Raw genomic sequence first — 57,671 nt, 5'->3', positions numbered from 1 at the left:
TCGCCTTCTTCAATAAGGCTTCCTAATTTTAATGGAATACGGTCAATAGTTCCGTCAAACGGAGCCCTGATTTCTGTAAATGACAAGTGGAGTTTTGCCAATGATACTTCTGCTTTTGCGGCCTGAAGTTTTGCCTGGGCAGCAGCCAGTTCATTTTTTGAAACTACGTTTTTATCTGCTAAGATTTTAGTGTTCTGTAATTCTATTTCGGCCGATTTTTGTTCTGCCTGGGCTTTCAGCAATTCTGCCTCATACATTTTAGGCATGATTTTAAACAGCAATTGCCCGGCTTTCACGAACTGGCCTTCGTCAACATAAATGTTTTGCAGAAATCCTTTTTCCTGGGCACGGATTTCAATGTTTCGTACCGACCTGATTTGCGATACGTATTCTTTAGTAAAAGTAGTGTCGATTTTTATCGGGCTGGTTACCGTAAATTTATCGGCTTCTTCTTTTTCTACTTTTTTAGTTGTGCAACTAGCAAGGCACAACAAGGCAGTGATGCCTGTTAGGATGATTTTCTTCATTAGGTAAATAAATGGAAATTAAGCGATTGATTGATTGCTTGGAATACGACGATTCCTTTGGATGCGTAAAAACATCAGTAACCAGAAGCTACGCGAACAGCCATATCTGAAGAAGTGTGTTTAATAACAACTACAAAATATAATGATCACACTCAGGTAACCGATATATTCGAGTTAAATCAAATACGTAATACCCTATGGGTAATGTAAATAGGATTGGATTGGCCACAAAATGGCGCGAAGGTTTTAAAATTCTTTTGATAACGGTCCAGGATGGGCTGACAGTAGATTGTCTCATACCAGTTATCAGATAAGCTATAATTTCCTATGAAAAGTTTATTCCATATTCCGTCTTTGAGATCGTCTCCACCTGGTTGCCCTTCATCAAGATCTAAGTCACCCTCTTCAAGTAAGGTATTGCTTGTATCCTGATTGGTAAATTTTACCCTGTGTTTTTTCTGAAAACTATGAGACGAATGTGAAGTTGGTTGCGTAGCTGCATTAAGGTATTGCCCTCCGCTTAGCAGAAGTAAAGAGACATATACGAATAATGCAAATAGCTTTTTCATTTGCCGCCAAAAGTAAACAAAGTATTGAAACAAAAAAAGAAATTTCACTACGCTTTAACAAGTAAATGCTGCTACAACGTTTTCTTTGATTGAAAAAATGTTTTTTCAGTGTAATTTATTCTGTGCCAATATCTAAAAAGTCATCAAGCCGATAGGATAAGTATCAGCTTTTCTCAATATATTCTGCATTGAAAAGATGATTTGGCTTTAAGTAGACAAAATTGTTTTGAAAGTCAAGAAACATATTAAACCTTTTCAAGACTTCATTCCCAAGAATATGGATGTTTTGTCCATGCATTGGTTTATTGGTAGTTACCAGCTGTACAGGCACATCTTTAAATTCATATTTACCGATTTTCAATTTTTGCAGGCTTGAGGTTATCACCGGGACTTCGTTTCCTTGTGCTCCTCTCATAATAACCTTTTTTATTACTTTCATGTTCTGAGTAGGAAATTTGCCAATTTTGAGCAAATCATTATCGAGCATGGCTGTCCTTTGATAGCCCGTATCAAATAGAAAAAAGTCTGAGTTTTCTACTATATCCTGAAAAATTTGGCTTTCTACCAAAAAAATCCCCTGAAAAAAAGTAATCATGAGTTTTGAGAAAGCATCTTCTTTCAAAACAGAGAGGGGCAGTTGCGGATGGACAACCATGATGTTCTTGTCATAATTAAGCTCTACGACTTTCCCTTTAAATAAATCCCAACCAAACCTGCCATCTGTATCGTGTCCGGTTAATTGTGCGTCAAATACTCTTGTACTGTAGTCCTGATTCCCTATTTTGATATCATAAAATGTGTCATACAGCTTGGGCACCGACTTTAATTTGTTTTTCATGACATCATTCGTCAGTACTAATTCTGTCGTGCCCGTATCAAAATTCAGATTCAAGGTATCGGTTTTATTAAAAACAGCCTTGACATAGATAGTATTCTGTTTATTGATGGTTAAGGGAATGGTGTCTGGTAATGCATTTTTAGTTTGTCCGAAAGCACTTAGCGATTCAAAAACAAATACTGCAAATAAGATTTTCTTCATGGAGTGTTTTTTTCAATCTTCGTTGCCAAATATAAGAGTTCCTATAATATCCCGAATGGAATTATGGCAAATTCGTAAAAATTACAACAGCGTATTATCCGGTCTTGCAATTTTGTAATTTTGCCCTCTCCAAAGTTATCTTTCCTATGAGATTCAGAAACATCAACATACCTCCTATTCCTGCTGTTCTTTTAGCCATAATCAGCGTGCAATCAGGGGCGGCAATCGCCAAAACACTTTTCCCATCCATAGGGGCTGCGGGAACGGCTTCGTTGCGAATTGGTATTTCTGCTTTGATTTTAATGGCAGTCTACAGACCAAAGCTCACAAAACTCACCAAAGAACAATGGAAGTTTGTGATTCCTTACGGACTTTGTTTAGGGGCCATGAATCTCGTTTTTTATTTTGCAATTGAAAGAATACCTATCGGGTTGGCCGTGACGTTAGAATTCATAGGTCCGCTAATGGTAGCCGTTTTAGGTTCCAAACGTGCTGTTGATTTTTTATGGGTATTACTTGCAGCCGCAGGCATTGTTTTGATCGCTCCCTGGACTACAAACGGAGTGGATATTCTGGGTGCGGCTTTAGCTACATTGGCTGGCGCTTTTTGGGCGGCTTATATTGTTCTGGGAGGAAAAATTTCACAAAAAATGGACGGTAATGAAGCGGTTGCAACGGGTATGCTTCTGGCGGCCTGCCTCGTGGTGCCATTCGGAATTTTTGGTGGCGGATTGGAAGGGCTTACTCCTAAGTTTTTAGGCATGGGAATCGCTCTGGCTCTTTTATCGAGTGCCATTCCGTTTACTTTAGAAATGAAAGCTTTGGGCAGGCTTCCTGCACGAACCTTCAGCATATTGATGAGCCTGGAACCGGCTGCTGCTGCCATCTGTGCTTTTATATTTTTGCAGGAATACCTTTCCTTCAACGAAATTCTGGCCGTGGTTTTTGTTGTTGCCGCATCAGCAGGGTCAACAATTACCTCCAGAAGGTAGCTATTTCAGAATGGAATACCGTTCCATGAATTTTTCCTTAAATCTTCTGCTCATTGATATTCTGTTGCCGGACAAAAGCTCTATTTGGTTATCTGACAGATGCAGTTTTTTGACAAGATTCATATTGACTACATAATTGCGATGTACCTGAATGAATTGTTTTTCGGGTAATTTTTGCTGCAACAGCTTTAAAGACATTTCAATCAGGAAAGATTCTTCATGGGTAGCAATAGAAACATATTTGCCCTCTACCCTGACATATTCAATACTGCTGAACAGTACTTTGGTCAAGGCTTCTTTCTTTTTGATTAAAAGGAAAGCCTCCATTATTGCCGTTCCGGTTTGGTGGGCAGAAAACATTCCCGGTATTTCCAGAAATCTTTCTATAGCAAGCTCAATGGCAAACTGCAACTCCAAAACATTAAACGGCTTAATCAGATAACTGTAGGGATTAGTCAATCGTGCCGATTCAAAAGTTTCCCTGTCTACAGCAGATGTCAGGAATACGAAGGGTTTCAACGTAGCCGGGTTTTCATTAATGCGTTGGGCAAACAATATACCATCCGGGTCATTCCCAAGGTAAACATCAATGATAACAATATCCGGTTTTTGGGCATAAAAATAACCCAGTGCATCTTTCAGGTTTGAAGCAGTTGCGGTTACTTCATATCCTTTCTCTTCTAAAGCTTCCTGCAATGATACTGCCTGAAAGCTATCATCTTCAATAATCAATATCCGTATTTTTTCCATAATCTATTTCTTTACCAATTCCAGTACTATTTTAATCGAAGTTCCTTTTCCTTCTTCACTTTCTATCATTAGCCGCCCACCGTTTTTTTCAGTCATAATGCGGCAAAGCTCAAGACCAAGACCCGTGCTTGTCCTTCCTGAAGTATCTTTTTGACGCACTGCCTTTCCTGATTTTATAGTGTCCAGCATTGCTTTATTAATTCCTATACCGTTATCTTTTACAACAAGTTCTGCCTGGTTTTCATAAATACCGGCATCTATTTTTATGGAACCTTCATCCTGCGTAAACTTTATAGCGTTGTCTATAATATTGCGAAGCACAATCTTAATAGCGTTAGAATCTGCATAAACCTGTATTCCCTCAGGTATATTCTTATCCAATCTTATATCTTTTATTTTTAGCGCATTACCATAATTCACAAGAACCTGTTCAACAATGGAATGTAAAGGCAATTGTTCTTTTTTATAAAAGGAGCCGTTTTTTTGTTCCAGTGACCAATATAATAAATTATCAAGCATGGAGTAAGTATTTTCTGTCATATTGATATTTAGGTCCAACTGCTTTTCTAAATCGGTAAGCTCATTTTTTATCAGGGCTTTCTTTAGTCTGAGGTTACTTTCTTTAAGCAAATACACCGGAGTACGTAAATCGTGGGCGATGATAGAAAAAAGTCGGTCCTTGGTTGCATTTAATTCATCAAGCTGTATATTTTGCAACGCAATTACCCTATTCTTTTTTATACGTTGGTTGTAAGAATACAATCCCACCAAAAGCAACAGCAATAAAACAGCAGCAATAGAAAAAAAGGTGTTGCTTTGCATCCGTTTGGTATCGAGTTGCATTTTTTGAAGTTTGGCCTCTTTCTCTAAAAGTTGGATCTCCGTCTGTTTTTTATCGACAATAAACTTTTTTTCCTGTTCGGCAAGTCCCCAAATCCTATCCCTGTTCCAGATTCCTTCCAACTGTTCCACATATTTCTTATAAAATTCCAGCGCTTTTTTGGTTTGTCCGGCAGATTCCATAGCCAGAGAAAGATTAAAATAAATATCGTCCTTTATATCCACAGCTTCAGATACCTCAGAATACAGAAGTGCCTTTTTTAGATGGTCAACCGCCAGACGATCTTTGTATTGCTCAAAATACAGGTCGCCAAGATTAAGATGGACAGCCGCAAGATTCAGACTGTCCTGAAACTCTCCATAAAAAGCGAGGCTTTTTTTATAATAAGACTCTGCTTTTTCGTAATCATGTTTATCAATATTGGCATAACAGCGGGCAATATTATTGTATATCGCACCCTGAAGTTTTTTATTGGCACTGAAATCATTTTTATGCAACAGGTCTAAATAATATTGAAGGGCATCTTCATATTGCTGAAGCTCAAAAAAAAGATTGGCAATATCAGAATAGAAACCAACATTTCCCGGAGGATTTTTTATGTTTTTACTAATTTTTTCTGCTTGTAGCATTGATGCCAGTGCCTCGTCTTTCAGTCCTTTTTTCCTGTAGAAACTTCCCCTGGCATAATAAGACAAATACAAAAGCGTATCATTCTTTGAAGTTTCACTGTAGACAGCTATAGATGCCAATATAGAAGGAAGTACCTCGGAGTATTGCCTTTCATACAACTGTATGTGCATATTGTGAAAAGGGACAAAATCCGGTTGCTTTCTTCCGTCTTTTGTCCCTTTCATATTGTCTGTCAATAATGGGAGTTGCTTATTGGTATGGTGTCTGCAAATAGGGCATTGCTGCTTCAGTAATGATGCTACGCCAAAAGTTTCGTTTTGCCCAAATACAGTATAGCATCCAAAAAAAAAATAATTATATTTTTCATCTTTTTAAAATTTAGAAAGAGACGTATATATTCCCACGGTCTTTCCTCCTCTTTTTTTGCCACAACCACCCAGATTATCATCTATAGTAAGTTCAATAATATTATAAAATTCTTCCAGTTCAAATTCTTCTGTTTCTATATACCATAAATTTTCAACATCATCTTTTATATCTCCAATCCTATTCATGAATATTTTCTTTATTGGCAGTATTCCCATCATATGAATGCCTTCATCCATAAAAATATCTATACTTTTTTCGATAAAATCCGGAGAAACTTTTAGCAAACAGAAAATTTCCAAAGTCCATTTCTCATTGCCTGTATCGCTCTCACGAAATTTTGCATTGAGCAAAGGGGAATCAATTTCTAAATTTTGTTTCAGATCCGGAGCAACTAGTAGAACAGGGCGTTTAAACTTAATTTTTGTCATAACATAATTTTTTAGCGGGTTAAGTAATAGTAAAAATAAACAAATAAACTTTATTCCTTTTATCCTACCGTTCGTACCTCCTGTTTTACCGCTCATGCCATTTTAGCCGAAAAGCCTTTTGAGTTGGGATAATATTGCCTTGTAAATCATTGAAAATCAATATTCATTTAAAAAACAAGACAATGAAACCATCAATTGCTGAAATTCAAAAAGTTCTTACAAAAAAAGGATATGCCTTTTTTGACCAGAACAAGCCTTATAATGTCAACATTATTGGCATCCGAAGTAAAAATACCGTGGCTAATTCTTTTGACGACACTTTGTGCCTTGTTTACAGGGACGAGAGCCTTAGCCCACAAATTTTCACCTTTTCGGTTACTACCGATCCGGGATTATACTGGTTGAAAAATCCGACTAATGTTAATGGAACAGCCATTCTGGTTCCGGGACAATACAAAGGTTCGCATCAAATTGGACTCCATAAAGGCCAATATGAAGCTTTAGTACAAAAAGCACCTGTAAAAGTCTGGAGAGATGCCAATAAAGACGGCAAGTTAGATTTTTCCGGACCGCAACACCAGGGTATTTTCGGAATCAACATCCACAGGAGTAATCCAGTTTCGGAATCGCTGGCAGTTGAAAAATGGTCGGCCGGATGTACCGTGTTCCAAAAAGTAGCCGACTTCCATTTTTTTATGAGTATCTGCAACAAGTCTAAAGGACTTTACGGCAATTCTTTCACCTACACGTTGCTGGAAGAATCCGACTTCACTACGAGTTAATAATTCTTAAATATTTTCATTATGAACATTGGAGACCAATTTAGGGGACTTCCTATGGAAGACCTTATCGGTGGGCCGTTATCGGCAGCCGTAAAGTCAAACACCGACCTGGCAAAATCTACTGCCGCGTTCATCAACGACATCGGTTTTGAAAAAGTAAAAGATGCCGACGGCTCAATTATGCCGGGGCCGGCACGTATGGTAGATTTCGTTTTCGAACGTCCGGGACAGGACAAGGAAGGAAATGCTACCGTTGAAGAAGTAAAAATGAAGGTGCCGATGCTTGCCATCGTACCCATTCCGAACCTACAGGTAGACCTTGTCGATATTACTTTTGACATGGAGGTTAAAAGCTCCACCAAATCTGTCGAATCTTCTGCTTCAAAAGGAGAATTCAGTGCTTCTATGAGCGCAAAAATTGCCTTCTTTTCTGTCAATGCCAGCGTTTCCGGGTCGATTTCATCGAGCAAAGAAAACACGCGTTCCACAGACCATTCTGCCAAATACCATGTAGCCGTAAAAGCTACCAATCACGGTATGCCGGAAGGTTTGGCCAGAGTACTGGACATTATGAATGATGCTGCTAAACCACGTCAGATTGTAGCCTACAAGCCTAATGCCAACGGTGAAATCGAAAGAGGCGAAGACGGTAAACCTACAGAGCAAGGCAAACTTGTCAATGCTGACGGTACCGAAGTAACACCTACTTCAGACACAAATTAATCTATTAAGTTAACGCCAACTGCCATGATTCCTGACAATTCAAAAAAGACCACAATCGCAGAGATACGATATATCAAAAAAGTAACGATAGGTACTGTCAACCCAAGTGCGCCCTTTACAGACGATATGCGGGAAGATCAGTTGGCGTTGCTTAACAAATGCCTGTCACAGCATCCAAAAGGCATCATCATAGGAAAAGACATTTCTATCGGGAGCTTTAAGCTGGGCGAGCATGAGCTCAACATGCAGAGCACTACCTACCATGTTGGATTTGCCAGAAAACCTTACTGGCTTGATGAAAAATAACTTTAAAAAACACCCATACCATGTCGCAACAAAGATTTGACCATTTGTTACAGGCTATCCATAATGCTGCTTTAAAAGCCCAGGAAATTACGGAAGAGCAGCATATCATGCAGATAGCGAAATATTTCGATGAAGACGGAAAACCTATCACACAGGAAATTCAGGTACCTACTCTCGATCCGGATGATGACCCGGAAACAATGACTACGCTAAAGGTTCCTTTGCTAAGCCTTCTTCCTCCGTCTGCTATAAAAATCAAGGAATTGAAGCTGAGTTTTAAAGTTGGGCTTGGCAAAATAAAGATAGACCCGTCTGATAACAAAAACGGACCAAGCCTGGACATCGATATGGGCGGCGGTGGCGGTATTTTCGGTAAGAAACAGGCCACGGCTAAAGTTGACATCACCTTTGAGGCAGGAGATCCTTCGGAATCTTTTTTAAGAATCAATGACTATTTAGTCAAGAGTGTAATCTAAAAATCAATTACTAACCATTAAAATTAAAAAATTATGGCACTTATTTTCAAAAAGGGCTGGAACGAAGCCCGCAAAGACTATGTTAAAAAATATGGCAAGTACCAGGCCTTTCTGGACACACTTACTGAATCGCTTATTGTTGGCGCTTTTCGTAATGCCCGCAATCATTTTAGCGACCATTGGGTACTTGAGTTTATTGATATTGCTACTAACCCTGGCAGGGTTGAACAAGTTTCTATCGAACAAGGTTCGCACCAGCCGGAAGACCTTACAGGAGGAGGCTTTTGCCTGCATTTCACAGGAAGAGACAACTCGGGCTATGCTTTCCATTTCTATATTATCCAGAACCTGGACGGTACGCCGCGAATCATAGAAATTTCCTATCGTGAGAACGGGCAAACCGTTAGCGATTACAGAAGATAGTTTTTCTCAAGCACAGCATAAAAACCCTTAGCGGGTTCCTCAAAAAAACATCCGGATGTAAAGAGGTTTAACTATTTGTTCCACCTAAAAATTATTGTCATGGGAAGCTTACTAACCGTTAAAGGAAAGCATCATGAAATGCTTTATGTAACCAGCGTCAACAGACTGGCCCTGGATGATGAATTATGCATTTTCGCCATTGCCGATTTTTCTCAAAAAAATGGCGTGCCCTACCCTAATTGTGAAATCCGGCAAAAGGTCGATATCAGCAAGTATGAAGCCATCAACCTGGATGAATTGGCAAAGAACTAATACAAATTGACCATGAAAAAACATATCCTACTTTATCTGGGCCTATTCTATCTGGGCCAAACAGTTACGGCACAAAATATCTGGTCGCTTAAGGAGTGTATTGCTTATGGACGGGCCAACAGTTTTGAGGCTTCCGAAATTAAAATACTCAACGCTTCCTACAAAGAAGACAGGAAAAGCATTCGTGCTTCCTACCTGCCGCAATACAACCTTGTTGCAAACGGTGCTTTTACGGCCAATAACAATACTGTTGCCTGGAATCCGAATGCAGGTCTTGAAGTCAATGCGCTCCTTTATTCCGGTTTCAGGAAAAAACATGAACTGCAGAAAGCCGACCTGATAATCGCCCAAAGTCAATACAATATTGCTATAGCCGAAAACAACGTCGAAATGCAGGTGTTGTATGCCTATACAGAAGCCCTTACCAAAAAAGGCCAATATCAGGTCTGTATCGATTTTTATGAAAAGACCCGGCAGCTTTACGATGAATGCAGTGCCTCTAAATTGCTTTCTCCTGCCGATGGATATTTTTTTGAAGTTCTTTTACAGCAAGACTGTCAGGAAATTGAATCGTTGGAACAGCAATATGCCATAGCCTTGTTAAAAATCAGGCAGACCATCAATCTTTATGACGCTCCAGATTTTGAAATTGCAGAAATTCCATCGTTTACACCAGGCTATACCACTCTTGACGTGGCTTATTCACTGGCTCTTCTTGCCGATCCTGGAATCAGCAGTAATCAGCTTGATATTGATATTGCCCGTGAAAGCAGCCGGATTGCCAAAACTTTACTACTGCCTACTGTAAGCCTTCGTTACACGCCTTATTATGAGCTCCATAAATCAGGATTGCAGCATTATGCCGGATTACAGATTTCACTGCCCGTTTTCAATCGTACTGTTCAAAAAACAGCTATCGAAAAAGCCACCATACAAGGCTTGTTTCAGGAAAAACAATTGGACAATCAGAAAGAAATGCTTTGGAATGCGGTAGTACTTATTATCAGCGAATTAAAAAACAGGCAGTCATTATATGAAATCAGCCTTACGACTTTAAAAAAATCAACACGTCTGCTAAATGACAGTGAAGAAAAGCTGAAGAATAAAAATACATATCCCGAAGCTTATCTGGTCGTACGCAACTGGAACAAACAATGCGCCCTGGATTCTGTTGCCTTGAAATATCAAACTATTACGCAGGCCAAGCTTCTTGATTTCTATACCGGAACCACCTTATAATTCAATACAGTCCTTATGAATGCAATAGTCGAAAAAATTAAAAACCGTTCCTATTTCCATGAAACGGACAGTATCGCCAGCGAAGACGTTGAAATCGTTTCATCTGAATTGGAAAAAGAAAAACGCAGACTCGTGCTTGCCCAAAAAAAGCAGAACAAAACAGCCATGGAGCAGCATATTGACGATGAAATTAAATTGATGCTGGGCCATATTCGCAGAAAAAGTAACAACACGGAAGAAATTCCAACAGACGATTTAAAACTTTCTCAAAAAATCGAATGGCACGGGCAACTTCAAAAAGTCATAGCTCCGGCCAGCCTAAAAAGCATCAAATATGCAACCCGATTTTGTGGAGATTTTCCAACAGGAAGAAGCTTTTTCAAATTCCCATTGGCAAAATACTTTTTTGGCCTTATCATTCTTATGGCAATTGTGATAGCAGTTGGTTTTTGCACCAAAGAAACCCGATTGTTTACCGGTTACTATTCATTCGAATTAACAGATACAGCTGTTTTGTATTTTATCAAAAGTTATGGCATTTCAACGGCCTGTTTAGGAAACCTGCTTTATTTAACCGCCAAACTTTCAAGACAAATCCATGAGGTTACTTTAACCTCAGAACGTATTCCTTTTTACCGGAACAGCCTTTTATTCGGGCTAATGGCAAGCAGTTTTATTGCGTTTAAAATCCCGGAACTTCTTTTAATCGAACTCACGCCTATAGGCTACCTGTTTATTGGCCTAATTGCCGGACTTCTTATTGACATTCTAAACCTGATTTTCAAGGAATAACCTCGAATTTTTTCCTCATCGCAAGCCTATACGGCTAATTCTAACCTTAAAATTTTAAACATGAAAAAACTTTTTTTATGGTACTCCGGAACGGGTACCACAGCAGAACACATGCGTAATTTTTTCAACATTACCGCAAGCGACACCATCAAAATTGCCTATGTAGATGGTCTTGGAACTGAAAACAATCGTACAGAAAGCCAGACTCTCTCCAACAACCAGACCGGAAGCTGGACAGAATGGCTAATGGGCTTTTTTAGAAAAACAGAACTCTTGCATGACCAGGCCTATGGCTACAAAGAAAAGCACCAGTTAGCCCAACTGGAACACTATTTCAAATTGCTGGAAGAAATTGACCCGGCAAAAGACAACCATGTAGAACTCATCATTGGAGGGCACAGCCGTGGTGCCGCCGCTGGCGTATTGGGCTTTATCACAGCCTTATATTCCTGCTGCAAGGAAGGCAATACGCTGGAAGGCAGTCCTATCAAAAAAATACGAATCCTGGGCGTTGACCCGGTACCGGGCACCAAAGGCAATGACCTTTTAGGACTTGAATCAGAAACGGCAGAATTCAAGAAAAATCCAATTCTTAATATGCTCAATTTTATTGAAAGCAGCAGTAAAAAAGAAAATCTGTTCAGTGTAATCTATTATGCTGCCCGTTTTGATGCGCGTAATGAATTCAAGGCAGACGATTACTGGCTTAATTTCTACAAGAGTCAGCTACTGAACAAACAGATTGATACCGAATTCTATATAGGCGGATTCAGGCATTCAGCTATGGTTTTCGAAGATGATGAAATCAGTTCATTATACAATGGCAACGCACGTCCAACAGCTTTGATGAAAGAGCTTGTCAAGCGTGAATTGGGTCTTCCATGCGCCAATATAGTCACCTTATATAACGGGCTGACTGCAACAGAACTGACGGCCTTGTCCAATCTGGCCAATGATACGGGCAACACGACTCTGATAAATCGCACGAATAAGAGCAGTTATGGTTCGGCTAGTGTGGTTTATACCGGAAGTTCATTGCAGGAAATCGTAAAAAAAATAACGGCCAACGGTACTAAAAAATCCGAACTCAATAAGGCAAACCTTATCAATAACAGATATCTAACCCTTTAGTCATTTTGAAATATCCCTATAACTTTTTAGGGATATTTCTTTTTCAACCCCAATCCTTACTTCCATGAAAGAAAAACCTACTTCTAAACCGTATCAGTTTCCTAAAAAAGGAGAAGGAGCTTTTCGCGCTTATCAAAAAATCAGTAACGAGCTGACTTTAGACGGCAATGTACAGCTTGATTTGGGAAGCTTTAGCACGACTTCCATGAATCCGCTTGCCGACAAGCTTATTACAGAACAGCTCGGCAAGAATTTTATTGATTATAATGAATACGGGCAGACCAAAAAAATCCATGACAGAATAATAGGGATGCTATCCGGATTATTGCATGCTGACCCCAATAATCCAACCGGAACCTCAACATTAGGTTCGTCTGAAGCCATACATCTGGCATTACTGTCGCACAAATGGAATTGGAAAAAAAGACGGGAATCTTTTGGTCTTTCTGCTTCAAAGCCCAACATTGTATACAGCGGAAATGCTCATGTCTGCTGGGATAAATTTGCACTCTATTTTGATGTGGAACCGCGCAAAATACCGCAAACATCACATGATTTATATCCTATTGAAGAAATACTGAAAAGCATTGACCAAAACACCATTTGTGTTGGCGCCATAGCCGGAAATACCTATACCGGAAGTATTGACCCCATTGAAAAACTCAATGATGAAATCATACGATTAAACAAAAAACACAATTGGGATGTTGGTATCCATGTCGATGCGGCCATTGGTGGATTTGTATTTCCTTTTATCAAAAGAGAAGTCAAAACCTGGGATTTTCGCCTGCCTTTGGTTCGGAGCATTAATTTATCCGGGCACAAGTACGGGCTCGTATATCCGGGTATAGGATGGTTGATTTTCAGGGAAGCTGCTATATTGCCAAAAGAACTGATTTTCACGTCCCATTATCTCGAAAAGCCAATAGAAACCTATACTCTTAACTTCTCGAAAGGAGCTTCCATGATTCTGGCACAATACTTTTCCATACTGCAGCACGGAAAGCAAGGTTATGAAAAAACAATACGCGATTACTGTAAAACCGCAGATGTTATGCGAAAGAGGCTCCGCCGGTCAGGCCACTTTGAAATCATAGACGAAGGAATACTTCCTGTAATTGTATTCAGGCTAAAAGATGTAAAAGAGGATATACTAACCGCCTTATTGCTACATCTCCGCTCTAAAAACTGGATGCTTCCGGCCTATCAGATTCCGGGTATTTCCAAACAGGAAACGCTTCTGCGGATTGTTGTAAAAGAAAATATCAGTCCTGAACTCGCTCAATTGTTTTGTGACGACCTGATTCACAGTTATGAAACCCTTAAAAATGACTAAAATGAAAACTATCCTGTCACTGGTTCTCCTGTTGTTTTCCCTGTTTCCAAAGGCACAGGCGTCTGAACCTGCAAAACAAAAGGATGCCCCGCTTGAGGTAGCAGTATCCATACACCTAAACAAAATATACGACATTAATTCCGTCAACCAGACCTATATGATTGACGGCTATCTGGTCTTATCGTGGCATGACCCGAAGCTGAAAAAAAAATATTGCCGGAAGTATGGCGACAAACTGGTATATGAAAACAAAGAATTTCCTAAAGACATACTGGTTCCTTCCTTTGAATTCATCAACATTTTAGGCGATAGGGAAATTATCAACAGACGTCTGATTGTCAATTCCGACCAAAATCTTATTTATAATGAACGTTTCCATGGCCGATTTACAACTTCTATGGATTTCCATAAATATCCTAATGACAAACAATGTTTTACAATCCAGCTGGAATCTTTTTCTATGGAAAAGGAAGACCTGGTATTTGTTAATCCGCAGCTTTTTCCAAAGGTTCTGGACGCGTCATATATGGAAGAATGGAACATTCTGGATAAAAAAGATTACGTCAACGAAATGATGTACAACCATCTGAGTGCCAACAAAAAGGGAGAATCGTTTTCGCGTTGCAATTTTGAAATTTTTGCACAGCGCAAAATCGAATATTATTTATGGAAGGTTTTTCTTCCGATAGGCTTACTGGTTGTCGCTTCCTGGCTTGTTTTCTGGGTAAAAGATTTCGCCAACCAATTGAACATTTCTTTCACGCTCATGCTGACTATGGTCACTTTCAATTTCTTTACCTCATCATTACTTCCTACTTTGCCCTACAATACTTTTATTGAAATTGTCATCATTTCAGGATATATCTCTATTTTCCTGACACTGATAGCCATTATTTTTACTTATGCCTATTCAAAAAACAAAAGAACAACCGTAAAAATCAATAACTTTTTTCAGGTATTTTTTCCTTTGCTTTATATCTTGTTTATTGTTTTATGTGTGATTATCATTTTTGTTTAGATTAGTTTAAAAAAGCAAAAATTTACAACAAACTTTGCGACTCTGCGTCTTTGCGTGAAATAGTTGCTCGCAAAGACGCAGAGCCGCAAATTATAAAGCATTCTCTTTTGCAAACTTCAAAAGCTCGGCAAGATTCCGGGCCTGGCATTTGTTCAGCAAATTTCTTCTGTGGGTTTGAACAGTCAGATAGCTTAGAAATAATGTATCTGAGATTTCCTGTGTAGATTTGCCATCTGCCAATAATAATAGTATTTCTTTTTCCCTTCGGGTCAATCTGGGAACTGTTTTTAAATCATGGATATTGGTTTTCTGTACAATTCCCCTAACTTCATTACTAAAGGCCAATTCGCCTTCAACAGCTTTGTGGATACAGTTTTTGAATTCTTCCAGTGAAGCACTTTTTAGCAGATAACCGTTAGCACCGTTTTTAATCATCTGAAGAACAATGCTTCTTTCTGCCTGGCTGCTCATGGCAAGAATGACAATTTTAGGAAAGCTTTTTTTTATTTTCAGGCACAAATCGATTCCGTTGGCATCCGGCAGAAAAATGTCCAGCAAAATAACATCTACTTTTGCCAATCCTCCATATTCCAATAATGCAGCTCCGGTTTTAAAACTTCTAACGATTTCAATTTCTTTTGACTGCGAAAAAACTACCTGCAATCCTTCACTGACTATAGGATGGTCGTCTACGATTATTGTTTTATAAGGCTTTGTGATTGTCATGTCTGATTAAATAGATAGTTCAATATTAAATGCTGTTCCTTTTTCGGCAGACGAATCAATTTCCATTTTCCCGTTAAGCAGCTCCACTCTGCTTTTTAAATTTTTCAATCCCTGTCCGTTAAAACCATCCATATTTTTACTGTCAAATCCAATACCGCTATCTTCAACAGTAATAAAAAACGTCGACCGGTTCTGGTTACAATCTACTAAAATATCAGTACCTTTTGAATGTTTCAGTGCATTGTTAAGGAGTTCCTGCACTATTCTGTAAATAGTAATCTGTATACTTTCGGGAATATCCTTACTGATATTGTTGGCATGGAAGTCAATCTGTACCTCATCTGTCTGCAACATATGGCACAAATCATTGAGGGCGTGTTCCAATCCTAATTTGAGAAGCGATTCCGGAATCAGGTTATAAGAAATCTGTCGCAATTCCGTAATCGAATTGTTAAGCAATGTATTCATGCTTTCAATTTCGTTCAGGTCTACGGTTTCTGATGCTGAGTTTACTTTCATAAATCTCATTTTTAATGAGGATAGCATACTTCCTATTCCATCATGAAGATCTCTGGCAATTCTTTTCCGCTCTCCTTCTTCTCCCTTAATCATGGCCTGCATGACCTCAATCTCTTTCTGGTCTTTGAGACTTTTTAAGTTCTGTGCGTAATTTTTAGCATGCTGTACGGCTATTTTTTTCTGGTTCTTTGAGTTGATCCAAAGGAAAATAACCAATAACAATAATAAAACCGATAGGGCTACCAATAAACCGTAATACAACTTATTATTTTCTGCAATAAGCTTATCGCGTTCCCGCTGGGCTTCTAACTGGGCAATTTTCCGCTCGTTTTCAACTTTGTTGAATTTTGCCTCCAACGCAGTTATCTTATCTTTGGAATATTGTTCGTTGAGGCTGTCGCTAAGAACAATATATCTTGATTTATATTTGTATGCATTTTTGATATCTCCCAGTTTTTCAAAAGCATAGGCCAGTTCCAGAGTATATCTTTTTTCGTCAACAGCAAGAAGAGAACCACTCTCAATGAGATCCGACAACATATTTTTGATGTCCTCATACCTGTTCATTGCTTTTAATGGGTGATATTTGACAAGCTTCAGACGATTTGCAGAATATATATCATTAAAAAGCATGCTGTTTGCTATTCCTTTGTCGTAACTTTTTAATGCATTCTCATATTGCTTCATTTTATAGAAATAATAGCCTTCGGATAAACAATAGCTTGCGTTCATGTTAGACTTTGGATAATCTTTTATTATCGCATAAGCCTTATCTAATGATTTTTTGGCCCCGGTAAGGTTTTCAAGATGGCATAGATTTTCAGCATCTATAATATAGATTTCTGCCTTAGTCTCTTTATAGGTATTAGACGATTTAGATGCTTTTTCAATATATTCTTTTGCAGCATTGAGATACTCTTCTGCCTTCTCCCGCTCGGTATTGTTCATAAAAATAATACCAACCGACTTATATAACCCACTTAATGCCTCATAATCTCCGCTTTTTTTGGCTAACGGCATGGCTTCTTCAATGAGCATTCGCATTGCCTCCTTTTCGTTGTTTTTAATTTGCTGTATTATGGACAGAACTCTAACGATATAGGCCCGCAAGGCATATGCCTCTTTGGTCTGGTATTTCTTAAGCGTTGTATTGGCAAGATTTAATTGTTTTCCTAAGTTTTCGATATCTCCCTTAATTAAATAAGCAGTGGAATTATAAAAAATACCAACATCTTTTAAAAAAGGATATCTGGGAGCAATTTTATTGGCAATGGTCAGGTATTCATCTGCCAGTTCGTTCTTTTTGCTTCTTCTGTATAAATCAGCAAGCCTGAAGCTGGTAATACACTTAATACTGTCAATTCGTGTGGTTTTAATAACCTGTACAAGACTATCCGTATAGGACTGGTCATCATCAAGCATGTAAACTCTTTGGGAGTATAATGCCTGCGAAATCAAGAAGATAAACGGGAATAATAATTTGTTTTTCATAGCCTCACAAAAATATTAACTTAAACAACATCTTCTGTTAAATTTTTAAATTTTTGACTAAAAAATACCTGAAATCAGGTAGAAAAATATACCCGATTTGAGGTATTGGAAGCCAGATACTGCCCATCTAACTTTGTAACACAAATCCTAAAAAAAATTAAAACAATGAGAAAGTCGATTTTAAAAACAGCAGGAATTATTGCAATTGCGCTATTTGGTTTAGCATCATGCAGTAGCGATGATAGTAACAACGGACCAGGCGGTGGCGGAGGTATTGACGCTGCTGTTGGTACATACAAGGGAACTTTAGATCCACTTGGGAGCGATGCACCAACCTATTTTGATGCAATTTTAGTCGTTACTAAAGTGGATGGCACTCATTTAAAAATTACTCCAAAAAGCGGGGAGCCATATTCAAACTATACTTCAAAAACAATGAAAGTATACAATGCTAGTAATCAAGCTATCTTTGGTGATGGTAATATCCCTGAAGGTACATTTAGCTACACTATAAGCAGTAAAACACTATTAGTACAGACACAGGAACAATCTGCCACAGACCTCACTTATACCTTCCAAGGAACTAAACAATAATTCATATTTTTTACTAGTTTATACACCGGCTCCTGAATTTATTATTGGGTTATAAACAGGAGCCAATTTTTTTCAAAAAAAAAGTACCCTAAGACCTTAAAATAAGAGCGGGTTATTTTGAGAGTTAGTAATGTCCTTCAACTTTTGAAGGGCATTTCTTTTTTAGCAAAAAACTTAAACGAATCTCGGGAAGTTTTTCGCCAATTAACACTATTTTAAATCTCTTAGCGCCTCTGCGGCTTTGCGAGCAATTATTTTCACGAAAAGTCGCAGAGGCGCTATATTTCTAACTTAATACAACTTTATTAAAAAATTCACCATCCACGTAAAACCATCTTTCGTTTTCTTTCCTGAAAAATGATTTTTCATGGTGCATTTGTGCTTTGAGACGAGTGTCTAAAAAATAAGCTTTAAACTCTACTGTATTTTCCGTGGCTTCCACTACTTCCAGTTTCAGCCATTGGTTGGATTTGGACCATTCCATTATAGCTGATTTTGAATGATTCCTTCTTGTGGAACTATGCGTGGTATCGATAAGATAATCTGCAGCCTGAACAACATAAGCGCTATATCGTGACCGCATTAATTTTTCTGCCGTTGGAGGAGTGCCGTTACCTTTGATAAAAGGTTCGCAGCATTGGGCAAATAACAATCCCGAACCGCATGGACAGTTTAAATTATTCGGCATTGATTTTTTGGTGTAGCTGATTCAACAATACCATATAACGGCCTAGTTCTACAAGCTCTTCATCTTCTTCAGCATGGTCTAATAATTCATCTAAAGTTTCGCTTACTTCAACCAGTTTGTTATTAGCTTCCTTATTCTGCTTGCCTGCTATCAGGTCAATGATTTCCTGTACGTCTTTTTTTAGTTCTTCGTAAACTTTACTGTCCATTTTATTCTGTTTGGGCTTCGTTGGAAGCATTATTCTTTTTGATAATTTCTTTCAGTTTATTTTTCCTAAGCTTTTCAGCCTCTTGCTCCCGTTTCTTTTTCTGGTCCGTTTTCTTTTTATGTTCCAGCCTGTTTATTTCATTACGTCTTCCCATAAATAAAGGTTTTTATGACCGTACAAAGATAGCGAATTCAAAAAAACGACAGCTTGTCGCAATTTCCCCTCCCTATTGTCTTTTTCACACAGCATAAAATTGCAATACCGGAACTAACTTTGGATAAAATAATAAACAATAGAAACTATGACTAACAACTTTGATACTGCCGCACTCATTGCAGAAACCAATGCCACTTATGAAGGCATGGAACAACTGCTATTAACTATTGATAGCAACTTGTGGGATAAAAATCCTGCAGAAAACAGCTGGTCTGTTGGCCAGGTAATGGAACACATCCTGAAAGCAAATTCCGGACTCAAAAGCCTGTTTGCAGAAAACATAGGTGAAACCAACCGACCTGCAGACGAAAAAGTACCCGTTATAAAATCGGTATTTTTAGATTTCAGCACCAAACTGGATGCTCCTGGTTTTATTATCCCAACAGAAAAAACACATGACAAGCAACAGCAACTGGACAAAATGAAAGCCTTAAAAGATGGCACATTACAGTTGATTGGCTCATCAGATTTGTCAAAAACCTGCATGGGTTTTGAATTGCCTGTTTTTGGATATCTGACCCGTCTGGAATGGATTCTTTTTACACTATTCCACGCCCAAAGGCACACCAATCAAATCAAAAATATTATTACTGTTATCAATAAATAAAACCAAACATTAATCAAACAACCATGAAAAAACACAAAATCATCTTTTGGATTACCACCATCCTGATTTTTTTATTTGAAGGCGTAATGCCCGCTTTAACTTCACAGACCGAAATGGCCAAAGAAGGCATTCGCCACTTAGGATATCCGGAATATTTTGGCGTTATCCTTACCGTCTTTAAAGTTCTAGGTGCCTTGGTACTGATTATTCCTGCAGCTCCAAAACGGCTAAAGGAATGGGCCTATGCCGGATTTACTTTCGATTTCCTTGGTGCTTCTGCCAGCCATGCTGCGGTAGATGGCTTCGGTTTTGAGGCTGTTTTTCCTCTTATTGTGTTAGGAGTACTCCTGCTTTCTTATGTGAGTTATCACAAACTAAATTCACAAGATTAAACAGACAAACAGTTCTTTAACGAACAACTTAAAATATATTTTCAAAAAAAATGGCGCATCCGTTCCGATGCGCTATTTTTGTGTAAAAGAAAAACTCATGGATAATCCATTTTCGTTACGGACAGTCAACGTCACCCGATATATCGCTCCGTTGAGAGAAGGAGGTTCGCTTCCTGCTCTTGCCGATGCAGACGACGGTTTTAAATATGTATTGAAATTTAAAGGTGCCGGTCATGGCGTCAAAGCACTGATAGCCGAATTAATTGGAGGCGAAATTGCCCGTGCATTGGGATTAGCCGTACCGGAATTAGTATTTGCAAATCTTGACGAGGCTTTTGGAAGAACCGAAGGTGATGAAGAAATCCAGGACCTGTTGCAGGGAAGCCAGGGACTGAATCTTGCCCTGCATTTTCTTTCCGGTGCCATTACTTTTGACCCGGTTGTGACAGAAACAGATGCTGCTCTGGCTTCAAAAATAGTATGGTTGGATGCCTTTATTACGAATGTAGACCGCACATTCAGAAATACCAACATGCTCATCTGGCATAAAGAATTATGGCTTATTGACCATGGTGCCTGTTTGTATTTTCACCATTCCTGGAGCAATTGGGAAAACAGTGCCAAAAGTCCGTTTGCTTTGATTAAAGACCATGTTCTGCTCCCTAAAGCTTCCCGACTGGAAGAAACCGATAAAGAATTCAAATCACTCCTTACAGAAGATAAGATTCTTTCGATTGTAAACCTGATTCCTGAAGAATGGCTACAATGGGAAGGTTCTGAAGAGACACCGGAACAGATACGAAATACCTACGCCTCTTTTTTGATTACGCGTTTAGCCCATTCAGAAATTTTTATAAAAGCTGCTCAAGATGCAAGACAAACACTTATATGAATATGCCATAATTCGTATCGTGCCCAAAGTTGAGCGCGAAGAATTTGTCAATACGGGAATCATTGTCTTCTGTAAAAAAGAGCAGTACATCAAAGTTCTTTACAAGATAGACAAAGCCAAGCTCCAGCTCTATTCTGATGAACTTGATTACGACCAACTGGAGCAAAATCTGCAGGCATTTGTAAAAATTGCCCAGGGAGCAAAAGAGGGAGGTCCAATTGCAGCATTTGATGTGCCTTCCCGCTTCCGGTGGATGACCGCTGTAAGAAGTTCCGTAATCCAAACCTCAAGGCCACATCCGGGTATGTGCAATAATTTGGAAGAAATTTCTGAACGCTTGTTTTCAGAACTGGTTTTATAAAAAAAAGCTAATTAACTTAGTAACAAAAAAATAGCCTCCGGGCTATTTTTTTATTGTCATTCTATTAACAGAATTCCTGCTAATCGGTTCAAAATTAAATATTAATTTATATTTTAGTCACCGAAATAAACAGATTCCAGCCCAGAATGAAAATAGAGAACAAATGGTCAAAAATCACCGGCTGGTTTATATCAAGGCCTAGATTAAGCACCTTTATAGTATTCCTTGCGCTACTTGTTTTAATCTGTCCGCTTGTTTTGCAACGCTATGAAATTATCAAGGAAAACAGGGAGCAGGAAATGTCGAACATCCTCCATGTAGTTCAGCAAAATCTGAATCATTCTCTTAAAAACTGCTATACCACCACTATTTCCTTAGCCATGATTGTTAACGATAATGGCGAGCCTGAAAATTTTGATGCGCTGGCGAAAGTTCTGGTTGAATCGAATCCAACTATAGATGCCGTTCAATTAGTTCCTAACGGAATAATCAAATATACTTATCCAAATAATCCAGACTTAATTGATTTTGACATATTAAATACAAAATCTGTCAGGGAGGAAGCCCTTGAAACTATACAGAAAGGAAAAATCCATTTTGCGGGACCTTTAAAATTAAAACAGGGCGGACTCGGTGTCATAGGTCGGCTTCCTATATATAGAAAAGGTAAATTCTGGGGTTTTTCTGCGGTTATGGTGCGCCTTGAAACCTTATTCAAATCTTCGGGAATAAATTCAATCAAGGACTCCCGTTATTATTTTCAGTTTTCAAAAGAAAATCCAAAAACGGGCAAAACTGAATTTTTCCTTCCCAATAAAGAAAACTTTGCCGACAAATATTTTCAGGTCTTGTCAATTCCTGACGGCAACTGGAAAGTGTATCTTATCAGCAAAAACAAATATGGGCTTATTTCTGAAATACGTCCTGCTTTGGTACTAACCGTATTATTCTGTTTTATCTTCTCGCTTTTTTTAACAAGCCTGCTAAAAAAGCCTGCAGAATTACAACTCCTGGTGCATGACCAGAAGAATAAAATTCTCAATGACGAAATCAAATTCAAATCTATATTTGACCATGCTGCCGTGGGCATTGCACATGTTGACTCTAGGACCGGATGCCTCATTGAAGTAAATGACCAATACTCACGTATGCTGGGCTATACGTTTGAGGAAATGAGAAATATGAGCTTCCGTGATATTACCTACAAAGACGATCTGGAAGAAAACCTGAAACAGCTCGAAAGGCTTAAAAGCGGCGAGATTAGAGAACTTACCATTGAAAAAAGATACATCCATAAAAACGGCAATCTTATTTGGGTAAATATCGCCTATTCCCCACTTTGGCAAGAAGGAGAAGAGCCAAGTTCCCATATTTCTATTGTTGAAGATATAACGTCAAAAAGGGAAGCTGAGGATGCTATCCGAAAAAGCGAAATACGTTTCAAAAGCCTTTTTGAAGATTCGCCAATTGCCTTGTGGGAAGAAGATTTTTCTTATTTGAAAAACTATCTGGAAGAAACAGGGCTCATTGGAAAAAACAGAGAAGAAGTAAAAGCTTTTTTTGATGCCAATCCCGAAGTAGTCCAGAAATGCATTACCCTTGTAAAAATTATCAATGTCAACAATGAGTGCCTGACATTGCATCATCCCAAAACCAAAGAAGACCTGATACAACGCCTGGGAGATGTGTTAAACAACGACTCCATGGATTCTTTCAAGGCACAGCTGGTCGCAATCACCCAAGGCGAAACACGACTAACTATCGATTCAAAAGTCAAGAAAACTGATGGTGAATATCGTGACATCAGTCTACGCTGGAGTGTTATGCCTGGTTATGAAGAAACGTTGGAACGGATAATTATATCAACGGAAGATATCACGGCACGAAAAATTTCTGAAGAAATTGTCATACAGTCACAGAAAAAAATGGAATCGCTAATTAATACGATTGACGGAATCGTTTGGGAATGCGATTACAATACCTATATCTTTACCTATGTCAACCAAAAAGCCGAAGAAATTACGGGATATACACGAGAAGAATGGTGTAGCGATGGTAATTTCTGGGCCAATACAATCCATCCGGACGACAGAACCCGGGCAGTAAACTATTGTGCAATTGAATCTGGAAAAAGCCAGCAATATGACTTTGAATACAGAATGATTGCCAAAAACGGTTCTATATTATGGATTCGGGATATTGTAAATGTAATACATGAAAATGGCAAGCCGGTTTCTTTAAAAGGTATCATGATTGATATTACGAAAAGTAAAGAAGCAGAAAAAGACCTGAGCAACTCATTGGAACTCGTTACAGAACAAAATAAAAGGTTACTGAATTTTTCCTATATCGTTTCCCATAACCTGCGTTCTCATACCAGCAACATACAATCCATTTCCACGCTGATTGAAACTGCAGAAACAGAAGAAGAACGCAACGAGCTGGTCAAAATGCTCCAAAATGTTTCCAATACGCTAAACGAAACCATGCTCAATCTAAACGAAGTGATTAATATTCAGACCAATATCAACCTAATTATTGAAAATCTGAATATCAAAGACAATATCGACAGGATAATCAACATTGTTTCTGAACAGATAGCGTTTAAAAAAGCCGTTATAAAAAATAATGTATCGCCGGAAATCTTTGTAAAATACAATCCCGCCTATCTTGAAAGCATACTGCTTAATTTTATTTCCAACGCTATCCGCTATTGCCACCCGGAGCGGAATCCTGTCATCATCCTGAGTAGCTATTTCGAAAATGATAAAACCGTTTTGGAAATTGCTGACAATGGCCTTGGAATAGACCTGACAAAATATGGCGACAAGTTATTCGGGATGTACAAAACCTTTCACGAAAATCCGGATTCCAAAGGAATTGGACTTTTTATTACCAAAAACCAAATCGATGCTATGGGCGGAACCGTAACCGTTGAAAGCAAACCCAATATAGGAACTACCTTCAAAATCTACTTTAAATGAATCAGATAATTTGTCTTATCGATGATGACCCTATTTATCAGACGATAACCAAAAAAATCATCCACAAATCCGAAGCTGCAAGAAAAATCCTGTCATTTCCAAATGGCGCAGAAGCTATCGACGGATTAACAAAATTAGTACAGCAGCCCGAGGAATTTCCGGACATCATCATGCTGGACATTGAAATGCCTGTTATGGATGGATGGAATTTTATGGAACACTTCCAGAAAATAAAAACCATTTTCCCGAAAGAAGTATCGGTTTATATTGTGAGTTCTTCCATTGCCTGTTCAGATAAGGAAAGGTCGAAATCCTATAACGGAATTCTGGGGTATTTTACAAAGCCGGTTACGCTTCAGAATGTCCTGGAAATAGCAAAGAGCTAATGGTTTGTTTCCATTAGCTCTTTGCCTATACTTTTTTCCGCTTACTGGATTACTATTTTACGAACAGCCGTTTTTCCTTCAGAAAAGATTTTAGCAATATACAATCCCGAAGCAAGATTAATTTGCAGGGTTGATGTTCCTGAAAAATCTTTCGTCAGAAGCTTTTGCCCTGAAATTGAAAACAGTTCGATAGTAGCCGGATTATTTACACCGGCAATTGTAATATGGCTTTTGGCTGGATTGGGATAAATGGATACTTTAAGTTCTGAAAATTCCGGAGCCGAAAGAGAAAAAGTCTCTCCTGCCCTGCTTCCCCAGATATAATCCGCGAGGTAAGGATAATCAATAAACGGATTCCTGTTTTGCTGCCACGTATAAATATAATTGTTCCTGTTCATTTCAAAATCATCGGCAGGGTCATTAACGTTCCATTGCAGTAATGTGGCAAGGTCGCCCAACTGTCCAACAGTAGAATCCGGCGGATTTCCGTTTACAACATTCAATCCGTTATATCGAACGCACATATAAAATACGGCACGGGCAACATCACCTTTCCAGCTTCCTGCATTTCCTGCAAATCCGTTATAATCTGTCAGTCCAAAATCTTTATTGTTACGGGAACTGTTTTCCGGTCCGTCTTCTGCTCTTAAATGGTGGGCGTCAGCATGACCATGGTTTAACATATTGGCATTGGAAGGTTCCCATACATTAATACCATCCGGAGTGTCAGAGGTTCCATTCGTAAATCCGCCTCTTGATTGCGGGTAAATATGCTCACGGTTCCATCTTCCAACACCACTTCCCGAATCCTGAAACAAATATTTAGAACGGCTTACTTCTTTATACATCAACCAAACCTCATTGCTGTTCAGCGGATTTTGGTCGGCTGTTTTCAAAATAGTGGTAATATCGCCATAATTATGCGCCCTTACTACTGCCGGATTGGCAATAATGTCCTGAACAGCCTGTTTCAAAGCAGCACCTGATTTTCCTTCAAGAGAATCATAATATCCCGGAGGAACTGTACTTGCCACTGCTCCATGTGTCGGATTTAATGGTGTTCCCCACGGCGAAACTGTAAAATCATTATCTATAATCCTGACTTCAACATTGTCATTGAGCCTTACATAACCGGCAGGTAAAGTTCCAAACCTGATTTTCATCACTTCGTCTCCTTCATCTATCGCATCATCAATAAGCTGGATGGTAGTTGTAAAAGTTGAAGAACCGGCAGGAATCAATACATTGGTATTGGCTGTAAAATCAGAAGCATTAAAACTCCCATTTGTCAATGTATAGCTAAAAGCCAAATCACTGGTTACGGCTGTCTGTGTTGTAAAAGTAATGGGAAAGCTATCCCCTTCTGTATATAGCAGCGAAGGAACGCTTATGGATATTCCGTTAAAGATAATGCCGCTTCCGTCGTTATTGGCTCCCGGAGTAGGCGTCTTAACTTCATAAGTTCCGTCAGGTTTTCTTTGAATGGATTGGGTGGTTCCCAAACCATTTTCGTCTTCATTAATCTGTATTGTCAGTCCCAATAATCCCATAAGCTGGGTAGCATCAGGGTCACTGGTATCATAGGCCAAAGCATCAATTAAGTTAGTTGTTGTTGCCAAAGTACCGTCAGGAAAATCTGCTGCAGAACCCAAATAAACAGCTACAGCATCGGCACCATTCTGGATTAGATTATCGGCTATAATCTTTTGCGGAACGGGAGAAACCGCATTGCTACCAATCACAACCAATCCGTTGGCATCAGTAACAAGACCGTTTAGCGAAATGGTGAGATAGCTTTTATTCCCTGTACTCGCAGATTCGGCATTTCCATTGAAAAAGACAAGTACATAGCCATCAAGCGAAAAATTTGGCGTTGCCGATTTGAGCTCCACAAATTCCTTATCGTCAATACCGGGCGTATCAGAATCAAGTTCGTTAATAACTACCTGCCCGTAAGAAAAGCAAGTCGAAAAGAGTAAGAATAAAAGAGAAAAATAATTTTTTATCATGCTAAAAATGGATTAAACAGTCAAAATTAAGCATTTAATATTATGAAATCTCCTATTTAACACTAAATGCGACCAATACCTACTAATCAAACCAGTTTAAAATTTAGGTTCTGTAAAGAAATACAGAATAGTTTTTGATATATTTACGGAACAGTTTCAATCTTTTGTAATGGACGCATTTTTTGGCTATTTAGGAGCGCTCGTCATTGGGCTGGTCCTTGGCCTGACAGGTGGAGGCGGTTCTATCCTCACAGTTCCTGTACTCGTTTATCTTTTAGGAATTAATCCCGTTACGGCTACTGCCTATTCTCTTTTTATTGTGGGAACTACTTCTGCTTTTGGAACCATCCAGAATTACAGAAAAGGATTTGTGGATGTAAAAACCGGGTTAAAATTTGCACTTCCTTCCTTAACTGCCATCTACCTCACCCGAAAACTCATCGTTCCGAAAATTCCTGAAATTTTATTTTCGATTGGTGAAATTACCATTACAAAAAATCTGTTTATCATGATTTTATTTGCCATAGTAATGCTGATGGCAGCACTTTCTATGATTCAAAATAAAAAATCTGAAAAATCAAACATTCCTCCCAATCCTGCCATAACCATCATACAGATTTTTATGGTTGGCGTTGTTATAGGATTGGTGGGTGCCGGTGGCGGCTTTTTAATAATTCCGGCTTTGGTCTATCTTGCCAGGCTACCAATGAAAAAAGCAGTTGGCACGTCAATATTTATTATCGCTATCAATTCGCTTATCGGATTTACGGGCGATATTGGCAACATTGCTATTGATTGGAGGTTCCTATTTATTTTCTCTTTTATTTCAATTTTAGGTATCTTTGCAGGGATATACCTCAATAAGTTCATCAACGAAAAAAATCTGAAAAAAGGCTTTGGGTGGTTTGTACTAACCATGTCAATACTAATACTGACTAAAGAGCTGTTATTTTAGATTCTCAAATAATAAAAATTATGAAATTAGAACAAATTTATACCGGCTGTATTGCCCAGGCGGCCTACTATCTGGAAAGTAACGGCGAAGCAGCTATTTTCGACCCTTTACGTGAAGTACAGCCCTATATTGACCGTGCAACTAAGGATAATGCTAAAATAAAATACATTTTCGAAACGCATTTCCATGCTGATTTCGTTTCGGGCCATTTGGATCTTGCTAAAAAATCAGGTGGTCAGATTGTGTATGGTCCTACGGCAAAACCTAATTTTGAAGCCATCATCGCTGAAGACGGACAGGAATTTAAAGTGGGAGCCTATACCATAAAGGCAATCCATACACCGGGACACACGATGGAAAGTACCTGTTATCTGCTTACGGACGAAAACGGAAAGCAACACGGCATCATTACCGGTGACACCCTGTTTATTGGCGATGTGGGGCGTCCGGATTTGGCACAAAAGATGTCAAGCGACCTGACCCAGGAAAAACTGGCTTCCCATTTATACGATTCGCTTCGAAACAAAATCATGATACTTCCTGATGATTTGATTGTTTATCCAAGCCATGGAGCCGGCAGTGCCTGCGGAAAAAACATGAGCAAGGAAACTACAGACACGTTAGGCAACCAGAAAAAAACAAATTATGCTTTAAGGGCAGACATGACCCGTGAAGAATTTACAGCAGAGCTTCTTGACGGATTGGGAATTCCACCGGCTTATTTCCCTCAAAATGTAATGATGAACATTCAGGGTTATGAAAGTCTTGACAACATATTGGAAAAATCATTCAAGCCACTAACTCCGAGAGAGTTTGAAGCTATTGCCAACCAATCCGAGGCGCTGATATTGGACGTTCGCCATGAAGATGATTTTGTAAAAAGCCACATCCCCGGTTCTATATTCATTGGCATCCAGGGAGGGTTTGCACCGTGGGTTGGTGCTTTGATTCGGGATGTAAAACAACCGTTGCTATTAATCACTCCGGAAGGAAGAGAAGAAGAAACCATTACCCGACTTTCCAGAGTTGGTTTTGACAATTCATTGGGATACCTGAAAGGTGGCATTGCCGCCTGGAAAGAAGCCGGCTTTGAAACAGACAGTATTGAATCAATTTCTCCGGAACAATTTCAATCCGAAGTAAACGAAAAAAGCATTATTGTTGATGCCCGCAAACCGGGAGAGTTCAATGCAGAACACGTTGAGAATGCCGTAAATATTCCTTTGGATTTTGTCAACGAGCAATTAGCTGAAGTGCCAAAAGATGAAAACTTCTATTTGCACTGTGCCGGAGGTTATCGTTCAGTTATTATGGCATCCATACTAAAAGCAAGAGGCTACCACAACATGATTAATGTGGAAAAAGGAATAGCCGGTATTAGAAAAACAGGCCTGCCACTGACCGCATTTGTCTGTCCGTCAACCAATAAATAATTCTTAAAATTTAGGCAGTTTGCCATAATCCGATTATAATTTTAAATACTTTTGCTAACTAAATTCAAAAATGAAATTAAAAATGAAAAAAATCCTTTTATTGCTTTCTGTTACGGCATTAATGGTTTCCTGTAACAAATCAGGTGATGGCGAATATATCATTACAGGTACAGTAACCGGTGTCGAAAATGGAAAAACCGTAATTCTTCAAAAACAGGATGAAGAAATCATGGGAAAAATGATTCCTGTTGATACCGTAAAAGTTGAAAATGGAAAATTTGAACTTAAAGGTACCGCTACAGAACCATCTATCCACTCTTTAAGAATAGAAACAAAACAAGGAGAAATTGATTTCGTTCTTGAAAATGGTAAAATCAATATTGCTGTTGACAAAGATACGCTTGGAAAATCAAAAGTTACCGGAACGTATAACAACGAAGAATTAACAAAGTTCAAGACAGATACTCAGGCTATCCAGAAAGATATTCAGAAAAAAGCTATGGCTTTCCAACAGATGAATATGGAAAAAATGACGGCCGCACAACAAGCAAAAGATACTGCGGTAATCAACCAGTTGATGAAAGAATACGGAAAAATTCAGGAGCCGCTTATCGAGAAGTATTACTCTTATTCTGAGAAAAATCCAAAATCATTCATCAGTGCACTGATTACGCAAAGCCTTTTCAATACACCTGAGCCTGATTTCGCAAGAATCCAGAAAATATACGATGGCCTTACTTCTGAATTAAAAAACACGAAGCCGGGAAAAGCAATCAAGGAAAAATTAGAGAACCGTCTGGCAGTTGAAATTGGTAAAAAAGCACCTGATTTCTCAGCTAAAAACCCGGAAGGAAAAACAGTTTCCCTTAAAGAATCTTTAGGAAAAGTAACCATCATTGATTTTTGGGCTTCATGGTGTGGACCTTGCCGTCAGGAAAATCCAAACGTTGTGGCATTATACAATGAATTCCACGATAAAGGATTAAACATCATTGGAGTATCTCTTGACAGAGAAGGTGAAGCAGAAAGCTGGAAAAAAGCTATTGAGGCTGATAAATTGACCTGGACACACGTTTCAAACCTGAAATTCTGGCAAGACCCTATTGCTAAGAAATACAACATTACTTCAATTCCTGCAACTTTCATCCTTGATGCTTCAGGAAAAATTGTAGCAAAAGACCTTCGTGGAGAAGAATTGAGAGCAAAAGTAAAAGAACTTTTAGGCGCTTAATTCATATTCTGAAACAAATCATAAAAATCTCCCTGGTGGAGATTTTTTTATTTTATTCATTACCAATACATTAAAATTTTGTTGTAAAATATCTACAAAAAAGACTTGCATAAACTAAAAACAGTGCTATATTTGCAACCGCAATAAGCAAGGCGGGGGGATACTCAAGCGGCCAACGAGGACGGACTGTAAATCCGTTGGGAAACCTTCGCAGGTTCGAATCCTGCTCCCCCCACAACAAACACAAAACCTGTAAATTTATATTTACAGGTTTTTTTGTTTTATGTCAAATTCCCAAAACACATAACCATTTTGGTAGAAATAAGATCCAAAATAAATTGGATTACTATTTCAGAACCTCCATCCTTTCATATTGCCACAATCTATAGTAATCCCGCTCTTTAGCTAAGATAGTTCTAAAAATCATCTCTAAACAATTATTAATTAAACATTTGTAATCGTTTAATACCGATTAAAAAACACAACTATTTGAAAATCAATTAAAAAACTACTATTTTCGTAAAAAACTCTTTTTTGTCAGGGCAACCTGCTTATCTACTCCCACATATGTTTTTTCTTAAAGAAATACGCCAAAATCTAAATTATAAGCCATATGAAGCCGAGAAGAAAAAAACAGGCTATTTCCAGAGTCGCAATAATCTGTATGCTATTATTTGCCTCTGCCTGTGAAACTGACCCACTCGAAAAGAATAGACCAAAGGGCAATCCTGAACTGAAACTGGAAAACCTCAGCTTTTCAGATTTAAGCAAAAACAACGCTGTTCTGCAAAAACTAACTGATTTGCAATCTGAAGAAAGTGGTGCGCTACGGGCTAGGTCAGTCAATATAAAAAATTACGGTTATAATATCGATACCGAAAATGCCATACGCATTAGCAAAGGTGAGTTTCATACCATTACTTTTCGAATCATAAGTGAGCCAGGAAGTAGCAGGATCGAAAATTTAATCCTCGTTTCTGACGGGAAGGAATACACGGCATATATTGCGGAATATTTCCTTTCCGATAAAGAAAGAGAATTGCTTGCCTCTGGTATACAACCAAAGAATCTGGCCCCAACGACATTACTGGAAATCAAAACCCAATCAAAATTCAATATTGGGGGCAATGGCAGTAATTGCGTTAGAGTAGCAATAATAACAAAAAATTACTGCGATGACAAAAACGGAAACAGGATCACAGACAAAGGAGATAATGATGGCAGATGTGCTTCAAATTGGACAAAAGAAGAATATACCGTCCTTTTTATCAATAAAGGCTGTCTTTCCAGCGGTGGCATTGGCCACGGCCCAACCACTGGAAACGGAAATACGGGAGGCGTTAGTGTTGGTCCGGGCAACGGTGGCGGCGGTGATGGAAGCCCGGGCAGAGAAGATACAGGCACAGGAAGTATAACTGAAAGTGGCAATAACCTAATAACCACGCCTGTACTACCCGACAGAAATAATATGCGAAACCATATTAAGGAATTAAACAGAATTACAAACAGAACAGAAGTTAAGGATAAAATTGAAGAACTTCATAGAGCCGTAAGAACCGCTCGAATGGAACTGGGAGCAGAATTTTTTATAGAAGATTACAACGATGAATCCGTAGAATATCGCGTAGAAGTCGAAAGACCCCAATATGCAGGAATAGATTTCGGTCCCGTATATGAGCATTCTATAGTAAGAATACACATGCACCATTCTCCTGGTTTAGAGCCTATCTTTTCATCTGAAGATACTGATGGAATGGGTTATTATTACAAACGAAAGAAAGAGCATGAGGCTCCTGATGCTGAGAACATAACCTCAATACTGGTTTCAGATTTGGGCATTTTTGCGCTTAGGGTAACTGATCCACGAAAAGCTAAAAATTTTGCGAATAAGATATCAGATGAAAATTTTAAAGATAATTTCAATTTAAAGTATTATGAAGATGTGAGAATAAAAGCAGTGCGGGATTGTAACTGTATTTTACCCAATATAGAATATGATAAACTATTATCGGATTACCTGATTGACTTTCTAAAAGAACATACAACAGGCCTGACCCTTTTCTCTGCAACTCTGGATGCAGACGGAAATTATAAATGGGCTATACACACGAAATATAATTGATATGGTATGAAAAAATTAAAAAATACAATTGTAATAATAGCACTGCTATTAATTACATTCTCAATGAAAGGGCAAGAAATTGTAAGGCCTATTGAAGAACGTCTGCGAAATAATTACATGGATTATCCAAACAGTTACTATAAAGACACCAATAACAAACTCCAAAACCTTATAGGAACCTGGATTTATGATGACGGAACAAATTACTTCAAAATTACATTCTTTAAAGAAAAGGTAATGGAAAATGAGCATTACAATGTATTTGGGGACAAACTTTTCACAAAATTCTTATACAAAAAAAATGGCAGGGTTATTTATGACAATTACGGTACAAACAGCTATCCAAGGGAACAAGGGCTTATAAATACAAAACCAAGTCAGATACAAAGCAACTTTGTTGTAAATTACACTATTGGTTTTTATTACACAGAACCTTCTACTAACAATTGTCATCGAAGAAGAAAACTTGGAAGTTTAGATATTATATACAATAACAGTAATCCCGAAAAACTCTATTGGAAACGAACTACTGATACTCGCTATTTTCATACCAGACCCTGTAGTAACGGTGTAGAACCGGACGATTCTGATTTTGTTATTCCTGAAGATATGGTATTGACTAAATTACTGTAAATTATGAGATTAAATAACATCTTACACCAATAAAAAAAGCCCGGAGAAATCCCCAGGCTTTTTTATTATTTTTCAGCTATTATTCCAAAGAGAAGCTTATTGTTACGTTGGCCGTAATTTCAATTTCTCCAATTGCCAAAGTTTCTCTTGACATTGCATCACCGGCAGCTTCTGCTTTCATTGCATACATTACCGGAACCGGATAGTGAGTTTGAGAGTTGTCAGAAACCATGATAGCCTTACCTACTTTCTGGTTCAATGCAGAGGCATAATCCATCGCTTTAGTTTTTGCATCGGCTACAGCTGCTCTTCTGGCTTCAGATTCAAGCTGTGCTACTTTTGTAGACTTGAATTCTACTCCATTAATGTTGTTGATTCCGGTATCAACCAATCCCATCATTAAAGTATCATACTTAGACAGGTCCTTAAGTGTCACCGTAATCTGTTGTGATGCTACAAAAGTGTTTTTCTTTTTGTTATAATCGTAGCTTTTGTGCAGGTACACCTGTTTTGTCTGGTAGTCTGATGCAGGCAATTTAAAGCCTTTTAAGTATTTGATTACTGCATCAACTGTTGCATCATTTTTCTTTTTGACTTCTGCTGCATCAGCCCCCGTGTTTTCAACACCAATCGAAATGATAGCATAGTCTGGTGTTACTTTAATTTTTCCTTCCCCAGAAACGTTAATCTGTGGAACTTGCTTAATTTCTTGCGCCTGTGCGGCTGTTGCGAAAATGGTCATCAGGATAAAAATTGTTTTTTTCATAGTGTTTGTATTTATTTTTTTTTTGAGTATTTCCAAATTACGTGCCAATATCAGAATTGCCTTCTTTTTTTGGTCATGTTTTTTGCAAAACCAGTATAAAAATACAGGTTTTTTAAATAAATAACTAATTATTTTTAACACTAAAATACTGAAAGCTAAGCCTTATAAAATTACAGGCCGCTGTAAAAAACATTTTTAAAAAAAAATTACAATTTTCCTGTCTTAGCCATGATAAAAAGTATGACAATAGGAACAGCAAGTATGATTACCGTAAAAGTGTTTTCGGAAATAATAACAGGCGCACGTGACAGAGTAATAATATAACCGCCTATAGCTCCTCCAAAATGTGCCGTATGGCCAATATTATCACTTTTGGATTTCATTCCGTAAATCGAATATAAAAGATAGATAATTCCAAAAATATAACCCGGCATAAAATAAATTTCTAACGCGGGCTGTACCAGAATAGCAGCATAAACCACTCCAATTACCGCTCCTGATGCTCCCACTGCCCTGTAGCTATAATCATTTTTATGTAAAGCCATAGTCAACAGATTACCTAAAATAAGGCTTCCGGCATAAATCATAAGGAAAGTAAACGAACCCAATCCTGCAATTACATAAGGAGCAAACAAATAAAGCGTCAGCATGTTAAATGCCAGATGCGCAATATCTACATGAAGGAATCCTGAAGAAAACATACGAATCTGTTCACCGGCACGAATGCTGCCTACATGGAATTCGTATTTTCTGAAAAAAGACAAATCGTTGAATCCTTTGAAACTAACAATCAAATTCAGGGCAATAATAACGATAAGAAAAATATTCATAAGAGGTAATTTGAGCGTAAAAATACAAACCCTTTCCTTATCAATTGTAAAAGCACTATACTATTTAACAGCATTAGCCTTATATTTGCATAAAATATTCCTCGAATGCAGTTACTACTTTTTATTATTCTTTATCCGTTCTTGTGGCTGATGTCAATATTGCCTTTTAGAGTACTTTATTTTTTCTCTGACTGCATATATCTGCTTGTTTATTACGTCATCGGTTATAGAAAAAAGACGGTTAGGGAGAATCTCGATATTGCCCTTCCCCATCTTTCCAAACAGGAAAAGCGCATCGTTGAAAAAAAATTCTACCATCATTTCTGCGATAATTTTGTCGAAATGATAAAAACAATGACCATTTCGGATTCAGAAATTGAAAAACGTTTCAAGTTCACCAACCTCGAAGTATATCTTGAAATGGAAAAAAGAGGAAAAAGCATAGCCCTGTTCTGTTCTCATTACGGAAGTTATGAGTGGCTGATTTCAATGAATCGAAAAATTACTTTTAAAGGCTATGCCATCTATAAAACAATTCGCAACAAATATTTTGACAAACTGGTAAGAAACATTCGTGCCAAATTCCATGCACATCTTATCGATACGAAAGAAACCATCAATGTTATCCATGAAAATCAAAAAAATGACATAAAAGGCGTCTATGGCTTTGCCAGCGACCAATCTCCAAAAGCATCCAAAGCTTTTCATTGGGGAGATTTTTTTGGCGTAAGGGTACCTATGCATACAGGAGCCGAAATGATTGCCAAACGAATGGACCTGAATGTAATTTTTGTGGATGTGGTCAAAACCAAACGCGGTTATTATGAAGCCACTTTTGCCGAAATGGTGGACCATCCGAAAGAAATTCCAAACTACCAGATTTCTGATATGTTTCTTCACTTGGTAGAACAGCAAATCTTAAAAGCTCCGGAATATTATCTGTGGACGCACAAACGCTGGAAATTCCGCGACAAATCTCCTAAATAGTACTAAACCACTGTTTCACCAACTCTTTTTCGGGGTTTGAAGCATTTTTATGGGTGAACTCATTCGAGTTTTTATGGTATTCGTATTCGTTAGCCCACTCCTGGTGGTTTTGGGCTACCGCTTTGATACTTTCACAGACAAACTGAATCTCTGCATTGGTAGTAGTAGGGTGAATTGACATTCGAATCCATCCCGGTTTCCTAATCAGGTCACCTGCTGTAATAGAATTTGTCAGGTCGTGCGAAGTTTCTTCATCAACATGCAGTAAATAATGCCCGTAGGTTCCGGCACAACTGCAACCTCCTCGGGTCTGTATTCCAAATTTATCATTCAGCAGTTTTACTCCCAGATTGAAATGCAAACCGTCAATATAAAAGGAAATCACGCCCAATCTGTCTTTATGCTGGTCTGCCAAAATAGTGATATTGGGAATAGCACCCAGTTCAGAAAAAACATAATCGATTATTTCGTGTTCTCTTTTTAGTATGTTCTTCACACCCATCTTTTCTTTGAGCTGTATAGCCAAAGCGGTCTTGATGGCCTGAAGAAAACCCGGAGTACCACCATCTTCACGTTCCTCTATATTATCAAGATATTTATGTTCTCCCCAAGGGTTTGTCCACGATACAGTTCCACCACCCGGATGATCCGGAATCATATTTTTATACAGCTTTTTGTTGAAAATTAAAATTCCCGAAGTACCAGGTCCGCCCAGAAATTTATGCGGAGAAAAGAAGATAGCATCCAAATAGGCTTCCTTATCTTCCGGATGCATATTAATATCAACATATGGAGCCGAACAGGCAAAATCTACAAAACAGACACCATTGTTCTGATGCATCAGTTTTGCTACTTCATAATACGGCGTTCTGATACCTGTAACATTTGAGCAGGAAGTTATGGAAGCAATCTTTAGCGTATGGTCTTTGTATTTCTCCAAAAGTGCCTTAAAACTATCCATACAAAGTAATCCTTTTTCACAGGCCGGAATCACTTCTACTTTAGCAATAGTTTCCAGCCATGAAGTCTGATTGGAATGATGTTCCATATGCGAAACAAAAACAACAGGTCGTTTTTCGTCCGGAATGGCAGTAAATTCGCGAAGGTTTTCCGGTATTTTCAAACCAAGTATTCTTTGGAATTTATTAATTACACCCGTCATCCCTGTTCCGTCTGCAATCAGTATATCATCTTCGTTGGCATTAACGTGCTTTTTGATAATATGTCGTGCTTCGTGATAGGCCATAGTCATTGCCGTTCCGGAAACCGTAGTTTCCGTATGCGTATTAGCTACAAACGGCCCGAAATCATTCATAAGCTTTTCCTCTATCGGGCGATAAAGGCGCCCACTCGCTGTCCAATCCGTATAAATGATTTTCTTTTTCCCAAAAGGAGAAATAAATTCCTGGTCAATCCCAATAATATTATTTCGGAATTGCTGGAAATACTGTTCAAGTTCGGTAGACATTTCAGTTGTGGTCATTATGCTATTTATTTGCTCCAAAGATACTATTTTTTGCCGATTCCAAATCAAATCAAAAAACAGAAATATCAAAAATTGTTATTTTTCACTATTAACAAAAACGCTAAATCCTTCCATAAAATTGGCTCTTTTATGATATTTTTGACACAAAGTATTTTTTTCTTCCGGCTTCAATCCTAAAGCTATCTTTTTGTTAAAGAAACGGTTTTATTTCACTTTATATTTTACAGCCAAAATCTTCATTTTTAATCAATTTAAGTCAGAAAAAACAAGGATTCCTGCCTTTTCTGAACTATCTTTGTTAGGCTAAATTGAAACTCTTATGGATAATTTAGATGCTGCAAGAATGCAGATGGCATTTACCCTCATTTTCCATATTGTCTTTGCCTGTATTGGAATGGTAATGCCTTTCTTTATGGTACTTTCACATTACAAATGGCTAAGGACAAGAAAACCTGTCTTTCTCAAACTGACAAAATCCTGGCAAAAAGGCGTCGCTATCTTCTTTGTGACGGGTGCCGTTTCGGGCACAGCCTTATCGTTTGAATTGGGATTATTATGGCCCGAATTCATGAAACACGCCGGGCCAATAATCGGAATGCCTTTCTCACTCGAAGGGGCCGCTTTTTTTGTAGAAGCACTGGCTCTGGGATTTTATCTGTATGGCTGGAACAAACTGCCGGAAAAATTCCATTTGCTAACAGGAATTATTGTGGGGCTTTCCGGAGTTGCTTCCGGAATATTGGTGGTTTCGGCCAACAGCTGGATGAATGCTCCTTCCGGTTTTGATTATGTAGACGGTCAATTTCTCAATATCGACCCTTTAAAAGCTTTTCTTAATCCGGCATGGTTTACGCAGGCCTTACACATGACATTGGCCGCCTTTGTCGCTACTTCTTTCGCGGTAGCGGGAATCCATGCCTGGCAGATTTATAAAAACAGAAACGTAGCACTCCACCTTGAGGCTTTCAGAATAGCCATCGTTTTTGGAGCTGTCGCGGCACTGTTACAACCTTTGAGCGGTGACCTTTCTGCCAAAGACATTGCCCAAAGACAGCCGGTAAAGCTGGCGGCTATGGAAGCCCATTATGAAACCGAAAAAGGAGCACCGCTCTATATTGGCGGGATTGTAGACGAAGAAACTCAAACGGTTAGTTATAAACTTGAAATCCCGAAAGCACTTTCATTCTTGTCTTTTGGTGATTTTAATGCCGAGGTTAAAGGCCTGAACGACTTCCCAAAAGAAGACCATCCCCCGGTTGCTATAACCCATTACGCTTTTCAGGTTATGGTAGGCCTTGGAACACTGCTCATGTTTTCTGGACTGCTTTATTTTATAAGCCTTAAAAAGAAAAAATGGCAGGCCTCCAAGAAGTACTGGCTGTTTTTTGCCTGTCTGGCGCCTGTCGGTTTTCTGGCTCTGGAAGCCGGATGGATTGTTACGGAAGTAGGGAGACAACCCTGGATTATCCATAATGTGATGCGCACCAAAGATGCGGTTACACCAATGCCGGGAATGATTTACAGCTTTTACCTTTATGTAATCCTATATGCCGTACTTTCCGTTGCGGTAACCTGGCTGATGATACGTCAGATTAAAGTACTCAATAACTCTGAAAATTAAAGATTATGCTATACGTTGTCTTATTCTTTACATTGTTTTCGTTATTCCTTTATGCCTTGCTGGGTGGCGCTGATTTTGGTGCCGGAATATTGGAACTTTTTTCATCAAAAGACCACCAGGTCTCTATCAAGAAAAGGGTTTATAGCGTTATGGGCCCCGTCTGGGAAGCCAACCATATCTGGATTATTATCCTGATTGTAATTCTTTGGATTGCTTTTCCCGGATTTTACAACGTTATCATTATTTACCTCCACATTCCGCTGACCTTAATTTTACTAGGCATTACACTTCGCGGTGTTGCATTTGTTTTCCGCCATTATGATGCCGTAAAAGACAAATCACAGTTGTTATACGACCGCATGTTTGAATTTTCATGTCTTGTTACTCCAATTTTTCTGGGCATGACTTACGGAGCTTTGATTAGCGGTAATATCGTTCTTCTTGAAAATACTCCTAATGCCGATTTTGCCTCCGTTTATATAAAACCATGGTTACAGCCGTTTCCTATCCTCACCGGATTTTTCTTCAGTGCACTATGCGTATTCCTTTCTGCTACTTTCCTGATTGGAGAAGCCACAGAATATGAAAGGAGAATGTATATCCGTAAAGCAGGAATAGCTACGTGGGTAGTGGTTGTTTTAGGATTTGTTACGCTTGCCGTAGCCTACTTTGAAGAAAACAAATTTGTTCTCGACGTACTCAAAAATTATTACGCCATAGGCGCAGTAGCAGTATCAGGGTTGTTACTGGTTCCGCTTTGGAAAAGCATCCGAAAAGGAAAAATAGTATGGTGCCGGTTTTTAGCAGGACTTCAGGTATTGTTGATTCTTTCTGCCGCCGTAGGCGCCCATTTCCCTAACCTTATCATTACCAAAACAGGACAAATCAGCTTACTGGACGATATGGCTCCGGAAAGCACGATAACCATTCTAGGCATTTCCCTTATCATTGGTGGACTGATAATTCTACCCGGACTTTTTCATTTGCTGAAATCCTTCAAGATGATTAAAATTCTTGAAAACGAAGAAAACTAAAAAAGGCCCACCCAAAGGCAGACCTTTTCAACTATCGACTTTCCACTATCAACTATCAACTATCGACTTTCGACTTTCAACTATCGACTTTCAACTAAAATATAAATTTAGTACTTAGAAAATTAGATTTATCCGAATTCACAATCTCATTAATGAGTTCCTTATTGGCATCATTCATTTTAAAAGCCACTAACGAACGGATGGAAAAAGAACGGATGGCATCCGGAATAGACAAAGTTCCCTCTGCGCTGTCTTTTCTTCCCGTAAAAGGAAAAATATCAGGTCCACGTTGCGACTGGCTGTTGATGTTGACACGGCTTACCTGATTCACTAGCGGGTCGATAAGTGCCCCTACTTCAGAAGCATCCCTACTAAAAATACTTACCTGCTGTCCGTATTGAGCATCTATCAGATATTGGATTACTTCTTCGACATCATCAAAAGGAACCACCGGAATAATAGGCCCGAATTGTTCTTCGTAATAAAGCTTCATCTTTTCATTTACCGGATAAACCACGGCCGGATAGAAAAAGGACGCTTTTGATACACCTCCATTTTCATTGACTACCTTGGCGCCATATTCTTCGGCATCCTTAATGCAATCATTCAGATAATCTATTTTATAAGGTTCAGGTAGTGGTGTTAAAGACACTCCTTCTTCCCATGGAAGGCCAAATTTCAAATTGCTCACCGCTTTACTGAATTCACTTAAAAACTGGTCGGCTATACTGCGATGAACCCATACTATTTTCAAAGCCGTGCAACGCTGTCCGTTAAATGATAATGAACCCGTAATGGTTTCTTTAACAGCTAAACCAATATCCGCTTTTGAAGTAATGATTGAAGCATTTTTTGCATCCAATCCTAATACAGCACGAAGACGGTTTACTTTTGGGTGTTGCTTTTTCAACTCATTGGCTACTTTACTGGAACCTATGAGCGTCAGTACATTAATTTTCCCTGAATGCATTAATCCCGGAATAATATCACTGCCTCTGCCATAAATGACATTGATGACACCTTTTGGAAAACTTTCCTGAAAAGCTTCCTGCAAAGGATAATGCAGCAGGGTTCCAAATTTGGGTGGTTTAAAGAGAATAGTATTTCCCATTATCAGTGCAGGAATCAATGTTGTAAAAGTTTCATTTAACGGATAATTAAATGGTCCCATACAAAGTACTACTCCAAGTGGTGAACGACGAATCTGCGCGGCTATACCTTCGGCAATTTCAAAGCGTGAAGAATCCCTGTCAAGGTTCTTTAGCGAATCGATAGTGGCATAAATATACTCCACCGTCCTGTCAAACTCTTTTACAGAATCAGCATAGGATTTTCCAATTTCCCACATAATGAGCCTGACTACCATTTCCTTTTTAGCAATCATCCTGCCCGTAAACTGCTCCACATGATGTATTCTTTCCGATACGCTCATGGTTGGCCACTCTCCTCTCCCATCATTATAAGCCTCTACAGCGGCATCAAGCGATGCCTGTGCTTCTTTTGGGGTTCCAACCGGATAGCTCCCTATCAGTTTTGGCTGCAACCCGCTGGCTGTTTTTATATAAACAGGCGAATAGACTTCATGGACTTCTCCGCTCCATCTTTTCATTTCACCATTGCTCAGGTATTCTTTTTGGTGGATTTCCCCGATTCGGAACTGTTCCGGAATAGCACTTTCTTCAACAAAAAGCCTCTCCAGAGATTCCTCAAAAGGTATTTTATTATTATCCATAAATTCTAATTTAAAGGAATTAATGATACGTTTTACTTTACGTAAATATAATCAGATTTAACGAGAAGAAAGATTAGGCTTATATTATAATTTGTTATAATCCTATAGAAATTCTCAGTTGCAATTAACAAAGGCATAATTCTGTATGCTAATACAGCCCCACTTTTTATTTTCTCCAAAACACATTTAGTATATTTGTATGAACTACAGACAGAAACGCGATGAATTTTAATTCCCTAGCGCCAACATTACAGCTATCGGCATTTGTAAAACATATTGAGGTAATTACCTCTGGCGCTTCCCTGCAGTCTGAAAGTTACCTGCGTTTTTTTGCAGACGGCTGTCCGGGTATTCTATTCAGCCAATCCAATCATGGCTTTTTTACGGATTCCTGTAACGAAAAGCTTTCCAGCTTTTATCTTTACGGACAGACCATAAAACCAATTAATCTTTTTTCTTTCGGACAATTCACCAAAATTATCTTTTACCTAAAACCGCACGTATTGGGTTCTCTTTTTAGAATCAATGCGAGCGAAATTACAGATACCTGCCTGGATATATCATTGCTACAGCCAAAGGAAACGCCCATTTTGCTGGAAAAATTATCCGAAGCCACTTCTGTCGAAAATCAAATCAGGCTTATTTCCGATTTTCTTCTAACGATTGCTTCAAAAGACAATTCCGACCTCATATTGCAGCAGGCCACAGAAACCATTATCCGTTACAACGGTGAGGTTATCCTGACCGATTTGCATAAAAAATTCAGTCTGTCGGAACGCACATTTGAAAGACGATTTGAAAACTCCATTGGCATATCCCCCCGCCTTTTCGCAAGAGTCTGCCGGTTTCGTTCCGCTCTGACACAGCTGCATACATATGATTATACCAAACTTTCTGACATTGCCTATGAAAATGGCTTTTCAGACCAGTCACATTTCATACGCACTTTTAAAGAATTTACCGGCGTGACCCCAAAACTGTATCTGTCAGAATTTGAAAATAATTTTGCAGCACAACCCATTGTGTCGGTTTGATTCTATTTTCTTTCTGTTTTTCCAGGCAACTTTGCTGAAAAAAACATGAAAACATTTCTATACATTGGCCTTCTGATAATAAACATTCACCAGACTAAAGCGCAAAACAATAGCGCCGAAGGCAAATCTATTTTTGAGCACAAATGCCAAAGATGCCATGGAAGTGATGGCACAAAAGGGCTTTTTGGAGCAAAAAATCTGCAACTAAGCCGTTTGGAAAATAACGAACTTATTTTGGTAATCTCTAAAGGCAGGAGAGGCATGCCCCGTTGGGAAAAGAGACTATCGCAAACAGAAATTGAATCTGTGGCAACCTATATAAAATCATTACGAAAATAAAACCACCAATCATGAAAAAAACAACTATGGCAACACTGACACTCATTATTTCAACCCTGATGCTGGCCCTGATAGCAGGGTTATTTTACAGCTACTCCTGCTCTGTAAATCCCGGACTAAAACAACTGGATGATTCCGGTTATCTTGCAGCAATGCAGTCCATCAACAGGGCCATAATAAACCCTTTGTTCTTTTTGAGCTTTATGGGAACATTACTGTTTTTCCCCGTGAGCCTTTTCTTCAATTTTACTACATGGGATTCACCAAAATTCCTGCTTTTGCTTGGCGCTTTTGTACTTTATGCCTGCGGTACTTTTGGTGTCACCATTTTTGGAAATGTGCCCTTGAATGAAGCACTCGACGCTTTCCCCTTAAAAACCGCAACACTTGAAGAAATCAGCAGGGCCCGTAGAGATTTTGAAATTCCCTGGAATAATCTTCACAGCATCCGTACCGTTGCTTCTGTAATTTCTTTACTTTTGGTAATCATAAGTATCACGTTACCTTTAAAGGCTACAGAATTAATCACACCATAAAATAACCCGTTTGCATGAGCGCCCTCAAAGACATTTACTCACCTGTTTTTTACGACCGGCTAGCCAATATTTTACAACAAACTGTTCCTTCTTTTGAAAAGAAAACTTTCGTTGCTCAAATCTTTGACGATTCATTTTCGCAAAAAGAATTGAAAGACAGAATGCGCCATACCACAAAAGTACTGCGTAATTTTATGCCCGATGATTTTGGAGCAGCTTCCGGCATTTTAGAAAAGACAATCCATCTTCTCCGCGAAAACCAACATGGAGAAGACAGTCTTGCCTATATCTTTTTTCCGGATTATATTGAAACCTATGGCCTGGATGATTATAGTAACGCCGTAAAATCAATCGAGTTTGTAACACAATTTATATCCTGCGAATTTGCGGTAAGGCCATTTATTGTGAGATATGGCAACCAGATGATTGAACAGATGGAAAAATGGTCATTACACAAAAGTCATAAGGTAAGGAGATTGGCGAGCGAAGGAAGCCGTCCAAGGCTACCGTGGGCTATGGCATTACCGGAATTAAAAAAAGACCCGACAGCTATATTGCCAATTTTAGAAAACCTGAAAAACGACCCGTCAGAATATGTTCGTCGCAGTGTCGCTAACAACCTTAATGATATTGCAAAAGACCACCCGCATATCATATTGTCTATTGCCCGGCAATGGAAAGGACACAGTAAAGAAACTGATGCCATTATTAAACACGGCAGCCGGACATTACTCAAGCAAGGACATCCCGAAATACTAAGCCATTACGGACTTGACAGCAAAGGTTTGGAGACTTCCGGTTTTCATATTAACACGCCACAAATAAAGTTACCCCAAAGTCTTGAGTTTGAATTTACAGTTAACAATACCAATAAGGAACCAAAACACATTCGTCTGGAATATGCCGTTTATTACAACAAAGCAAACGGACAGTTATCTAAAAAAGTTTTTAAGATAAGCGAAAGGACTTATTTTGCCGGACAAAAAGAAACCATCAAAAGAAAGCAATCATTCAAACCTATTACAACACGTAAATTTTATCCAGGCCTGCACAAGCTTTCCATCATTGTAAACGGGGAAGAAAGCAATCCGGAACTATTTCATCTTCTTGACTAAAAACAATCTTAGTATACTTTCTGAAAAGACCCTTACAAGGGTCTTTTTTTATTTGTATAATTTTTCGCATTAAAAGATTATAAATAACACCTATATTCACCAAACGCGATTTATCATTTTATCAGCAAAATCAACATAAAAAGCAATATTCATTTGTTAATTATTTATTTAATAATAAATCTTCAATAATTTTTATTTAAATTTGAAATACCTCAAATCATATTGCTATGACGACAATTACTAAAACCATTCCGATGGTGCTTTTCCTATTGGTAAGCATGACCGGATATTCGCAAATTGGGATTGGCACTACCACACCAGAACCAACAGCCGTACTTCATGTAGAATCTACCACACAGGGATTCGTAACTCCAAGAATGACAACCGCCCAAAGGACAGCGATTACAACTCCTGCCAACGGAATGATTGTTTATGACACTACGTTGGCATCGTTTTATTTCTACGACACTCCAACAACTTCCTGGATAAAAATCAACAATGGCAAAGACGGAAGGTTGAAGTACAAACTCATCAGGTCGACAGACGTTCTGGCTACTGTACTCGCGGCTGAAAAAACAGCGGGTTCAAATACAAAATACCTGCTGGACGCTGCAACCTTATATGAAATTAACGGAACAATTAACGTAGACCTTCCTATAGAACTGAATAATGCTTATATTGCAGGTGCAGATTCATCAGAAGACAAGCTGGTTAAGGCAACAGGCGACCTCTTTACAGGAACAACAGGCGGTTCAATGCGCGTGCTGACGCTGCAGGCTACAGCCGGAAATGTATTTAATATTACCGGAACCGGCTCTATAGGAGGTGGTACACAAACTCAAAGTATGATTGTAAGAGATTGTATCATAAGTTCATCCGCAAATGTAGGAAAGCTGGAAAACTTTGCATTGGTATTTACCAGTATCGTACAATATGTCAACAATACTACCGGTATTATTTATAAAGACATCAGCCGTTTATTGATAAGCAATGCCGGGTGGTTTTCAAATAACTCCGGAACCTATGAAACCTTGCAGGGGACTTTCGGACTGGTTACCAAACAAGGCGGTTTTAGTGAAGTAACCGGAACAAAAATAGGGCTTGACGTTTCTGCCAATCCAACCATCACCGGCGATGCCGTAATGGAAACCGTAGTTTTTACCGGAACACTTACAACGGGAAAATACATTAATCCTTACACGGTGGGGAGCTATACCGGTTTTAATTTCAACAACAGTTGGTCGGTACGATGCACAGGCATTCCTAATGAAGGTGATTCGCAATCCAGTGGAACCGTTTATCTTGACAGAACCGGAACAGCCCAAAGCCAAACTCCGGTAGGAACACTTGCTACCAATGTTAAACTCACTATTGCTGCGGGACTTAGTTCTAATCTTTACAGGACAACCTCAGCTCAAACCAACCGGATTACCTACTCCGGCAAGAAAGGAAGGGTATTTCAGGTGAACTGTTCCATATCTTTTGGAAATGTCTCCGGTGTAAGCAATACTGAATATGCGTTTTTTATCATGAGAATACCGGCCGCCGGTGGAACCGATCCGCAAGTAGCTACAGAAACCATAATCGATACCAATGCAGGTTATATACAGTCTTTTCCCGTACAAGGCTCTGTCTATCTTAACACAGGCGACTCTGTAGAATTATGGATAAGAAGACTCAACCAGGGTACCGGTACCACAGCACAAAGCTTTCTGGTTCGATCATTCAACATGAGTGTTAAATAACCCAAATCTAAAAATCATGAAAAAGCTCCTATACCTACTACCCTTGCTGTTATCATCTGCAGTTCACGCACAGCTCTATGTCAGTACAAACAGTTATATGTATGCTAAAGACCAGGTTCTGTATGTAAAACAAGACATTAATCTGCAAAACAATGGGAATATCTATCTGAGAAACGAATCGCAGTTATTGCAAGGAACAACAACAGCTTCTGCAAACAAAGGACTCGGTAAAGTTTCTGTTTTTCAGGAAGGAACTTCAGATAATTTCGACTATAACTATTGGTGCTCACCTGTAGGCAATGCCTCGGCTGCTACAGGAAATGAAAATTTCGGAATTTCAATGATTCACAGGCCAACAACTTCAACGGCCAGTACTCCGGCTACAATACTTCCATCAAGTAATTCTAACGGTACGGCCAATCCATTAGCTATATCGTCCCGATGGATTTATAAATTCCTGTCTTCCATTTCCTATTCGCAATGGATATATGTTGGTGGCGCTTCTACCCTCGCTCCCGGCGAAGGATTCTCCATGAAAGGAACTTCGGGTAGCGACCCGATTATAGTCGAAGCTAATGGCATACAAAACAATCCGGGAGGAACCGGCGCACAACGTTACGATTTCAGGGGCAAACCGAATGACGGAAATATATCGGTAACTGTTGCAACAAATAACCTGACACTCACCGGAAATCCTTATCCGTCAGCCCTAAACGTAAATGCATTTCTTCTGGACGCAACAAACAATGCCGCCACAGGAATTGCCTATTACTGGGAACAGGACAAAACTGTCAATTCACACAACGTCGGACTCTACAAAGGCGGTTATGGTGCTTATTCCCCTATCAGTCTTGGTTCAAACGGAGTATATGTACCCGCTACTTTTAATTCCTATAACTCTGATGGCTCACTGAATGGTGTTGGAACATCTTCCGGTTTGGTCATCGAAAGAAAATATGCTCCTGTTGGGCAAGGATTTATGATTAAGGGAGCTTCTAACGGTACTGTAACCCTAAAAAATTCACATCGTTCCTATTATAAAGAAAGCGGACCGCTGTCACAGTTTGAGCGCCCGAACAAACCGAAGATTTCAAAAAACAGTAACGAAACAACAAATTCAGGTGAGACAAATGCAACGGAAAGTGAAACAACAATTACTGAGGCACAGTTCAAACTCAACATTATTCTGAATAACGAATTTACCCGACAAATTGCGCTGGTATTTCTTCCTGAAGCTACAGACGGTGTCGACATTGGTATTGATGCTTTAAGCATCGCTCCGGACGAATTGCCCAATGACGCTTATTTCTTTCTTGACAATAATAAATATGTAATTCAGGGAACAAGCTTTGATGTGGGTAAAAGAATTCCTGTGGGAGTAAAAGCAACCAACAACGCATCCATCAAATTTTATGTGCCGGAAGTAACCAGTTTTGATCCGGACCAGATGATTTATATCTATGACGCGGCTGATGGTTCTTATCATGACATAAAAAACGGCAGTTATCAGGTAAACCTGCCAACCGGAATTTATAACGACCGGTTCTTCGTTACTTTTGTTAATTCTGTTTTAGGTGTAGGTGAAGCGACCAAAAGCAATTTTGGAATCACACAAAACAATACAAATCACACCCTTATACTGCAAAATCCAAATTTAGCAGACATCCGTTCTGTCATCTTATTTGACATTACGGGCAAAAGTATTTTCAAGAAAAATAATCTGGGAATTAATGACAAATACTCGTTTTCAACAAGCGGATTAAGCAAAGGAGTCTATATAATCGATCTGGTGACCTCAGACAACCAGAAATTCAGCCAGAAAATAATCATCAACAATCATAAAGAATAAGCCTTTTTTAAAGGCTTTTCTTTTTTTAATACATTTTTTCATAGTTTAGAACTCAATAAATCATCATCAAAAAAATCATGAAATTAAAATTATTAGCGGTCTTCTTCATCACTTGCCCGCTTACCACATTTGGACAAGACATCGTCTACAAAGAGATTACGCAACAATTGTTATCCATTGATGAATCAGACCAGAAATATCGGAACCAGATTGACGAAACAATCAGCCGTTTTGGAAACAATTCAAAAGAGGCAAAGGAACTTTTCAAAAACATGAAAACTACCGACTCACTGAATCTGATTCAGGTTGAAAAAATACTCAGCAAATACGGTTGGCTTGGGGCTGAAAAAATTGGCAGCCAAGCCAATACTACACTGTTTATGGTGATACAGCATGCTGATTTACCGGCACAGCTAAAATACCTGCCCTTAATGAGAGCTGCCGTAAAACAAGGAAATGCAAAAGCTGCATCGCTGGCGTTACTGGAAGACCGTGTCGCTTTAAAACAAGGAAAAAAACAGATTTACGGCAGCCAGGTTAGCTGGAATATGGAAACCAATGTCAGTTTTGTAGCTCCACTTGAAGATCCGGACAATGTTGACAAACGCAGGGCTGCAGTAGGACTTCCAACACTAGCCGATTATCTGTTGGAAATTGGGCTGGACTGGAATGTCGAGCAATACAAAAAAGAACTGCCCGAACTTGAAAAAACTTTCTTTAATAAGAAATAGCAGTCGTTAGACCTACTTGCAGAGCAAACTGCCTCTAAAGTACTTTTCTTTAATCATCTGCCCTGTTTTTTTCTTAACTTCGTTTGTATTAACAATCATCAATCATCAAACTAATGAAATCAAAATTATTCCTGCTTTTGCTATTAACCTGTTTCTATGCTTTTGGACAAGATTACCGTTCCACAATTGCCCAAGCCGAACAACTATACAACGTTAAAAACTATGCAAAATCAACCTCTAAATATAAGGAGGCCTTTACAATTGAACAGAAAAACAGTAATGATTATTACAATGCAGCCTGCTCAGCTGCACTTTCGGGTAAAAAGGATTTGGCTTTTGAATGGCTGAATCAGGCTCTCAAAAATGGCTGGACCAACTTACAGCACATGAAATCAGATACCGATCTGAAAACGCTTCATACCGATAAAAAATGGGATAAACTCATAGCTGCAATACAGCAAGAAATAGATAAAGGAGCAGTAGGCATAGATAAGCCGCTTCAGGCAGAATTGATTGCTATTTATAATGATGACCAAACAATACGTCAACATTATATGACCGCACTAAAAGAATTTGGCAACCAAAGCAAACAGGCTGACAGTATAGCTAAAATTATGGGATATAAAGACAGCATTAACCTTATTAAAGTAAAAGACATTTTGGACAAAAGAGGCTGGGTTGGTCCGAATAAAGTAGGCGCTCAGGCAAATATGACATTGTTTCTTGTAATACAGCATTCAGATTTAGAAACACAGCAAAAATACCTTCCTATGATGCGGGAAGCAGTCAAAAATAAAAACGCCCAAAGTAGCGCGCTTGCTCTTTTGGAAGACAGGGTTGCTTTAGGAGAAGGAAAAAAACAGATTTACGGCAGTCAGATTGGATACGACAGTAAAACCACAAAAAACTATGTACTACCACTGGAAGATCCTGACAATGTGGACCAACGAAGAGAAGAAGTTGGACTGGGACCAATTTCTGAATATGTAAAGACCTGGGACATAGTCTGGAATGTAGAAGAGTATAAACTAATGCTTTCCGAAATAGAAAAACAAAAGAAAAAAACGAACTAACATACTATGAGCAGACATTCCGGACATCTATCCTGACATTAGGGATCTGTTTCTCTGTATTTTCTATTTCAGAATAAATTTTAATGGGATTATCTGACACTGCCCTATTGACCAGTTCGCAATTAATAAAAATTGGTCCTGACAGAAAATAAATAAACATGAAACATTTCTTTCTTCTGGTTCTCTCAGTAATTGTATTCATATCGTGTAAAAATACACCTGAAAACAACATTAAAGAAATAGCTAGCAGCTATAATAAAAAAGGAGCTTTCAATGGTGCGCTTTTAGTTGCCAGAAATGGAAAGATCCTTTATGACACTGTTTTAGGCTATAGCAATTTCAAGACAAAAGAGCCTTTAAACAGTAATACTGCTTTTTATATCGCTTCGCTTGCCAAGCCATTTACAGCTTTGGCTATTATGCAATTGAAAGAGCAGAAAAAATTAGCATACGATAATCCAATTTCACTATATATCCCAAATATCCCGGAGTTTACACAAAAAGTTACCATACGCCAATTACTCAATCATACATCAGGAATTCCCGATTATGAAAAGGAAATGCCTAATGTAAAAAATCTTACGAATGAGCAGGTTATGCAATGGCTTGCTACAAAAAACAGCCTGAACTTTTCGCCTGGTGAAAAATTCGAGTACAGTAATACCGGCTACATTATTTTAGCAGCAATTATTGAAAAAATAAGCCGTAAATCATATGCCGGTTTTTGCAAGGAAGCCATTTTCAAGCCTTTAAATTTAAATCGGACTATTGTCTACGATACTACAAAACCCACAATTGCAAACAGAGCCATTGGTTACAACAAAAACAAAGAACCCGACGATTATTCAATTTTAACTACTGGCGATGGGAGTATTTTCTCAACGACAAAAGATTTGTTTATTTGGGAACAGGCACTTTATGGACAAAAGCTGCTTAGCAGAAAAGAAATGGAAAATGCCTATAAAACTGCAACGCTAAATGATGGAAGCATTTCTAATTATGGTTTTGGCTGGAATATAAAAGAAGAAAATGGTCAGAAAATCGTAAGCCATACCGGTGGATTAAATGGTTATAGAGCCTGTATTTGGAGAAATCTCCACGAAAAAACCGTTGTAATCGTACTAACAAACCAGGGCGACGCTTTTCCTTTACAGGAATTTATGGAAGCAATTGAAAAAGAACTTTAATCGCATGTTTCAATTACATAACCTTTTATACGAATGATATAACACAAAAAAATGCCAAAGCTGCTAACTTTGATAAAAAACATAACGCCATGGAAAATCGTGAAAAAAATCGAAAGGATACAACTGGCGAAAAATACATTCACGTTTCAGAAATCCCAGTCCAAAAGTTGGATAAAGATGCCAACTTTAAGGATGATAAGAATAATCCAGTAACTAATCCAGGCCTAAAAGAAGTCCGGCAGCCAAAGGCTGAAAACAATGAAACCATGGGAATACCATAAACAAATTTGAGTTTAGTTAGGGGCGGAAGTAGTACTTCCGCCTTTTTTATAGCCACTTCTTTCTTCTGAACCAGATAAAAATAACGACCGATACAATTACCATAGCCAGCAAAGCAAGCGGATAGCCCCATTTCTCATCCAGCTCGGGCATGAACTTGAAATTCATCCCATAAATACCAGCGATAAAAGTCAGTGGCATAAAAAAGACCGAAAATATGGTGAGAATCTTCATCACATCATTTGTTTTTCTGGCTGACAGCGACAAGTAGATATTCAGCAAATTGTTGGCATCATCCTGAACCTGGCCGTACAGGGTTAGTAATTTTAAATGGAGGTCCCGAACATCCTGTAAGGCTGGTAAATCTTTCTCATCCACCTTAACCGAATTAACAACTTCGTTGGTAAGTAGCAATAATTTTTTACAAAGCCCTGCTTTTCTTTTCAGATAATACATTCCTTCAATCATATCTGCCGGAATATTTTTTTTCAGAAAAACTTTCGATTCATAATAATCAATCTTATCCGAAAGTTTTATAGCCGGAAGCTCATAAGAATGCAGCATTTCCCAAATAATCTTTATGGCCATTCCTCCTGTTGTTTCCAGTTTTCCATTCTTTATACAATTTTTGCGTATTTCCTGCATGATGGGCTGTGCGGTCCTGTGAATGGTAATAATAAAATCCGAATTGTAAAAAACAGCTATTTTACTGCTTAGTTCCCTCACCGTTTGCTCATGCTCATGGGAATGTTGCAGAATTCTGACAATAAAAAAATGTGTCTTGTTATGCTCTTCATATTTGGGAAGGTGGTCCGGATCCAGACTATCAATCAACGTATAGGAGCTTAAATTATATGTTTTACTCACTTTCTCAAGTTCTTCTTTGGTCGGATTGGTAATATCAGTCCAAACAATAGCACTATCTGAAAAATTACAGGTTTCTATAGCCATAACATCATTATTTCATTTCTATCAAATTTAAGCCAATATTTCACAAGATATTCTGAAAGAATAGCAAAATTTTCCCGATTTAAGCAGCAATATTTTAGGATTTCATTAACTTTGTTAGTACCCTAAAATACCACAAAAATTATGTCCGTATCAAAGACATCAACTATTGAAAGGATTATTGCTTTGGCAAACGAACCAATGGTTCTGTTAGACAAAGATTTTGCTATCCTATATGCCAATGCCTCGTTTCATATAAAATTCAACCTGCCGAAATTGGCCCCTAAAAACAGAAATTTTCTTGAGGTCATAGAGAGTTCTTTTGAAACCAATCCGCTAAAACTTCTTTTTTGGGATGTGTTGAAGACAAAAAGCATAGTTAAAGAATACGAAATCAACTCTAAAAATTCGGAAAACAATAAAATTTCATTCAATGTTGAGGCTATAGAGGCAGACGGTGAAACATTCCTGCTTCTGGCTTTTAATACCAATAAAGAAACAGAACAGTTGCAGTCCTTTCTGCAGTCAGTGCTAAATTCAACAAATTACGGTATTGCAAGCTATGAGGCGATGTACAATAACCATGGCATGATTAATGACTTCAGAATTACCTATACAAATCCTGAAGTCCCTAGAAATTTTGGACTTGAACCCAAGGATGTCATCGGGAAAACCTGTCGGGAAGTATACCCCGGGATTTTTAAAAATGGGATTTTCGAAAAAATGGTTAAGTGTGTGGAAACCGGGCTACCTGACAGTTATGAAATTGCAGCAATCCATAACAATAAGACCTTGTGGTTAAATGCAACAATTGAAAAGGCCGGCAATGCGGTTGCAGTAACTTCAAAAAACATAACTCATGAAAAAACAGCCGCCTTAGAAATTGAGGCCATCAATGCATTACTTCTCAACAAAAACAAAGAACTCGAACAGCAATTACTTAAGGAATTTTCTGAAAGTTTCTATTCGTATGGAAATGGCGAAGAATTTTTTAGTTCCCTATTACTTGAAATAGCCACAAAAACAAAGATGGACTATGTTCTTTTGGGCGAGGTACAACTAAACGAATTGGGAGAAGAAATTATAAAAAGTATTTCGGTGATAGCTTTTGGAGAAATTGCGGATAATTTCAAATACCCGATAAAAGACGGCCCTTGTGATGAAGTCATTAAAGGACATTATACCTGCCATCCGCGTGACAGCCAAAAACTTTTCCCGGAAAGCAAAACACTTTCGGATTTAGATGTCGAGGGTTATATCGCCTATCCGCTTGTGGGTTCGTCAGGAAAAGTAATCGGATTAATCGCTGTATTGCACCAGAACGAAATATACGATATTGCCTATATAGAATCCCTGTTGAGAATTGCTGCAAAAAGAAGCGAAATAGAATTTGAACGCTTGCAAAATGAAAAACTTTTAGAGATGAAAAACAAGGAATTGGAAAGGCAAAATGTCGAGCTTGCCTCATTTGCCTATATTTCCTCTCATGACCTTCAGGAACCGCTCCGCAAAATACAACTCTTCGCCAGCCGTATACTTTTTAAAGAAAAGGCAAATTTTAGCGACTCTTCCCTGGCCTATTTCCAGAGTATTACAAATGCAGCCAACCGTATGCAGAACCTGATTGAATCCTTACTCAACTATTCCAGTATGGATGCTTCAGAAATTCATTTTGTACCTACAGATCTCAATACAGCAATAGATGACATTAAAAATAATATGACGGACATTCTTGAAAAAAAGAATGCCCGTGTTGAAGTTGGAAAACTGCCTACGCTTTCTGTCATTCCGATTCAATTTCAGCAGTTGCTCACCAACCTGATTTCAAATGGACTGAAATACAGCAAACCAGATGTTCCTCCGGTTATAAAAATAAATGCCGAGCTTGTTACCCCGGAAGAACTCGTCGGAAAACAATTCTGGAAACTGGATATTGCCGATAACGGAATTGGATTTCCACAGGAATACGAACAGCAAATCTTCGAATTATTCAAAAGGCTTCATGGCAAGTCAGACTATGAAGGCACAGGAATAGGCCTTGCCATCTGCAAAAAAATAGTGCAGAAACATGACGGCTTTATACGTGCCCAGGGCATACCCGGTGTAGGTTCTATATTTTCAATATATCTTCCTGTTGTATAATCAGGCAACAAGATTATTGAATTTTTCCCTGTAGGCTGTCGGTGTCATCCCAACATTTTTTTTGAACAGGCTTCGGAATGATTTCAAGTCGTTATAACCCGACTCAAACATCACTTCCATTACGCTCTGTCTCGAATGCTCCAGCATTTGTTTGGCTGCTTCAATCCTTGTTTTCTGCAAATATTCTATAGGAGTAATTCCGGTTACCTGCTTAAAACGCCTTACCAGATTTCGTCTGCTTGCCGGAACATCTGTAATAATTTCTTCAATAGTATTGGCTTCCCTGAAATTCTTCTTAATAACTTCCTGCGTCTGCTTAACCAAATCATCACCATGATCTTCGGCCGGAGCAAACGTACCGAAATAAGTCTGCTGATTTCTATCCAAATCGACAGAAAACACCTTTGCCGTTTTTACTGCCATTTTTCGGCTGCAAAAATTCTCAATAAGACGCAACATCAAATGGAAACTATTGGTAGCACCTCCACTCGTGTAGACTCTTTGTTCTTCTGTAACCACCGCATCTACTTTTAAATTTACGGCCGGGAAAGCTTGTGCAAAGGCATATTCGGCATTAATATGGGTGGTCGCAGGCTTGTTGTCAAGCAAACCGGTAGAAGCTAAAAGAAAAGCTCCCGTACAAAAACTTGCAACCGAAGCTCCCCTTTCATATTGTTGCCGCAACCATTGTATCCATCTCATATTGAGCGAAACTGCTTTTGGTACAACATCATGCTTAAAAGCCGGGATAAGCAAAATATCATATGTTTTTTCGGAATCAGGCCGCATCAGATTATATTCAGAATAGGTCTGCGATACCTCATCCATATGCAAAAGAGTAATATCAAAAAAAGGGGCCTTCCCTTCCTCTGCATAAAACTTATTCACGGTCTCAAATACGTCAAGCATAGCTGCAACGCTTAGAAGCCTGTGTTCTTGTGTAAGCAAAATACCTAATTTCATAGCTAATTTTTTAGGAGAAACAAATATAAAATTTTTTGTCTTAAATCCCCCCTTATAATGACTTTAAACCACTCCTTTTAAGCATTTTTTTTGAATTAATTTTATCAAACAATATAAAAGACAAAATTTAATTCAATTTTTAACGCTAAATATTAACGATATGGAAATCACAACCACAAGCAACAGAATGTTTTCCCTGCTTGTCTTATATGATATGCAGACGCTCTATTTTGAACGGGCACTGGAAAAAATTTCTGATGAAGATGCCCACGAAAGATTAGACACAAAAGCAAACCATATAGCATGGCTCACCGGAAGTTTAGTCCAGCAACGCTACGAAATTGCAAACCTGCTGGGGTATTCCGAAAAACAGAAAGCATCCGAATTGTTTCAGAATGGAAAAGGCATACAGGATGGCCTGAAATATCCATCGCTATCGCAATTTAGAGACGATTGGAAAAAAATCAGCCCCGTATTAAAAGATCTTCTGGTCAAGATAACAGATCAAAAACTGGATGAAAAATTTGAGATGATGCCCGGCATGTCACTTACCTATTATGAACTGATAACTTTTATCATTTACCGTGAAGCCAACTGCATTGGTCAGATAGACTTATGGAGACGACTATTAGGCTATGAAGCCTTACGATATGACGATATGTAAATCCAAAATACAGAATCATGTTAAACAACAGTAAAGCATTTAGTGGATTTTCTGTAGATGATAGCCAAAAAGCTAAAAAATTCTACGGGGAAATATTAGGTCTGGATATAGAAGAAGACGCAGAAATGGAAGGAATACTAACCTTAAAACCCGCCGGAGGAAATTCAATAATTATCTATACCAAAGAAAATCACGAACCAGCTACTTTCACTATCCTCAACTTTCCCGTCAAAGATATTGAACAGGCAGTAGATGAACTCACGAAACGAGGCATAGTTTTCGAACAATATGGCGGAAACATAAAAACCGACAAAAAAGGGATTTTTAGAGGTGGAGGCCCGCTTATTGCCTGGTTCAAAGACCCGGCAGGAAACATCCTCTCTATACTTCAGGAAGAATAACACAAAATCAATTCAAATACGAACAATTAATCAAAATCAAAATGGCAACAATCAACACTTATCTGAATTTTAATGGCAATACAGAAGAAGCCTTTAATTTTTACAAAGCTGCTTTTGGCGGCGAATTTGCAGTCGTAATGCGTTTTGGAGACACTCCCGGATGCGAGGAAATGCCCGCAACAGACAAAAACAAAATCATGCATATTGCTTTGCCAATTGGCGGAAATATGCTGATGGGAACTGATGTACCGGAAACAATGGAACAGGTAAAAAACGGAACCAGTGTGTCCATTTCAGTCAATACCGATTCAGAACAGCAAACCAGAGATCTATTCGAAAAGCTTTCCGCAGGAGGCGATGTCAAAATGCCTTTAGATAATATGTTCTGGGGTGCCTTATATGGTATGTTTACTGATAAATTTGGTATTCAGTGGATGCTCAATTATGAATATGAAAAATAATAATAAAGACTATGGCAACACAAATTTTTGTAAACCTTCCCGTAAAGAACCTTAACCGCTCTATTGAATTTTTCAGAAAACTAGGTTACACTTTCAATCCTCAGTTCACAGATGAAAATGCAACATGCATGATTATTAGCGATACTATTTTCGTGATGTTGGTAGTCGAACCTTTGTTCCTGAACTTTACCAAAAATGAGCTTTGTGATACCCGCAAATATACGGAGAGCATCATTTGCCTTTCGGCAGAGAGCCGTGATGCCGTAGACGAAATGGTGAAAAAAGCCATCGCTGCCGGTGCTACAACACCGGTTGACAAACAGGATCATGGCTGGATGTACGGACACGGGTTCCAGGACCTGGACGGACACCTCTGGGAAATTGCCTATATGGATATAAGCGCAATGCCACAATAAAAAAACACGGCTTTGGCCGTGTTTTTTTATTTAAGATGCTAAGTTGCCCAGGTTCTAAGATGCTAAGGATATAAACTTCTCAAATCTGCACTACTTTCTCTAATTCATATTAATCCGCGTTCTAAAAAAGACGCTAAGATATTAAGATTCTAAATTGGTAAGTTTCACAAATTCGCGGTAATTTCTGTAATCCGTATTAATT

The 57,671-nt window shown here is 38.6% G+C and carries 60 protein-coding genes and 1 tRNA gene (1 of these 61 only partly in view); 43 read left to right on the top strand and 18 right to left on the bottom strand.

What is annotated here, in order from left to right; genetic code table 11:
* The 3 genes from ASG38_RS12320 to ASG38_RS12310 form a co-directional block, all read right to left on the bottom strand.
* A protein-coding gene (locus ASG38_RS12320; protein WP_056071250.1) for an efflux RND transporter periplasmic adaptor subunit crosses the window boundary here: on the bottom strand, positions 1-527 show its 5' portion. The gene continues 553 nt to the left of window position 1, outside the view; 527 of the gene's 1,080 nt are visible here — the first part of the coding sequence; it begins with the start codon at positions 525-527; the stop codon falls past the left edge of the window.
* Positions 528-706: 179 nt separating this feature from the next.
* Entirely contained in the window at positions 707-1,096 is a 390-nt protein-coding gene (locus ASG38_RS12315) for a hypothetical protein (protein ID WP_056071247.1), read from the bottom strand.
* A 163-nt stretch (positions 1,097-1,259) separates the two neighbouring features.
* Positions 1,260-2,135, bottom strand: a complete 876-nt coding sequence (locus tag ASG38_RS12310; RefSeq protein ID WP_056071244.1) for a retroviral-like aspartic protease family protein — start codon at positions 2,133-2,135, stop codon at positions 1,260-1,262.
* Between the two features lie 146 nt (positions 2,136-2,281).
* Here ASG38_RS12310 and ASG38_RS12305 point away from each other — a divergent pair, with 146 nt between their 5' ends.
* Positions 2,282-3,127, top strand: a complete 846-nt coding sequence (locus tag ASG38_RS12305; RefSeq protein WP_056071241.1) for a DMT family transporter — start codon at positions 2,282-2,284, stop codon at positions 3,125-3,127.
* Here the strand turns inward: ASG38_RS12305 and ASG38_RS12300 are convergent, their stop codons facing one another.
* From ASG38_RS12300 to ASG38_RS12290, 3 genes are all read right to left on the bottom strand, one after another.
* Positions 3,128-3,877 (bottom strand): LytTR family DNA-binding domain-containing protein, encoded by a 750-nt coding sequence (locus ASG38_RS12300; protein WP_056071238.1) that lies wholly within the window; start codon positions 3,875-3,877, stop codon positions 3,128-3,130.
* Positions 3,878-3,880: 3 nt separating this feature from the next.
* Entirely contained in the window at positions 3,881-5,572 is a 1,692-nt protein-coding gene (locus ASG38_RS12295; protein ID WP_157486162.1) for a tetratricopeptide repeat-containing sensor histidine kinase, read from the bottom strand.
* A gap of 147 nt (positions 5,573-5,719) precedes the next feature.
* Positions 5,720-6,241 (bottom strand): hypothetical protein, encoded by a 522-nt coding sequence (locus tag ASG38_RS12290; protein ID WP_056071232.1) that lies wholly within the window; start codon positions 6,239-6,241, stop codon positions 5,720-5,722.
* An 86-nt stretch (positions 6,242-6,327) separates the two neighbouring features.
* Here ASG38_RS12290 and ASG38_RS12285 point away from each other — a divergent pair, with 86 nt between their 5' ends.
* The 11 genes from ASG38_RS12285 (at position 6,328) to ASG38_RS12235 (ending at position 14,683) form a co-directional block, all read left to right on the top strand.
* Complete coding sequence (locus ASG38_RS12285) at positions 6,328-6,927, top strand: hypothetical protein (protein WP_157486161.1); 600 nt, start codon at positions 6,328-6,330, stop codon at positions 6,925-6,927.
* A 21-nt stretch (positions 6,928-6,948) separates the two neighbouring features.
* Complete coding sequence (locus ASG38_RS12280) at positions 6,949-7,650, top strand: DUF2589 domain-containing protein (protein ID WP_082482210.1); 702 nt, start codon at positions 6,949-6,951, stop codon at positions 7,648-7,650.
* A gap of 24 nt (positions 7,651-7,674) precedes the next feature.
* On the top strand, positions 7,675-7,956 hold the full coding sequence (locus ASG38_RS12275) for a hypothetical protein (RefSeq protein ID WP_056071227.1): 282 nt from the start codon (positions 7,675-7,677) through the stop codon (positions 7,954-7,956).
* 20 nt (positions 7,957-7,976) lie between these two features.
* Entirely contained in the window at positions 7,977-8,432 is a 456-nt protein-coding gene (locus tag ASG38_RS12270) for a DUF2589 domain-containing protein (protein WP_056071224.1), read from the top strand.
* A gap of 33 nt (positions 8,433-8,465) precedes the next feature.
* A complete protein-coding gene (locus ASG38_RS12265; RefSeq protein ID WP_056071222.1) occupies positions 8,466-8,855 on the top strand; it encodes a hypothetical protein in 390 nt (129 codons plus the stop codon).
* A gap of 99 nt (positions 8,856-8,954) precedes the next feature.
* Positions 8,955-9,167, top strand: a complete 213-nt coding sequence (locus tag ASG38_RS12260; protein WP_056071219.1) for a hypothetical protein — start codon at positions 8,955-8,957, stop codon at positions 9,165-9,167.
* A 12-nt stretch (positions 9,168-9,179) separates the two neighbouring features.
* A complete protein-coding gene (locus tag ASG38_RS12255; protein ID WP_056071215.1) occupies positions 9,180-10,406 on the top strand; it encodes a TolC family protein in 1,227 nt (408 codons plus the stop codon).
* 15 nt (positions 10,407-10,421) lie between these two features.
* Complete coding sequence (locus ASG38_RS18030) at positions 10,422-11,198, top strand: hypothetical protein (RefSeq protein ID WP_056071212.1); 777 nt, start codon at positions 10,422-10,424, stop codon at positions 11,196-11,198.
* A 60-nt stretch (positions 11,199-11,258) separates the two neighbouring features.
* On the top strand, positions 11,259-12,329 hold the full coding sequence (locus tag ASG38_RS12245) for a hypothetical protein (protein WP_056071209.1): 1,071 nt from the start codon (positions 11,259-11,261) through the stop codon (positions 12,327-12,329).
* A gap of 64 nt (positions 12,330-12,393) precedes the next feature.
* Positions 12,394-13,665: a glutamate decarboxylase gene (locus ASG38_RS12240; RefSeq protein ID WP_056071206.1), complete on the top strand. Its 1,272-nt coding sequence runs from the start codon at positions 12,394-12,396 to the stop codon at positions 13,663-13,665.
* 1 nt (position 13,666) lies between these two features.
* Positions 13,667-14,683 (top strand): hypothetical protein, encoded by a 1,017-nt coding sequence (locus ASG38_RS12235; RefSeq protein ID WP_162239695.1) that lies wholly within the window; start codon positions 13,667-13,669, stop codon positions 14,681-14,683.
* A 90-nt stretch (positions 14,684-14,773) separates the two neighbouring features.
* Here ASG38_RS12235 and ASG38_RS12230 read toward each other — a convergent pair whose 3' ends face one another.
* Together ASG38_RS12230 and ASG38_RS12225 are read right to left on the bottom strand one after the other, a co-directional pair.
* Entirely contained in the window at positions 14,774-15,409 is a 636-nt protein-coding gene (locus tag ASG38_RS12230; protein WP_056071200.1) for a response regulator transcription factor, read from the bottom strand.
* Positions 15,410-15,415: 6 nt separating this feature from the next.
* The gene (locus ASG38_RS12225) at positions 15,416-17,419 is read right to left on the bottom strand and encodes a sensor histidine kinase (protein WP_056071197.1); all 2,004 of its coding nucleotides are present in this window, start codon (positions 17,417-17,419) and stop codon (positions 15,416-15,418) included.
* A 165-nt stretch (positions 17,420-17,584) separates the two neighbouring features.
* Here ASG38_RS12225 and ASG38_RS12220 point away from each other — a divergent pair, with 165 nt between their 5' ends.
* Positions 17,585-18,013, top strand: a complete 429-nt coding sequence (locus ASG38_RS12220) for a hypothetical protein (protein WP_056071194.1) — start codon at positions 17,585-17,587, stop codon at positions 18,011-18,013.
* Positions 18,014-18,299: 286 nt separating this feature from the next.
* Here ASG38_RS12220 and ASG38_RS12215 read toward each other — a convergent pair whose 3' ends face one another.
* Genes ASG38_RS12215 through ASG38_RS17745 form a run of 3 tightly spaced genes read right to left on the bottom strand, consistent with a single transcriptional unit; the run spans position 18,300 to position 19,063 of the window.
* A complete protein-coding gene (locus tag ASG38_RS12215; protein WP_056071191.1) occupies positions 18,300-18,701 on the bottom strand; it encodes a YchJ family protein in 402 nt (133 codons plus the stop codon).
* On the bottom strand, positions 18,691-18,909 hold the full coding sequence (locus ASG38_RS12210; protein ID WP_056071190.1) for a hypothetical protein: 219 nt from the start codon (positions 18,907-18,909) through the stop codon (positions 18,691-18,693). The genes ASG38_RS12215 and ASG38_RS12210 overlap by 11 nt, the downstream gene beginning before the upstream one ends.
* Position 18,910: 1 nt before the next feature.
* A complete protein-coding gene (locus ASG38_RS17745) occupies positions 18,911-19,063 on the bottom strand; it encodes a hypothetical protein (RefSeq protein ID WP_157486160.1) in 153 nt (50 codons plus the stop codon).
* A gap of 147 nt (positions 19,064-19,210) precedes the next feature.
* Between ASG38_RS17745 and ASG38_RS12205 the strand changes: the two genes are divergently transcribed.
* The 6 genes from ASG38_RS12205 to ASG38_RS12180 all read left to right on the top strand — a co-directional run bounded on the left by ASG38_RS12205 (position 19,211) and on the right by ASG38_RS12180 (position 24,747).
* Positions 19,211-19,732, top strand: coding sequence for a DinB family protein (locus tag ASG38_RS12205; protein ID WP_056071188.1), 522 nt, complete (start codon positions 19,211-19,213; stop codon positions 19,730-19,732).
* A gap of 23 nt (positions 19,733-19,755) precedes the next feature.
* Entirely contained in the window at positions 19,756-20,124 is a 369-nt protein-coding gene (locus ASG38_RS12200; RefSeq protein WP_056071185.1) for a DoxX family protein, read from the top strand.
* 97 nt (positions 20,125-20,221) lie between these two features.
* Entirely contained in the window at positions 20,222-21,016 is a 795-nt protein-coding gene (locus ASG38_RS12195) for a HipA family kinase (RefSeq protein WP_056071476.1), read from the top strand.
* Positions 20,994-21,377 carry a DUF3037 domain-containing protein gene (locus ASG38_RS12190; protein WP_056071181.1) on the top strand — a complete coding sequence of 128 codons (384 nt, stop codon included), beginning with the start codon at positions 20,994-20,996 and terminating at the stop codon, positions 21,375-21,377. Before ASG38_RS12195 ends, ASG38_RS12190 begins: the two co-directional genes overlap by 23 nt.
* Positions 21,378-21,523: 146 nt before the next feature.
* Positions 21,524-24,361: a PAS domain S-box protein gene (locus ASG38_RS12185; protein ID WP_056071179.1), complete on the top strand. Its 2,838-nt coding sequence runs from the start codon at positions 21,524-21,526 to the stop codon at positions 24,359-24,361.
* A complete protein-coding gene (locus ASG38_RS12180; RefSeq protein ID WP_056071176.1) occupies positions 24,358-24,747 on the top strand; it encodes a response regulator in 390 nt (129 codons plus the stop codon). The genes ASG38_RS12185 and ASG38_RS12180 overlap by 4 nt, the downstream gene beginning before the upstream one ends.
* Before the next feature lie 41 nt (positions 24,748-24,788).
* Here the strand turns inward: ASG38_RS12180 and ASG38_RS12175 are convergent, their stop codons facing one another.
* Positions 24,789-26,756: an endonuclease gene (locus ASG38_RS12175; RefSeq protein ID WP_056071173.1), complete on the bottom strand. Its 1,968-nt coding sequence runs from the start codon at positions 26,754-26,756 to the stop codon at positions 24,789-24,791.
* Positions 26,757-26,925: 169 nt separating this feature from the next.
* Here ASG38_RS12175 and ASG38_RS12170 point away from each other — a divergent pair, with 169 nt between their 5' ends.
* The 6 genes from ASG38_RS12170 (at position 26,926) to ASG38_RS12145 (ending at position 33,130) form a co-directional block, all read left to right on the top strand.
* Positions 26,926-27,711 (top strand): sulfite exporter TauE/SafE family protein, encoded by a 786-nt coding sequence (locus ASG38_RS12170; protein ID WP_056071172.1) that lies wholly within the window; start codon positions 26,926-26,928, stop codon positions 27,709-27,711.
* A 20-nt stretch (positions 27,712-27,731) separates the two neighbouring features.
* A complete protein-coding gene (locus ASG38_RS12165; RefSeq protein ID WP_056071169.1) occupies positions 27,732-29,144 on the top strand; it encodes a rhodanese-like domain-containing protein in 1,413 nt (470 codons plus the stop codon).
* 82 nt (positions 29,145-29,226) lie between these two features.
* The gene (locus tag ASG38_RS12160; protein ID WP_162239694.1) at positions 29,227-30,375 is read left to right on the top strand and encodes a TlpA disulfide reductase family protein; all 1,149 of its coding nucleotides are present in this window, start codon (positions 29,227-29,229) and stop codon (positions 30,373-30,375) included.
* Positions 30,376-30,529: 154 nt separating this feature from the next.
* Positions 30,530-30,610, top strand: a tRNA-Tyr gene (locus ASG38_RS12155).
* Between the two features lie 378 nt (positions 30,611-30,988).
* Positions 30,989-32,497 carry a hypothetical protein gene (locus tag ASG38_RS12150; RefSeq protein ID WP_056071163.1) on the top strand — a complete coding sequence of 503 codons (1,509 nt, stop codon included), beginning with the start codon at positions 30,989-30,991 and terminating at the stop codon, positions 32,495-32,497.
* 6 nt (positions 32,498-32,503) lie between these two features.
* Positions 32,504-33,130 carry a DUF6705 family protein gene (locus ASG38_RS12145; RefSeq protein WP_056071160.1) on the top strand — a complete coding sequence of 209 codons (627 nt, stop codon included), beginning with the start codon at positions 32,504-32,506 and terminating at the stop codon, positions 33,128-33,130.
* Between the two features lie 79 nt (positions 33,131-33,209).
* Here ASG38_RS12145 and ASG38_RS12140 read toward each other — a convergent pair whose 3' ends face one another.
* Complete coding sequence (locus ASG38_RS12140; RefSeq protein ID WP_056071473.1) at positions 33,210-33,896, bottom strand: SIMPL domain-containing protein; 687 nt, start codon at positions 33,894-33,896, stop codon at positions 33,210-33,212.
* 206 nt (positions 33,897-34,102) lie between these two features.
* On the bottom strand, positions 34,103-34,726 hold the full coding sequence (locus tag ASG38_RS12135; protein WP_056071157.1) for a rhomboid family intramembrane serine protease: 624 nt from the start codon (positions 34,724-34,726) through the stop codon (positions 34,103-34,105).
* A 105-nt stretch (positions 34,727-34,831) separates the two neighbouring features.
* On the opposite strand from ASG38_RS12135, the gene ASG38_RS12130 reads away from it, so the two are divergent.
* A complete protein-coding gene (locus tag ASG38_RS12130; protein ID WP_056071155.1) occupies positions 34,832-35,713 on the top strand; it encodes a lysophospholipid acyltransferase family protein in 882 nt (293 codons plus the stop codon).
* Here the strand turns inward: ASG38_RS12130 and ASG38_RS12125 are convergent.
* Entirely contained in the window at positions 35,706-37,196 is a 1,491-nt protein-coding gene (locus ASG38_RS12125) for an aminotransferase class V-fold PLP-dependent enzyme (RefSeq protein WP_056071152.1), read from the bottom strand. The genes ASG38_RS12130 and ASG38_RS12125 overlap by 8 nt on opposite strands.
* Positions 37,197-37,518: 322 nt before the next feature.
* Between ASG38_RS12125 and ASG38_RS12120 the strand changes: the two genes are divergently transcribed.
* Together ASG38_RS12120 and ASG38_RS12115 are read left to right on the top strand one after the other, a co-directional pair.
* Entirely contained in the window at positions 37,519-38,820 is a 1,302-nt protein-coding gene (locus ASG38_RS12120) for a cytochrome ubiquinol oxidase subunit I (protein ID WP_056071149.1), read from the top strand.
* Between the two features lie 5 nt (positions 38,821-38,825).
* Positions 38,826-39,854 (top strand): cytochrome d ubiquinol oxidase subunit II, encoded by a 1,029-nt coding sequence (locus ASG38_RS12115; RefSeq protein WP_056071146.1) that lies wholly within the window; start codon positions 38,826-38,828, stop codon positions 39,852-39,854.
* Positions 39,855-39,948: 94 nt separating this feature from the next.
* Here the strand turns inward: ASG38_RS12115 and ASG38_RS12110 are convergent, their stop codons facing one another.
* Complete coding sequence (locus ASG38_RS12110) at positions 39,949-41,586, bottom strand: NADP-dependent glyceraldehyde-3-phosphate dehydrogenase (RefSeq protein ID WP_200937038.1); 1,638 nt, start codon at positions 41,584-41,586, stop codon at positions 39,949-39,951.
* Between the two features lie 221 nt (positions 41,587-41,807).
* Here ASG38_RS12110 and ASG38_RS12105 point away from each other — a divergent pair, with 221 nt between their 5' ends.
* From ASG38_RS12105 to ASG38_RS12060, 10 genes are all read left to right on the top strand, one after another.
* Positions 41,808-42,620, top strand: a complete 813-nt coding sequence (locus tag ASG38_RS12105) for a response regulator transcription factor (RefSeq protein WP_056071143.1) — start codon at positions 41,808-41,810, stop codon at positions 42,618-42,620.
* Positions 42,621-42,665: 45 nt separating this feature from the next.
* Positions 42,666-42,959, top strand: a complete 294-nt coding sequence (locus ASG38_RS12100) for a cytochrome c (protein ID WP_056071141.1) — start codon at positions 42,666-42,668, stop codon at positions 42,957-42,959.
* 11 nt (positions 42,960-42,970) lie between these two features.
* A complete protein-coding gene (locus ASG38_RS12095) occupies positions 42,971-43,495 on the top strand; it encodes a DUF1772 domain-containing protein (RefSeq protein WP_056071138.1) in 525 nt (174 codons plus the stop codon).
* A gap of 14 nt (positions 43,496-43,509) precedes the next feature.
* Entirely contained in the window at positions 43,510-44,610 is a 1,101-nt protein-coding gene (locus ASG38_RS12090; protein ID WP_056071135.1) for a DNA alkylation repair protein, read from the top strand.
* 227 nt (positions 44,611-44,837) lie between these two features.
* The gene (locus ASG38_RS12085) at positions 44,838-46,355 is read left to right on the top strand and encodes a hypothetical protein (RefSeq protein WP_200937037.1); all 1,518 of its coding nucleotides are present in this window, start codon (positions 44,838-44,840) and stop codon (positions 46,353-46,355) included.
* A gap of 16 nt (positions 46,356-46,371) precedes the next feature.
* A complete protein-coding gene (locus tag ASG38_RS12080) occupies positions 46,372-48,204 on the top strand; it encodes a T9SS type A sorting domain-containing protein (RefSeq protein ID WP_056071467.1) in 1,833 nt (610 codons plus the stop codon).
* 77 nt (positions 48,205-48,281) lie between these two features.
* Entirely contained in the window at positions 48,282-48,935 is a 654-nt protein-coding gene (locus ASG38_RS12075) for a DUF6624 domain-containing protein (protein WP_056071131.1), read from the top strand.
* 113 nt (positions 48,936-49,048) lie between these two features.
* Positions 49,049-50,008, top strand: a complete 960-nt coding sequence (locus tag ASG38_RS12070) for a DUF6624 domain-containing protein (RefSeq protein ID WP_056071128.1) — start codon at positions 49,049-49,051, stop codon at positions 50,006-50,008.
* A 158-nt stretch (positions 50,009-50,166) separates the two neighbouring features.
* Positions 50,167-51,195 (top strand): serine hydrolase, encoded by a 1,029-nt coding sequence (locus ASG38_RS12065; protein ID WP_056071125.1) that lies wholly within the window; start codon positions 50,167-50,169, stop codon positions 51,193-51,195.
* Positions 51,196-51,284: 89 nt separating this feature from the next.
* The gene (locus tag ASG38_RS12060) at positions 51,285-51,476 is read left to right on the top strand and encodes a hypothetical protein (RefSeq protein ID WP_056071122.1); all 192 of its coding nucleotides are present in this window, start codon (positions 51,285-51,287) and stop codon (positions 51,474-51,476) included.
* Between the two features lie 46 nt (positions 51,477-51,522).
* Here ASG38_RS12060 and ASG38_RS12055 read toward each other — a convergent pair whose 3' ends face one another.
* Complete coding sequence (locus ASG38_RS12055) at positions 51,523-52,425, bottom strand: CorA family divalent cation transporter (protein ID WP_056071119.1); 903 nt, start codon at positions 52,423-52,425, stop codon at positions 51,523-51,525.
* A gap of 141 nt (positions 52,426-52,566) precedes the next feature.
* On the opposite strand from ASG38_RS12055, the gene ASG38_RS12050 reads away from it, so the two are divergent.
* Positions 52,567-54,564 (top strand): ATP-binding protein, encoded by a 1,998-nt coding sequence (locus tag ASG38_RS12050; protein WP_056071115.1) that lies wholly within the window; start codon positions 52,567-52,569, stop codon positions 54,562-54,564.
* On the opposite strand, the gene ASG38_RS12045 is transcribed toward ASG38_RS12050, so the two are convergent.
* Positions 54,565-55,527 (bottom strand): GlxA family transcriptional regulator, encoded by a 963-nt coding sequence (locus tag ASG38_RS12045; RefSeq protein ID WP_056071112.1) that lies wholly within the window; start codon positions 55,525-55,527, stop codon positions 54,565-54,567.
* A gap of 160 nt (positions 55,528-55,687) precedes the next feature.
* Between ASG38_RS12045 and ASG38_RS12040 the strand changes: the two genes are divergently transcribed.
* From ASG38_RS12040 to ASG38_RS12025, 4 genes are read left to right on the top strand one after another with little or no spacing between them, the layout of a single operon-like run.
* A complete protein-coding gene (locus tag ASG38_RS12040; protein WP_056071109.1) occupies positions 55,688-56,191 on the top strand; it encodes a DinB family protein in 504 nt (167 codons plus the stop codon).
* A 17-nt stretch (positions 56,192-56,208) separates the two neighbouring features.
* Positions 56,209-56,592: a VOC family protein gene (locus tag ASG38_RS12035; protein WP_056071106.1), complete on the top strand. Its 384-nt coding sequence runs from the start codon at positions 56,209-56,211 to the stop codon at positions 56,590-56,592.
* 41 nt (positions 56,593-56,633) lie between these two features.
* Entirely contained in the window at positions 56,634-57,053 is a 420-nt protein-coding gene (locus tag ASG38_RS12030; protein WP_056071103.1) for a VOC family protein, read from the top strand.
* 11 nt (positions 57,054-57,064) lie between these two features.
* On the top strand, positions 57,065-57,469 hold the full coding sequence (locus ASG38_RS12025; protein ID WP_056071101.1) for a VOC family protein: 405 nt from the start codon (positions 57,065-57,067) through the stop codon (positions 57,467-57,469).
* Positions 57,470-57,671 lie beyond the last annotated feature (202 nt).

This window comes from Flavobacterium sp. Leaf359 (genome assembly GCF_001423985.1).
GTDB classification, from domain to species: domain Bacteria; phylum Bacteroidota; class Bacteroidia; order Flavobacteriales; family Flavobacteriaceae; genus Flavobacterium; species Flavobacterium lindanitolerans.
The sequence above is the reverse complement of the archived record's forward strand: the minus strand, read 5'-3'. Positions and strand labels throughout refer to the sequence as shown.

Bases quoted from the DNA above. Each gene is read 5' to 3' on its own strand.
- ASG38_RS12295 (WP_157486162.1), bottom strand. From the start codon at position 5,572: ATGAAAGGGACAAAAGACGGAAGAAAGCAACCGGATTTTGTCCCTTTT.
- ASG38_RS12170 (WP_056071172.1), top strand. From the start codon at position 26,926: ATGGACGCATTTTTTGGCTATTTAGGAGCGCTCGTCATTGGGCTGGTC.
- ASG38_RS12210 (WP_056071190.1), bottom strand. From the start codon at position 18,909: ATGGACAGTAAAGTTTACGAAGAACTAAAAAAAGACGTACAGGAAATC.
- ASG38_RS12235 (WP_162239695.1), top strand. From the start codon at position 13,667: ATGAAAACTATCCTGTCACTGGTTCTCCTGTTGTTTTCCCTGTTTCCA.
- ASG38_RS12245 (WP_056071209.1), top strand. From the start codon at position 11,259: ATGAAAAAACTTTTTTTATGGTACTCCGGAACGGGTACCACAGCAGAA.
- ASG38_RS12165 (WP_056071169.1), top strand. From the start codon at position 27,732: ATGAAATTAGAACAAATTTATACCGGCTGTATTGCCCAGGCGGCCTAC.
- ASG38_RS12285 (WP_157486161.1), top strand. From the start codon at position 6,328: ATGAAACCATCAATTGCTGAAATTCAAAAAGTTCTTACAAAAAAAGGA.
- ASG38_RS12085 (WP_200937037.1), top strand. From the start codon at position 44,838: ATGACGACAATTACTAAAACCATTCCGATGGTGCTTTTCCTATTGGTA.
- ASG38_RS12270 (WP_056071224.1), top strand. From the start codon at position 7,977: ATGTCGCAACAAAGATTTGACCATTTGTTACAGGCTATCCATAATGCT.
- ASG38_RS12175 (WP_056071173.1), bottom strand. From the start codon at position 26,756: ATGATAAAAAATTATTTTTCTCTTTTATTCTTACTCTTTTCGACTTGC.
- ASG38_RS12220 (WP_056071194.1), top strand. From the start codon at position 17,585: ATGAGAAAGTCGATTTTAAAAACAGCAGGAATTATTGCAATTGCGCTA.
- ASG38_RS12045 (WP_056071112.1), bottom strand. From the start codon at position 55,527: ATGAAATTAGGTATTTTGCTTACACAAGAACACAGGCTTCTAAGCGTT.
- ASG38_RS12290 (WP_056071232.1), bottom strand. From the start codon at position 6,241: ATGAGCGGTAAAACAGGAGGTACGAACGGTAGGATAAAAGGAATAAAG.
- ASG38_RS12100 (WP_056071141.1), top strand. From the start codon at position 42,666: ATGAAAACATTTCTATACATTGGCCTTCTGATAATAAACATTCACCAG.
- ASG38_RS12095 (WP_056071138.1), top strand. From the start codon at position 42,971: ATGAAAAAAACAACTATGGCAACACTGACACTCATTATTTCAACCCTG.
- ASG38_RS12050 (WP_056071115.1), top strand. From the start codon at position 52,567: ATGTCCGTATCAAAGACATCAACTATTGAAAGGATTATTGCTTTGGCA.
- ASG38_RS12140 (WP_056071473.1), bottom strand. From the start codon at position 33,896: ATGAAAAAAACAATTTTTATCCTGATGACCATTTTCGCAACAGCCGCA.
- ASG38_RS12090 (WP_056071135.1), top strand. From the start codon at position 43,510: ATGAGCGCCCTCAAAGACATTTACTCACCTGTTTTTTACGACCGGCTA.
- ASG38_RS17745 (WP_157486160.1), bottom strand. From the start codon at position 19,063: ATGGGAAGACGTAATGAAATAAACAGGCTGGAACATAAAAAGAAAACG.
- ASG38_RS12075 (WP_056071131.1), top strand. From the start codon at position 48,282: ATGAAATTAAAATTATTAGCGGTCTTCTTCATCACTTGCCCGCTTACC.
- ASG38_RS12310 (WP_056071244.1), bottom strand. From the start codon at position 2,135: ATGAAGAAAATCTTATTTGCAGTATTTGTTTTTGAATCGCTAAGTGCT.
- ASG38_RS12305 (WP_056071241.1), top strand. From the start codon at position 2,282: ATGAGATTCAGAAACATCAACATACCTCCTATTCCTGCTGTTCTTTTA.
- ASG38_RS12030 (WP_056071103.1), top strand. From the start codon at position 56,634: ATGGCAACAATCAACACTTATCTGAATTTTAATGGCAATACAGAAGAA.
- ASG38_RS12125 (WP_056071152.1), bottom strand. From the start codon at position 37,196: ATGACCACAACTGAAATGTCTACCGAACTTGAACAGTATTTCCAGCAA.
- ASG38_RS12190 (WP_056071181.1), top strand. From the start codon at position 20,994: ATGCAAGACAAACACTTATATGAATATGCCATAATTCGTATCGTGCCC.
- ASG38_RS12110 (WP_200937038.1), bottom strand. From the start codon at position 41,586: ATGGATAATAATAAAATACCTTTTGAGGAATCTCTGGAGAGGCTTTTT.
- ASG38_RS12315 (WP_056071247.1), bottom strand. From the start codon at position 1,096: ATGAAAAAGCTATTTGCATTATTCGTATATGTCTCTTTACTTCTGCTA.
- ASG38_RS12025 (WP_056071101.1), top strand. From the start codon at position 57,065: ATGGCAACACAAATTTTTGTAAACCTTCCCGTAAAGAACCTTAACCGC.
- ASG38_RS12200 (WP_056071185.1), top strand. From the start codon at position 19,756: ATGAAAAAACACAAAATCATCTTTTGGATTACCACCATCCTGATTTTT.
- ASG38_RS12130 (WP_056071155.1), top strand. From the start codon at position 34,832: ATGCAGTTACTACTTTTTATTATTCTTTATCCGTTCTTGTGGCTGATG.
- ASG38_RS18030 (WP_056071212.1), top strand. From the start codon at position 10,422: ATGAATGCAATAGTCGAAAAAATTAAAAACCGTTCCTATTTCCATGAA.
- ASG38_RS12080 (WP_056071467.1), top strand. From the start codon at position 46,372: ATGAAAAAGCTCCTATACCTACTACCCTTGCTGTTATCATCTGCAGTT.
- ASG38_RS12120 (WP_056071149.1), top strand. From the start codon at position 37,519: ATGGATAATTTAGATGCTGCAAGAATGCAGATGGCATTTACCCTCATT.
- ASG38_RS12040 (WP_056071109.1), top strand. From the start codon at position 55,688: ATGGAAATCACAACCACAAGCAACAGAATGTTTTCCCTGCTTGTCTTA.
- ASG38_RS12070 (WP_056071128.1), top strand. From the start codon at position 49,049: ATGAAATCAAAATTATTCCTGCTTTTGCTATTAACCTGTTTCTATGCT.
- ASG38_RS12160 (WP_162239694.1), top strand. From the start codon at position 29,227: ATGAAAAAAATCCTTTTATTGCTTTCTGTTACGGCATTAATGGTTTCC.
- ASG38_RS12195 (WP_056071476.1), top strand. From the start codon at position 20,222: ATGGATAATCCATTTTCGTTACGGACAGTCAACGTCACCCGATATATC.
- ASG38_RS12260 (WP_056071219.1), top strand. From the start codon at position 8,955: ATGGGAAGCTTACTAACCGTTAAAGGAAAGCATCATGAAATGCTTTAT.
- ASG38_RS12300 (WP_056071238.1), bottom strand. From the start codon at position 3,877: ATGGAAAAAATACGGATATTGATTATTGAAGATGATAGCTTTCAGGCA.
- ASG38_RS12150 (WP_056071163.1), top strand. From the start codon at position 30,989: ATGAAGCCGAGAAGAAAAAAACAGGCTATTTCCAGAGTCGCAATAATC.
- ASG38_RS12255 (WP_056071215.1), top strand. From the start codon at position 9,180: ATGAAAAAACATATCCTACTTTATCTGGGCCTATTCTATCTGGGCCAA.
- ASG38_RS12205 (WP_056071188.1), top strand. From the start codon at position 19,211: ATGACTAACAACTTTGATACTGCCGCACTCATTGCAGAAACCAATGCC.
- ASG38_RS12145 (WP_056071160.1), top strand. From the start codon at position 32,504: ATGAAAAAATTAAAAAATACAATTGTAATAATAGCACTGCTATTAATT.
- ASG38_RS12185 (WP_056071179.1), top strand. From the start codon at position 21,524: ATGAAAATAGAGAACAAATGGTCAAAAATCACCGGCTGGTTTATATCA.
- ASG38_RS12060 (WP_056071122.1), top strand. From the start codon at position 51,285: ATGGAAAATCGTGAAAAAAATCGAAAGGATACAACTGGCGAAAAATAC.
- ASG38_RS12055 (WP_056071119.1), bottom strand. From the start codon at position 52,425: ATGGCTATAGAAACCTGTAATTTTTCAGATAGTGCTATTGTTTGGACT.
- ASG38_RS12225 (WP_056071197.1), bottom strand. From the start codon at position 17,419: ATGAAAAACAAATTATTATTCCCGTTTATCTTCTTGATTTCGCAGGCA.
- ASG38_RS12065 (WP_056071125.1), top strand. From the start codon at position 50,167: ATGAAACATTTCTTTCTTCTGGTTCTCTCAGTAATTGTATTCATATCG.
- ASG38_RS12215 (WP_056071191.1), bottom strand. From the start codon at position 18,701: ATGCCGAATAATTTAAACTGTCCATGCGGTTCGGGATTGTTATTTGCC.
- ASG38_RS12035 (WP_056071106.1), top strand. From the start codon at position 56,209: ATGTTAAACAACAGTAAAGCATTTAGTGGATTTTCTGTAGATGATAGC.
- ASG38_RS12230 (WP_056071200.1), bottom strand. From the start codon at position 15,409: ATGACAATCACAAAGCCTTATAAAACAATAATCGTAGACGACCATCCT.
- ASG38_RS12265 (WP_056071222.1), top strand. From the start codon at position 8,466: ATGGCACTTATTTTCAAAAAGGGCTGGAACGAAGCCCGCAAAGACTAT.
- ASG38_RS12275 (WP_056071227.1), top strand. From the start codon at position 7,675: ATGATTCCTGACAATTCAAAAAAGACCACAATCGCAGAGATACGATAT.
- ASG38_RS12105 (WP_056071143.1), top strand. From the start codon at position 41,808: ATGAATTTTAATTCCCTAGCGCCAACATTACAGCTATCGGCATTTGTA.
- ASG38_RS12280 (WP_082482210.1), top strand. From the start codon at position 6,949: ATGAACATTGGAGACCAATTTAGGGGACTTCCTATGGAAGACCTTATC.
- ASG38_RS12180 (WP_056071176.1), top strand. From the start codon at position 24,358: ATGAATCAGATAATTTGTCTTATCGATGATGACCCTATTTATCAGACG.
- ASG38_RS12135 (WP_056071157.1), bottom strand. From the start codon at position 34,726: ATGAATATTTTTCTTATCGTTATTATTGCCCTGAATTTGATTGTTAGT.
- ASG38_RS12240 (WP_056071206.1), top strand. From the start codon at position 12,394: ATGAAAGAAAAACCTACTTCTAAACCGTATCAGTTTCCTAAAAAAGGA.
- ASG38_RS12115 (WP_056071146.1), top strand. From the start codon at position 38,826: ATGCTATACGTTGTCTTATTCTTTACATTGTTTTCGTTATTCCTTTAT.